General features: G+C 64.4%; 57 protein-coding genes and 1 tRNA gene (2 of these 58 only partly in view). 37 read left to right on the forward strand and 21 right to left on the reverse strand.

Going from position 1 to position 56132, the window contains the following annotated elements:
* Positions 1-817, forward strand: partial view of an FAD-dependent oxidoreductase gene (locus SynA1544_RS13780; protein WP_186514228.1) — the 3' portion only. The gene continues 296 nt to the left of window position 1, outside the view; only the last 817 of its 1113 coding nucleotides appear in the window; its start codon lies beyond the left edge, outside the window; the stop codon is at positions 815-817.
* Positions 818-821: 4 nt separating this feature from the next.
* Here the strand turns inward: SynA1544_RS13780 and ndk are convergent, their stop codons facing one another.
* Positions 822-1277: a nucleoside-diphosphate kinase gene (gene ndk / locus SynA1544_RS13785; protein WP_025362563.1), complete on the reverse strand. Its 456-nt coding sequence runs from the start codon at positions 1275-1277 to the stop codon at positions 822-824.
* A gap of 122 nt (positions 1278-1399) precedes the next feature.
* Here ndk and speA point away from each other — a divergent pair, with 122 nt between their 5' ends.
* Complete coding sequence (speA, locus tag SynA1544_RS13790) at positions 1400-3328, forward strand: biosynthetic arginine decarboxylase (protein WP_255477647.1); 1929 nt, start codon at positions 1400-1402, stop codon at positions 3326-3328.
* On the opposite strand, the gene alaS is transcribed toward speA, so the two are convergent.
* Complete coding sequence (alaS, locus tag SynA1544_RS13795) at positions 3319-5988, reverse strand: alanine--tRNA ligase (RefSeq protein WP_186515594.1); 2670 nt, start codon at positions 5986-5988, stop codon at positions 3319-3321. The two genes, speA and alaS, sit on opposite strands and share 10 nt — an antisense overlap.
* 25 nt (positions 5989-6013) lie before the next feature.
* Between alaS and SynA1544_RS13800 the strand changes: the two genes are divergently transcribed.
* The 5 genes from SynA1544_RS13800 (at position 6014) to SynA1544_RS13820 (ending at position 11567) form a co-directional block, all read left to right on the forward strand.
* Positions 6014-6430, forward strand: coding sequence for a hypothetical protein (locus SynA1544_RS13800; RefSeq protein ID WP_186514230.1), 417 nt, complete (start codon positions 6014-6016; stop codon positions 6428-6430).
* A complete protein-coding gene (locus tag SynA1544_RS13805) occupies positions 6427-9624 on the forward strand; it encodes a DEAD/DEAH box helicase (RefSeq protein ID WP_186514232.1) in 3198 nt (1065 codons plus the stop codon). Before SynA1544_RS13800 ends, SynA1544_RS13805 begins: the two co-directional genes overlap by 4 nt.
* A gap of 2 nt (positions 9625-9626) precedes the next feature.
* The gene (locus SynA1544_RS13810) at positions 9627-10514 is read left to right on the forward strand and encodes an SWIM zinc finger family protein (protein WP_186514233.1); all 888 of its coding nucleotides are present in this window, start codon (positions 9627-9629) and stop codon (positions 10512-10514) included.
* Between the two features lie 14 nt (positions 10515-10528).
* On the forward strand, positions 10529-11008 hold the full coding sequence (locus SynA1544_RS13815; protein WP_186514235.1) for an MEKHLA domain-containing protein: 480 nt from the start codon (positions 10529-10531) through the stop codon (positions 11006-11008).
* A 166-nt stretch (positions 11009-11174) separates the two neighbouring features.
* Complete coding sequence (locus tag SynA1544_RS13820; RefSeq protein WP_006849794.1) at positions 11175-11567, forward strand: Hsp20/alpha crystallin family protein; 393 nt, start codon at positions 11175-11177, stop codon at positions 11565-11567.
* A 127-nt stretch (positions 11568-11694) separates the two neighbouring features.
* Here SynA1544_RS13820 and SynA1544_RS13825 read toward each other — a convergent pair whose 3' ends face one another.
* Positions 11695-12990 carry an NRAMP family divalent metal transporter gene (locus tag SynA1544_RS13825; protein WP_186515596.1) on the reverse strand — a complete coding sequence of 432 codons (1296 nt, stop codon included), beginning with the start codon at positions 12988-12990 and terminating at the stop codon, positions 11695-11697.
* 82 nt (positions 12991-13072) lie between these two features.
* Between SynA1544_RS13825 and SynA1544_RS13830 the strand changes: the two genes are divergently transcribed.
* Positions 13073-14821, forward strand: coding sequence for a diflavin flavoprotein (locus SynA1544_RS13830; protein WP_186514237.1), 1749 nt, complete (start codon positions 13073-13075; stop codon positions 14819-14821).
* Here the strand turns inward: SynA1544_RS13830 and SynA1544_RS13835 are convergent.
* A complete protein-coding gene (locus SynA1544_RS13835; RefSeq protein WP_186514239.1) occupies positions 14815-15915 on the reverse strand; it encodes a hypothetical protein in 1101 nt (366 codons plus the stop codon). The genes SynA1544_RS13830 and SynA1544_RS13835 overlap by 7 nt on opposite strands.
* A 50-nt stretch (positions 15916-15965) precedes the next feature.
* Between SynA1544_RS13835 and SynA1544_RS13840 the strand changes: the two genes are divergently transcribed.
* From SynA1544_RS13840 to SynA1544_RS13860, 5 genes are all read left to right on the forward strand, one after another.
* A complete protein-coding gene (locus SynA1544_RS13840) occupies positions 15966-17768 on the forward strand; it encodes a diflavin flavoprotein (RefSeq protein WP_186514241.1) in 1803 nt (600 codons plus the stop codon).
* Between the two features lie 93 nt (positions 17769-17861).
* Entirely contained in the window at positions 17862-18575 is a 714-nt protein-coding gene (locus SynA1544_RS14990) for a rubrerythrin family protein (protein ID WP_186515597.1), read from the forward strand.
* A gap of 36 nt (positions 18576-18611) precedes the next feature.
* Complete coding sequence (locus SynA1544_RS13850; RefSeq protein ID WP_186514243.1) at positions 18612-19127, forward strand: NADPH-dependent FMN reductase; 516 nt, start codon at positions 18612-18614, stop codon at positions 19125-19127.
* 8 nt (positions 19128-19135) lie between these two features.
* Positions 19136-19891 carry a pirin-like bicupin family protein gene (locus SynA1544_RS13855; protein WP_186514247.1) on the forward strand — a complete coding sequence of 252 codons (756 nt, stop codon included), beginning with the start codon at positions 19136-19138 and terminating at the stop codon, positions 19889-19891.
* Positions 19892-19980: 89 nt separating this feature from the next.
* A complete protein-coding gene (locus SynA1544_RS13860) occupies positions 19981-20187 on the forward strand; it encodes a hypothetical protein (protein WP_011365459.1) in 207 nt (68 codons plus the stop codon).
* 2 nt (positions 20188-20189) lie between these two features.
* Here the strand turns inward: SynA1544_RS13860 and SynA1544_RS13865 are convergent, their stop codons facing one another.
* The 4 genes from SynA1544_RS13865 to SynA1544_RS13880 form a co-directional block, all read right to left on the reverse strand.
* Positions 20190-20444 (reverse strand): hypothetical protein, encoded by a 255-nt coding sequence (locus SynA1544_RS13865; protein WP_011365460.1) that lies wholly within the window; start codon positions 20442-20444, stop codon positions 20190-20192.
* 129 nt (positions 20445-20573) lie between these two features.
* Positions 20574-23444, reverse strand: a complete 2871-nt coding sequence (gene gcvP / locus SynA1544_RS13870) for an aminomethyl-transferring glycine dehydrogenase (protein WP_186514248.1) — start codon at positions 23442-23444, stop codon at positions 20574-20576.
* An 86-nt stretch (positions 23445-23530) separates the two neighbouring features.
* Positions 23531-23920: a glycine cleavage system protein GcvH gene (gene gcvH / locus SynA1544_RS13875; protein WP_115081278.1), complete on the reverse strand. Its 390-nt coding sequence runs from the start codon at positions 23918-23920 to the stop codon at positions 23531-23533.
* 10 nt (positions 23921-23930) lie between these two features.
* Positions 23931-25223, reverse strand: coding sequence for a methionine gamma-lyase family protein (locus SynA1544_RS13880; protein ID WP_186514249.1), 1293 nt, complete (start codon positions 25221-25223; stop codon positions 23931-23933).
* A gap of 201 nt (positions 25224-25424) precedes the next feature.
* Here SynA1544_RS13880 and SynA1544_RS13885 point away from each other — a divergent pair, with 201 nt between their 5' ends.
* From SynA1544_RS13885 to SynA1544_RS13915, 7 genes are all read left to right on the forward strand, one after another.
* A complete protein-coding gene (locus tag SynA1544_RS13885; protein ID WP_369792014.1) occupies positions 25425-26282 on the forward strand; it encodes an acyl-CoA desaturase in 858 nt (285 codons plus the stop codon).
* A 77-nt stretch (positions 26283-26359) separates the two neighbouring features.
* The gene (gene rplI, locus SynA1544_RS13890; RefSeq protein ID WP_186514252.1) at positions 26360-26818 is read left to right on the forward strand and encodes a 50S ribosomal protein L9; all 459 of its coding nucleotides are present in this window, start codon (positions 26360-26362) and stop codon (positions 26816-26818) included.
* 71 nt (positions 26819-26889) lie between these two features.
* Positions 26890-28296 (forward strand): replicative DNA helicase, encoded by a 1407-nt coding sequence (gene dnaB, locus SynA1544_RS13895; protein ID WP_186514254.1) that lies wholly within the window; start codon positions 26890-26892, stop codon positions 28294-28296.
* Positions 28297-28317: 21 nt separating this feature from the next.
* Positions 28318-30249, forward strand: a complete 1932-nt coding sequence (mnmG, locus tag SynA1544_RS13900; protein ID WP_186514256.1) for a tRNA uridine-5-carboxymethylaminomethyl(34) synthesis enzyme MnmG — start codon at positions 28318-28320, stop codon at positions 30247-30249.
* 81 nt (positions 30250-30330) lie between these two features.
* Positions 30331-30966, forward strand: a complete 636-nt coding sequence (locus SynA1544_RS13905; RefSeq protein WP_186514263.1) for a pilus assembly protein PilZ — start codon at positions 30331-30333, stop codon at positions 30964-30966.
* Complete coding sequence (locus SynA1544_RS13910; RefSeq protein WP_186515598.1) at positions 30963-31562, forward strand: chorismate lyase; 600 nt, start codon at positions 30963-30965, stop codon at positions 31560-31562. Before SynA1544_RS13905 ends, SynA1544_RS13910 begins: the two co-directional genes overlap by 4 nt.
* 90 nt (positions 31563-31652) lie before the next feature.
* Positions 31653-32090 (forward strand): hypothetical protein, encoded by a 438-nt coding sequence (locus SynA1544_RS13915; RefSeq protein ID WP_186514265.1) that lies wholly within the window; start codon positions 31653-31655, stop codon positions 32088-32090.
* Here the strand turns inward: SynA1544_RS13915 and SynA1544_RS13920 are convergent.
* Both SynA1544_RS13920 and SynA1544_RS13925 read right to left on the reverse strand, forming a co-directional pair.
* Positions 32087-32620, reverse strand: a complete 534-nt coding sequence (locus SynA1544_RS13920; RefSeq protein WP_186514267.1) for a hypothetical protein — start codon at positions 32618-32620, stop codon at positions 32087-32089. The genes SynA1544_RS13915 and SynA1544_RS13920 overlap by 4 nt on opposite strands.
* Positions 32621-32725: 105 nt before the next feature.
* Positions 32726-33268 (reverse strand): SprT family zinc-dependent metalloprotease, encoded by a 543-nt coding sequence (locus SynA1544_RS13925; RefSeq protein WP_115009846.1) that lies wholly within the window; start codon positions 33266-33268, stop codon positions 32726-32728.
* 78 nt (positions 33269-33346) lie between these two features.
* Between SynA1544_RS13925 and SynA1544_RS13930 the strand changes: the two genes are divergently transcribed.
* Genes SynA1544_RS13930 through SynA1544_RS13940 form a run of 3 tightly spaced genes read left to right on the forward strand, consistent with a single transcriptional unit; the run spans position 33347 to position 35983 of the window.
* A complete protein-coding gene (locus SynA1544_RS13930; RefSeq protein WP_114987734.1) occupies positions 33347-33766 on the forward strand; it encodes a hypothetical protein in 420 nt (139 codons plus the stop codon).
* Positions 33759-35801: an NAD-dependent DNA ligase LigA gene (gene ligA, locus SynA1544_RS13935; RefSeq protein ID WP_186514269.1), complete on the forward strand. Its 2043-nt coding sequence runs from the start codon at positions 33759-33761 to the stop codon at positions 35799-35801. Before SynA1544_RS13930 ends, ligA begins: the two co-directional genes overlap by 8 nt.
* Complete coding sequence (locus SynA1544_RS13940; RefSeq protein WP_186514271.1) at positions 35798-35983, forward strand: hypothetical protein; 186 nt, start codon at positions 35798-35800, stop codon at positions 35981-35983. The genes ligA and SynA1544_RS13940 overlap by 4 nt, the downstream gene beginning before the upstream one ends.
* Here the strand turns inward: SynA1544_RS13940 and SynA1544_RS13945 are convergent.
* Genes SynA1544_RS13945 through SynA1544_RS13965 form a run of 5 tightly spaced genes read right to left on the reverse strand, consistent with a single transcriptional unit; the run spans position 35959 to position 41925 of the window.
* The gene (locus SynA1544_RS13945) at positions 35959-36582 is read right to left on the reverse strand and encodes a TVP38/TMEM64 family protein (protein ID WP_186514273.1); all 624 of its coding nucleotides are present in this window, start codon (positions 36580-36582) and stop codon (positions 35959-35961) included. The two genes, SynA1544_RS13940 and SynA1544_RS13945, sit on opposite strands and share 25 nt — an antisense overlap.
* Positions 36583-36616: 34 nt before the next feature.
* Entirely contained in the window at positions 36617-37405 is a 789-nt protein-coding gene (locus tag SynA1544_RS13950; protein ID WP_186515599.1) for an ABC transporter permease, read from the reverse strand.
* Positions 37405-38202 (reverse strand): ABC-2 family transporter protein, encoded by a 798-nt coding sequence (locus tag SynA1544_RS13955; protein WP_186514275.1) that lies wholly within the window; start codon positions 38200-38202, stop codon positions 37405-37407. The genes SynA1544_RS13950 and SynA1544_RS13955 overlap by 1 nt, the downstream gene beginning before the upstream one ends.
* A complete protein-coding gene (locus SynA1544_RS13960) occupies positions 38202-39176 on the reverse strand; it encodes an ATP-binding cassette domain-containing protein (protein WP_186514276.1) in 975 nt (324 codons plus the stop codon). Before SynA1544_RS13960 ends, SynA1544_RS13955 begins: the two co-directional genes overlap by 1 nt.
* 4 nt (positions 39177-39180) lie before the next feature.
* Positions 39181-41925 (reverse strand): valine--tRNA ligase, encoded by a 2745-nt coding sequence (locus tag SynA1544_RS13965; RefSeq protein ID WP_186515600.1) that lies wholly within the window; start codon positions 41923-41925, stop codon positions 39181-39183.
* Positions 41926-42015: 90 nt separating this feature from the next.
* On the opposite strand from SynA1544_RS13965, the gene SynA1544_RS13970 reads away from it, so the two are divergent.
* On the forward strand, positions 42016-43263 hold the full coding sequence (locus SynA1544_RS13970) for an ABC transporter substrate-binding protein (RefSeq protein ID WP_186514277.1): 1248 nt from the start codon (positions 42016-42018) through the stop codon (positions 43261-43263).
* The gene (locus tag SynA1544_RS13975) at positions 43263-44591 is read left to right on the forward strand and encodes a mechanosensitive ion channel family protein (RefSeq protein ID WP_186514278.1); all 1329 of its coding nucleotides are present in this window, start codon (positions 43263-43265) and stop codon (positions 44589-44591) included. The genes SynA1544_RS13970 and SynA1544_RS13975 overlap by 1 nt, the downstream gene beginning before the upstream one ends.
* Here the strand turns inward: SynA1544_RS13975 and SynA1544_RS13980 are convergent.
* Together SynA1544_RS13980 and SynA1544_RS13985 are read right to left on the reverse strand one after the other, a co-directional pair.
* Positions 44571-45194, reverse strand: a complete 624-nt coding sequence (locus SynA1544_RS13980) for a 2OG-Fe(II) oxygenase (protein WP_186514279.1) — start codon at positions 45192-45194, stop codon at positions 44571-44573. The genes SynA1544_RS13975 and SynA1544_RS13980 overlap by 21 nt on opposite strands.
* Positions 45191-45640 carry a protein phosphatase gene (locus SynA1544_RS13985; RefSeq protein ID WP_186514280.1) on the reverse strand — a complete coding sequence of 150 codons (450 nt, stop codon included), beginning with the start codon at positions 45638-45640 and terminating at the stop codon, positions 45191-45193. The genes SynA1544_RS13980 and SynA1544_RS13985 overlap by 4 nt, the downstream gene beginning before the upstream one ends.
* Before the next feature lie 54 nt (positions 45641-45694).
* Here SynA1544_RS13985 and SynA1544_RS13990 point away from each other — a divergent pair, with 54 nt between their 5' ends.
* Genes SynA1544_RS13990 through SynA1544_RS14015 form a run of 6 tightly spaced genes read left to right on the forward strand, consistent with a single transcriptional unit; the run spans position 45695 to position 48714 of the window.
* Complete coding sequence (locus SynA1544_RS13990) at positions 45695-45952, forward strand: hypothetical protein (protein WP_011365486.1); 258 nt, start codon at positions 45695-45697, stop codon at positions 45950-45952.
* A gap of 20 nt (positions 45953-45972) precedes the next feature.
* On the forward strand, positions 45973-46881 hold the full coding sequence (locus tag SynA1544_RS13995) for an oxidoreductase (RefSeq protein WP_186514281.1): 909 nt from the start codon (positions 45973-45975) through the stop codon (positions 46879-46881).
* A gap of 50 nt (positions 46882-46931) precedes the next feature.
* On the forward strand, positions 46932-47342 hold the full coding sequence (locus tag SynA1544_RS14000) for a transcriptional repressor (RefSeq protein ID WP_114987764.1): 411 nt from the start codon (positions 46932-46934) through the stop codon (positions 47340-47342).
* The gene (locus tag SynA1544_RS14005) at positions 47339-48088 is read left to right on the forward strand and encodes an MBL fold metallo-hydrolase (RefSeq protein ID WP_186514282.1); all 750 of its coding nucleotides are present in this window, start codon (positions 47339-47341) and stop codon (positions 48086-48088) included. Before SynA1544_RS14000 ends, SynA1544_RS14005 begins: the two co-directional genes overlap by 4 nt.
* Before the next feature lie 25 nt (positions 48089-48113).
* Complete coding sequence (locus SynA1544_RS14010) at positions 48114-48350, forward strand: high light inducible protein (protein ID WP_115009835.1); 237 nt, start codon at positions 48114-48116, stop codon at positions 48348-48350.
* A gap of 58 nt (positions 48351-48408) precedes the next feature.
* Positions 48409-48714, forward strand: coding sequence for a TIGR03894 family protein (locus tag SynA1544_RS14015; RefSeq protein WP_186514283.1), 306 nt, complete (start codon positions 48409-48411; stop codon positions 48712-48714).
* Positions 48715-49722: 1008 nt separating this feature from the next.
* Here SynA1544_RS14015 and SynA1544_RS14020 read toward each other — a convergent pair.
* Positions 49723-49794 (reverse strand) — tRNA-Val (locus tag SynA1544_RS14020).
* 31 nt (positions 49795-49825) lie between these two features.
* Between SynA1544_RS14020 and SynA1544_RS14025 the strand changes: the two genes are divergently transcribed.
* Both SynA1544_RS14025 and mazG read left to right on the forward strand, forming a co-directional pair.
* A complete protein-coding gene (locus SynA1544_RS14025) occupies positions 49826-50335 on the forward strand; it encodes a metal-binding protein (RefSeq protein ID WP_370594076.1) in 510 nt (169 codons plus the stop codon).
* A gap of 33 nt (positions 50336-50368) precedes the next feature.
* Positions 50369-51202, forward strand: coding sequence for a nucleoside triphosphate pyrophosphohydrolase (mazG, locus tag SynA1544_RS14030; protein ID WP_186514284.1), 834 nt, complete (start codon positions 50369-50371; stop codon positions 51200-51202).
* On the opposite strand, the gene arfB is transcribed toward mazG, so the two are convergent.
* A complete protein-coding gene (gene arfB / locus SynA1544_RS14035; protein WP_186514285.1) occupies positions 51199-51630 on the reverse strand; it encodes an alternative ribosome rescue aminoacyl-tRNA hydrolase ArfB in 432 nt (143 codons plus the stop codon). The two genes, mazG and arfB, sit on opposite strands and share 4 nt — an antisense overlap.
* Positions 51631-51899: 269 nt before the next feature.
* On the opposite strand from arfB, the gene speE reads away from it, so the two are divergent.
* Positions 51900-52742, forward strand: coding sequence for a polyamine aminopropyltransferase (gene speE / locus SynA1544_RS14040; protein ID WP_186514286.1), 843 nt, complete (start codon positions 51900-51902; stop codon positions 52740-52742).
* Positions 52739-53629 carry an agmatinase gene (gene speB / locus SynA1544_RS14045; protein WP_186514287.1) on the forward strand — a complete coding sequence of 297 codons (891 nt, stop codon included), beginning with the start codon at positions 52739-52741 and terminating at the stop codon, positions 53627-53629. The genes speE and speB overlap by 4 nt, the downstream gene beginning before the upstream one ends.
* Here speB and SynA1544_RS14050 read toward each other — a convergent pair.
* Positions 53623-54018 carry a cyclic nucleotide-binding domain-containing protein gene (locus SynA1544_RS14050; protein WP_115160958.1) on the reverse strand — a complete coding sequence of 132 codons (396 nt, stop codon included), beginning with the start codon at positions 54016-54018 and terminating at the stop codon, positions 53623-53625. The genes speB and SynA1544_RS14050 overlap by 7 nt on opposite strands.
* 84 nt (positions 54019-54102) lie before the next feature.
* The gene (locus tag SynA1544_RS14055; protein ID WP_115009811.1) at positions 54103-54315 is read right to left on the reverse strand and encodes a hypothetical protein; all 213 of its coding nucleotides are present in this window, start codon (positions 54313-54315) and stop codon (positions 54103-54105) included.
* 130 nt (positions 54316-54445) lie between these two features.
* On the opposite strand from SynA1544_RS14055, the gene gcvT reads away from it, so the two are divergent.
* A complete protein-coding gene (gcvT, locus tag SynA1544_RS14060; RefSeq protein ID WP_186514288.1) occupies positions 54446-55549 on the forward strand; it encodes a glycine cleavage system aminomethyltransferase GcvT in 1104 nt (367 codons plus the stop codon).
* A 49-nt stretch (positions 55550-55598) separates the two neighbouring features.
* Positions 55599-56132, forward strand: the 5' portion of a protein-coding gene (gene aspS, locus SynA1544_RS14065; protein ID WP_186514289.1) for an aspartate--tRNA ligase. 1296 nt of this gene lie beyond the right edge of the window; only the first 534 of its 1830 coding nucleotides appear in the window; the start codon lies at positions 55599-55601; the stop codon falls past the right edge of the window.

Genomic DNA, 56132 nt, shown 5'->3' on the forward strand with positions numbered 1-56132 from the left:
CCGAACAGCAACCGAGCGGGACGCTTACCCCACCGCCAGCCTTGGGCAAACCCTTGACCGCACCGGCCTTGAGCGGGAAGTCCCAGGCCTGGGGCCGGAGTGGAGCACCGGGCTGCTGTTCGAGCAGGACGGCCAGATCGACAACCGCAGGCAGTTGATGCGGGCCCTGGAGCGGGCCTGCGTGTCCCTGGGCGTGCGGTTCATGGAAGGGGCCGAAGTGCTTGATCTGGAGCGGGAGTCCGCCGGACAGCTCTGCGGCATCCATCTGCGCAGCGCCGAAGGAGAACAGCAGCAACTGCGCTGCCAGCAAGCGGTGCTCTGCAGTGGCGCCTGGAGCCAACAACTGGTGCCGCAACTGCCCGTGTTCCCGGTGAAAGGGCAGATGCTGTCGCTGCAGGGTCCGCGGGAGGCACTCAAGCGGGTGATCTTCGGGCCCGGCACCTATCTGGTTCCACGCGAAGACGGATTGATCGTGGTGGGGGCCACCAGCGAACGGGACGCCGGATTTGCCGAAGGGCTCACGCCCGATGGCCAGAAACAACTGCAAGCGGGCATCGCCAGCCTGCTGCCAACAGCGTCCACATGGCCCCCGATGGAGCGTTGGTGGGGGTTCCGGCCCTGCACGCCCGATGAAGGACCCTTGCTCGGCCCTGGTCCGCTACCTGGTTTATGGCTGGCCTGTGGGCATCACCGCAATGGCGTTCTGCTTGCCGCCATCACGGCTGAGCTCACGGCCGGCGGCGTCATGAAAAAAGCCCCCAACACCGCCGAAGAGGCGTTGTTGGGGGCATTCCGCTGGAACCGGTTCGAAAACTGAGCGATCAGCCTTCGACGCGCCACTCCTGATCGGAAGGAGACCAGTCGTTCAGCTCAGAGGCTTCAAACCAGAGGCCGATCTCGAAAGCAGCGGTTTCCGCAGCATCGGAACCGTGGATGACGTTGCGGCCGATGTTGACGGCCAGATCACCACGAATGGTGCCGGGCTCAGCCTCGAGGGGCTTGGTGGCACCGATCAGCTTGCGGGCACTGGCGATCACACCATCGCCTTCCCAGACCATGGCCACCACAGGGCCGGAGGTGATGAAATCGACCAGACCGGCAAAGAAGGGACGCTCCTTGTGGACGCCGTAGTGCTGCTCAGCCAAGGCGCGGCTGGGGGTGATCTGCTTCAAGCCCACCAGCTTGAATCCCTTGCGCTCGAAGCGGCCGAGGATCTCGCCCACCAGGCCGCGCTGGACGCCGTCGGGCTTGATGGCGATGAACGTGCGTTCGGCCATGGATTGGTGTGAATGAAAAGCGCCGCCATCGTCAGTGCTGGCCACCCCGCTTGGCAAGCACAGGCCATGGGCAGCGCAGGGAATGTCTCTAGATTCCAGCCATCCACTTCATCCAGACGCAGGTGTCAGACAGCGAACACTGGTCGATTCAAGACAGTGCTGCGCTGTACGGCCTTGACCGCTGGGGGGATCCGTATTTCTCCATCAACGGCCGCGGGCACATCAGCGTTCAACCCCAGGGGGATCGAGGTGGAAGCCTGGACCTGGTGGATCTGGTGTCGGAGCTGAAAAGCCGCAACCTGGCGCTGCCGCTGCTGATTCGCTTCGATGACATCCTCGAAGACCGCCTGGAGCGGCTCCACGCCGCCTTTGAACGCGCCATCGCGCAGTACAGCTACCCCGGCCGGTACCAAGGCGTCTTCCCGGTGAAGTGCAACCAACAACGCCACGTGGTGGAGGAGTTGGTGAGCTGTGGCAAGCGCTGGAACTTCGGCCTGGAGGCGGGCAGCAAAGCGGAGCTGCTGATCGCCCTCTCGCTGCTGGACGACCCTGAAGCCCTGTTGATCTGCAACGGCTACAAGGACCGGCTCTACATCGAGACCGCAATCCTGGCGCGCCGCCTGGGGCGGCAACCGGTGGTGGTGATTGAACAGCCGGACGAAGTCGACCGCATCATCGAAGCCAACAAGAGTCTTGGGGCAGCGCCCTACATCGGCGTACGCGCCAAGCTCTCCAGCCGCAGCACCGGGCGGTGGGGCAGTTCCGTGGGCGACAAAGCCAAATTCGGCCTCTCGATTCCCGAGTTGCTGGCAACGGTGGAACGGCTGCGGGAGAACAACCTGCTCCCCGATCTGCGCCTGCTGCACTTCCACATCGGCAGCCAGATCAACGACATTGCCGTGCTCAAGGACGCCCTCCAGGAGGCGGGGCAGATCTATGTGGAGCTCACCCGACTGGGGGCTCCGATGGGGTTCCTGGATGTGGGTGGTGGACTGGGCATCGACTACGACGGCAGCCGCACCGCATCAGCGGCATCCACGAACTACTCGCTGCAGAACTACGCCAACGACGTGGTGGCCACGGTGCGGGAATGCTGCGAACCCAATGGTGTTGCCGTGCCCACCCTGGTGAGCGAAAGCGGCCGCGCCATTGCCAGCCATTTCTCCTTGTTGGTGTTCGACATCCTGGGCAGCAGCGCACTGCCTGCTTCGGTTCCCAACGCCAGCGGAGACGAACCACTCACCGTTCGCAACCTGCGGGACACCCTCGCCACCATTCAGGAGTTATCCACGACGGCGGATGCGCAGTTGATGCGACTGCAGGAAGCCTGGAACGATGCCTTGAAGTTCAAACAGGATGCGCTGGCCGCGTTCCGACTCGGGTACATGGGACTGCCCGACCGCGCCACCGCTGAACAACTGACGTGGGCTTGTGCTGATGCGATTGCGCAGCGACTGCCCAAGGATCAAGCCATCCCAGAAGAGCTCGCAGCTCTGAACAAGGCGTTGGCGGGAACGTATTACGCCAACCTGTCGATCTTCCGCTCAGCACCCGACACCTGGGCCATCGACCAGTTGTTTCCAGTGGTGCCCATCCAGCAACTGGATCAACGGCCGACGCGACTGGCCAACCTCGCCGATCTCACCTGTGATTCCGATGGTCGTCTGGATCGCTTCATCGGAGATGGACAACCCAAACAGCTGCTGGAGCTGCACGAACTCGACGGCTACAACCCCTATTTGATCGGCCTGTTCCTCAGCGGGGCCTACCAAGAGGTGATGGGCAATCTGCACAACCTGTTCGGCACCACCAACGCCGTGCACATTCGCCTCAGCCACGGCGGTAGCTATCGCATTGACCACGTCGTGCGGGGTGACACCAATGCCGATGTGCTGGAGGCCATGGAGCACGACCCCCGTGCCTTGCTGGAGCGGCTGCGGGTGGCTGCGGAAGCGGCCATCAACAACGGCCAGCTCCGCATCGATGAGTCACGCCGGCTGCTGGATCACCTCGAAAGCAGCCTGCGACAGACCACGTACCTTCAGGACTGAGCCAACGCTGCCGCCAGCTCGGAGCGAGCGGACTCAAGAGCAGCAGGGAGGGCAGCCCCATCCCGACCACCGGCCTGGGCCAGGTTGGGGCGACCACCGCCGCCGCCGCCGCATTGTTTAGCAATGCCGCCGATGAACTTACCGGCCTGGAGCTTGGCGGCGATCACCTGCTTGCCGAAGGCCGCCACCAGGATCACCTTGCCCATGTCGCCGGGATCCGGCAGACCGCCGATCACCACGGCCGAACTATCCCCCAGCTGATCCGCCAGGCTCTGGGCTGCCCCCTGCAAACCGGCACCATCCACACCATCGAGGCGTTCCACCAGCAGTTGGAAATCGCCCACAGCCTCGGCCTTTGCGGCCAAAGCACCGGCCTTGGCCACCGCCAGCTCCGCCTGAGCCGCGGCCAGTGCCTTGCCAGTGGCCTTGAGCTCCTCCTGAAGGGACGCCACACGGTCAACGATTTCGGCAGGCTGCGCCTTGAAGCGATCCCCCAGCTGCTTCACCACCGCATCGCGCTCATTCAGATAAGCCAGTACGGCAGGGCCAGCGACCGCTTCAATCCGGCGGATGCCGGCGGCGACGCCACTTTCCGCCACGATTTTGAACAGACCGATCTCCGCGGTGTTGGCCACGTGGGTGCCGCCGCAGAGCTCCATCGACACGCCAGGCACGTCGACCACCCGCACCACATCGGCATATTTCTCGCCGAACATCGCCACGGCACCAGCCGCCTTGGCCTGATCAATCGCCATCTCCTTCACCTGCAGCGCATGGGCCTCGTTGATCCAACCGTTGATCAGGGTTTCAACCTGCTGCAACTGATCCGCCGTCACCGCCGTAGGGCAGTGGAAGTCGAAGCGAAGGCGATCGAAATCCACCAGTGATCCGGCCTGGCCGATGCCTGGATCCACCACCTGCTTGAGCGCTGCCTGCAGCAGGTGGGTGGCCGTGTGATTGGCCTGGGCCCGACGCCGGCAGGCACGGTCCACCTGGGCCTTCAGGGTGTCGCCCAAGGCGAGCTCGCCGCGTTCCACCCGCCCGGCATGGACGAAGACATCGCGGCTGCGGCTCACCGACTCAATCCGAACAATCAGATCGCTGCCTGCAAGCACGCCGCGATCGCCCACCTGACCGCCGCCTTCTCCATAGAACGGCGTGGTGTCGAGCACCACCTGAACCACATCGCCCGCCTTGGCGGTGCTGGCTGGTTCACCGTTCACCACCAACGCCTGCACACAGGAGGCGTAGTCGAGGGCTTCATAGCCCTCGAAACAGGTGGCCGCCTGATCCGCCACCACCTGGTCGATCGCATCTTGCAGGGTGAGATCGATGCTCACCGCGGCCGCCTTGGCCCGCTGGCGCTGTTCCTCCATCGCCGCTGCGAACCCGTCGAGGTCAACGGCAAGGCCCTGCTCCTCGGCGATCTCCTGGGTGAGCTCCAGCGGGAAGCCATAGGTGTCATACAGCTCAAAGGCCTGGGCACCGCTGATCTGGGTGGGCTTGGAGGCCAGCACCTCCGCCAGCAACTTCTCGCCGCGCTCGAGGGTCTCGAGGAAGCGGGCTTCCTCCCGCTGGAGCTCGGCCAGGATCACCTCCTGGCGCTCGATCACGCTGGGGTGGGCCCCCTTCAGCAGTGCAATCGCCGCCTCGCCCATGGTGACGAGGAAGGGTTTGTCGATGCCCAGCAGGCGGCCATGGCGCACCACCCGGCGCAGCAGGCGCCGCAGGATGTAGCCGCGGCCCAGGTTGCTGGCGGTGACGCCATCGCAGATCAGCTGCGTCACCGCACGGCTGTGGTCGCCGATCACCTTCAACGACGTCTTGCCCTTGTCGTTGAGCTGGTGGTAGTCGACCCCCGCCAAATCAGCAGCCGCTTGGATCAGCGGAAAAATCAGGTCGGTTTCGTAGTTGTTGGGAACCTTCTGCAGAATCTGGGCCATCCGCTCAAGGCCCATACCGGTGTCGATGTTGCGGTGGGCCAGCGGCGTGAGGGTGCCCTCCGCGTCGCGGTTGTACTGCATGAACACCAAGTTGTAGAACTCGATGAAACGGTCGTCGTCCTCGAGATCGATGCCCTCATCCCCGAGCTCGGGTTTGAAGTCGTAATAGATCTCCGAGCAGGGGCCACAGGGACCGGTGGGGCCGGAGGCCCAGAAGTTGTCGGCCTCATCCATGCGGATGATCCGCTTGGGGTTCACCCCCACCACATCGCGCCAGATCTGCTCGGCTTCGTCGTCGTCCCGGAAGACGCTCACCACCAGGTTCTTGGGGTCGATGCCGTAAACGCCGGTGCTGAGCTCCCAGGCCCACTCAATCGCCTGCTGCTTGAAGTAATCCCCAAACGAGAAGTTGCCGAGCATCTCGAAAAAGGTGTGATGCCGGGCCGTGCGCCCCACGTTCTCGATGTCGTTGGTGCGGATGCACTTCTGCGAACTGGTGGCCCGGGGCGCGGGTCGCTCCTGCTGGCCCAGAAAAACCGGCTTGAACGGCAGCATTCCCGCAATGGTGAGCAGCACCGTTGGGTCTTCGGGAATCAATGAGGCGCTGGCCATCCGCTTGTGGCCGCGCTCGGCATAGAAGTTGAGAAAGGCCTCACGGATCTCCTCCCCACTGCGCGGTGCAGACGCTGCAGAAGACGACGATGCGGCGGCAACCATGGCAGGAAAGGGGGATCCTGCCGTCATGATCGCCTTTGAACCGCCGGCGCCCGTGGCCGTTCCACCCAGTGATCCCGAGATTCGCCAGCGACTGCGGCTGCAGTCGATCGGCTGGGCGCTGGCTGCCGGCATCAGCGCCGGGCTGCTTAGCTTGCCCTGGGGTCTGGAAGCTGCGGTGCGTTCCAGCGGTTGCGGGCTCTTTTACGGCCTGCTGGCCTTCCACCTGCAACGGGTGGACCCCGATGACGGGCATCTGCAGGCGGGTCTGGTGGGGGCGGTCTGCGGGTTGCGCAGCCTCGGCATGCCCCTACCCCTTGACAACTGGCAGGCCGATGGCCTGGCATCATTACTACTGGAGCTACTTCAGGCCTGGCTGCCGTTGATCGGCAGTGCTCTCCTGCTCCACGGCACCCTCCGCTTCCTGCCCGCGTCGCGGCCATGAGCCTGCTGCACGCCACCTGGCTTCCCGCCATCCGCACCTCCAGCAGTTCCGGTCAACCGGCACTGCTCGTTTGGGCTGACACCTGGCGGGTGGCCACACCGGAAGGCCCAGGCCTCACCCCCGCGCTGCACCCCTTCACCCTGAGCCATGACGACCTCAGGGCCTGGCTGAGCGAACGCGACCTTTTGCCGGGCGGCTGCATCGATGCCACAGCCTGCCTCACCCTGCCGAGCCGCACGGTGAAGCCGCGCAAAAGCCGCAGCAAAAAAGAGGAGCCAACGCCGGAACCACCGGGCTGGACCGGGCTGCCGATGCAGGCCGGCGAGCCAATCCCCAAGCAAACCGAATGGTGGCCCTGGCAGGTGCAAGGGCTCGCGGTGGAACCATCGGCGGCCACGGAGTGGCTGTCCCGATTGCCCCTCTCCGGCACCAATCCAGACCTGGCTGACGAGCTGCGCTGGTGGAGCCATCTGCAGCGCTGGGCCCTGAGCCTGGTGGCCCGGGGCCGCTGGATTCCCCAGATGGAGCTCAGCAAAGGAGAGGGCTATCCCCATCGGGCCCGTTGGGTGCCGCTGCTCAACCGGGAAGAAGACCGACGCCGACTGGAGGATCTAGCGGCCAGCCTGCCCCTGGTGGCCACCTGCGCCTTGCCCTGGCGTGAACCCCTGGGGCGCCGCAGCAACCGCACCACCCGGTTGCGACCGGAGGCCATGCGTGCCGCCAACCCTGTGGCCAGCTGCCGGCCCCGCAGCGGACGCCTGCGGGTGGCAACGCTGCTGGAAGACCTGGTGGACGCGCAGCTGCGCAAGGACTTTGAACCCTCCACCGATGGACTCGATCCCCTGCTGACCCTCTGGCAGGAGGCCCTGGGGTCGGAGACCGGGGTGATCGAGATCGGTGATGAAGAGGCTGAACGCCTGGCCACCGCCAGCCATCACTGGAGGGAAGGCATCGCCGGCGGTTTTGCTGCGGCCCGCACCTGCCTTGCACTGCACACCCCACCGGATGGGGAGGATCTCTGGGAGCTGCGCTTCGGGCTGCAGGCGGAAGCCGACCCCAGCCTGAAGCTCCCGGCCGCCGCAGCCTGGGCCTCAGGCGCCGAGATGCTGCAACTGGGGGAGATCCAGGTGGATCAACCGGGCGAAGTGCTGCTGGAGGGCCTGGGACGAGCCCTGACGGTGTTCCCACCGATCGAACGGGGGCTGGAGAGCGCGACGCCGGACACGATGCAGCTGACCCCGGCCGAAGCCTTCGTGCTGGTGCGCACGGCTGCCCGCCAGCTGCGGGATGCCGGCGTGGGGGTGGAGCTGCCGCCGAGCCTCTCCGGCGGCCTGGCCAGCCGGCTGGGCCTGTCGATCAAGGCCGAACTTCCAGAGCGGTCCCGCGGCTTCACCCTGGGCGAATGTCTGGACTGGGAGTGGGATCTGATGATCGGCGGGGTGACGCTCACCCTGCGGGAACTGGAGCGCCTGAGCGGCAAGCGCAGCCCCCTGGTGCGCCACAAGGGGGCCTGGATCGAACTGCGGCCCAACGACCTCAAGAACGCCGAACGCTTCTGTGGCGCGAAACCGGAACTGAGCCTCGACGACGCGCTGCGGCTGACGGGAACGGAAGGGGAACTGCTGATGCGGATGCCGGTGCACCGCTTCGACGCCGGCCCAAGGCTCCAGTCGGTGCTGGAGCAATACCACCAGCAGAAGGCCCCCGACCCCCTGCCGGCTCCCGAGGGATTCAGCGGCCAGCTGCGGCCCTATCAGGAGCGGGGCCTCGGCTGGCTCGCCTTCCTGCACCGCTTCGACCAGGGGGCCTGCCTGGCTGACGACATGGGCCTGGGCAAAACCATTCAGCTGCTGGCGTTTCTGCAGCACCTCAAAGCGGAGCAGGAACTGAAGCGCCCGGTGCTGCTGGTGGCCCCGACATCGGTGCTCACCAACTGGCGACGGGAGGCGGAATCGTTCACCCCGGAATTGAAGGTCACCGAGCATTACGGCCCCCGCCGCCCGTCCACACCCGCCGAACTCAAAAAAACGTTGAAGGAGGTGGATCTGGTGCTCACCAGCTACGGCCTGCTGCAGCGGGACAGCGAACTGCTGGAAACCCAGGACTGGCAGGGGGTGGTGATTGACGAAGCCCAGGCGATCAAGAACCCCGGCGCCAAACAGAGCCAGGCCGCCCGGGATCTGGCCCGCCCCGGCCGCAGCAAGAGCAACCGCTTCCGCATCGCCCTCACCGGCACCCCCGTGGAGAACCGGGTGAGCGAACTGTGGGCCTTGATGGACTTCCTCAACCCCAAGGTGCTGGGGGAAGAGGACTTCTTCCGCCAGCGCTACCGGATGCCGATCGAGCGGTATGGCGACATGTCGTCCCTGCGGGACCTCAAGGGGCGCGTTGGTCCATTCATCCTGCGCCGACTGAAAACCGACAAAACGATCATTTCCGATCTGCCGGAGAAGGTGGAGCTGAGCGAATGGGTGGGGTTGAGCAAGGAGCAGAAATCCCTGTACAGCAAGACCGTGGAAGACACCCTCGATGCCATTGCGCGGGCGCCGCGCGGGCAGCGCCACGGGCAGGTGCTGGCCCTGCTCACCCGGCTGAAACAGATCTGCAACCACCCTGCCCTGGCCCTGAGCGAAGGAGCCGTGGACGATGGCTTCCTGGGCCGTTCGGCCAAGCTGCAGCGGCTGGAGGAGATCCTCGATGAGGTAATCGAGGCAGGCGATCGGGCCCTGCTGTTCACCCAGTTCGCTGAATGGGGGCATCTGCTGCAGGCCTGGATGCAGCAGCGCTGGACATCGGAAGTTCCCTTCCTGCACGGCGGCACCCGCAAGAGCGAGCGCCAGGCGATGGTGGATCGCTTCCAGGAGGATCCCCGCGGTCCGCAGCTGTTCCTGCTCTCGTTGAAAGCAGGCGGTGTGGGCCTCAACCTCACCCGGGCCAGCCACGTGTTCCACATCGACCGCTGGTGGAACCCAGCTGTGGAGAACCAGGCCACCGACCGGGCCTGTCGGATCGGCCAGACCAACCGGGTGATGGTGCACAAATTCATCACCAGCGGCTCGGTGGAGGAAAAAATCGATCGCATGATCCGCGAGAAATCACGCCTGGCTGAGGATGTGATCGGCTCCGGCGAGGATTGGCTGGGAAGCCTCGGTGGCGATCAATTGCGCGATCTCGTCGCCTTGGAGGACACCTGACCATGCCCCTCAGCAACGGCAGCAACAACGGCATCACCGCCATCGGCGACGACGGCCTGGGCCAACAGCCCTGGTGGGTCGAGCAGTGGATGGAGCTGATCAACGGCTACCGCTTCAAGAAACGGTTGGAACGGGCCTGGGGCTACGCCCGTGAAGGCCATGTGACCTCGATCCGCTTCGAAGGCCGCCGCGTGCATGCCCGCGTCCAGGGCACCGATGAAGCGCCCTACAAGGTGAAGCTCTGGCTGGATGTGCTCAACGATGAGGACTGGGGCTATGTGCTGGAAGCACTGACCCAGAAAGCCCGCTGGTCGGCCCAGCTGCTGGCGGGGATCATGCCCTCCGACATCGAACGGGCGTTTGCCGCCAGCGGCAAACGCCTGTTCCCGTTCAAGTTGCAGGAGGTGCGCAGCGAGTGCAGCTGCCCCGACAAAGCCAACCCCTGCAAACACATCAGCGCGGTGTATTTCCTTATGGGGGATCGCTTCAGTGAAGACCCCTTCGTGCTGTTCCAACTGCGGGGCCGCAACCGGGCTCGGCTGCTGGAAGACCTGGCGGAACACCGGCGCAAGGCCCTGGCGGAGCGGGCGGCGGCAGCCAAGGAGGAGAACAAAGCCAGCACATCTGAAGAGGCAACACCGCTGCCGCCCCATGCGGCGGTGCAGGACCCGGCCCTGTGGTGGCGCTACAACCGCAGCCTCGATGGCGACCTGGTGGTGATCACCCCAGCCATGGAGGGCGACACGGGCCTCGATGCCGCCGGAGAGCTGCCGCTCGCGGAAGACCCACGCTTCGCCGATGCGCGCAGCACCTTCCTGAACAACCTCAAGGCCCATGGTCAGGCCAGTGCCCAGAAGGCGATGCTGCAGGCCATGGCAGCCGGCAGCTGACGCGGAGCAGAGCCATGGCCCGTGAAGCCGCCTGGCTCACCGCCGACAAACAAGCGCTCGCCGCAGTGCTGCTGCAATCACATCAACGGGCCTTCAGCAAGCCGCTGATCGCTTCCGCCCAACCGGGCCAGTTAAGGCGGCTGCTTTGCCAGAACCTGTTTGCCTGCGGCTTTCCGGTGCTGGCACACGGCACGGAACAGGATCCCGCGCTCAATTACGCCAACGCTGCGGCCCTGCAGCTGTGGGACAGCCACTGGGATGGGCTGATTGGCATGCCCTCACGGCTCACCGCCCCGGACAGCGAACGGGCGGAACGCAGCAGCGCCCTGTGCCAAGCCAAACGCCTCGATGCCGTGCAGAACTATCACGGCATTCGCATCAGCCGAAAAGGGCGGCGATTCATGATCAACAAGGCCCGGATCTGGACCCTCTGGGATGCGGAAGAACGGGTCTGCGGCCAAGCGGCCTGCTTCAGCGACTGGTGGTGGCTTTAAGGAGATTCGGTTTCAACACCATCCCTGTGGTGCCAGCCGAACCTGGTGGTAGAGACCGAATCAAAACGGACGGTTCTCACGCTTCTGGTTCTCATCCAAGCGGCGCAGATTGTGATGGCGGGCGATCAACCCAGTCCGCAGATGTTCATTCTTCGGAGCCACCATCATGCTGACCCTTCGCCAATCCCCCTTTGATCTGTTCGAGCGTCTCGAGCAGCAACTGGCCACCGCTGAGCGCGTTCCCAACGCCGAAATCCGCGAAACCGAGACCAGCTACACCGTGCAACTGGAACTGCCCGGGGTGGACCGCGACTCCATTGACGTCAAGGCCACCGATCGCAACCTGGTGATCAGCGCTGAACGCCCAGCCACAGGCAGCGATGACAGCAACGCACCGCTGCTGAGCGAATTCCGCAGCGGCACCTGGAGCCGCAGCTTCCGTTTCCCCCAGAGCCTCGATCGCGACCAGCTCAAGGCCAGCTATCGGGACGGCATTCTTGAAATCAACGCCGGCAAAGCGGTGGAACACACCAGCGTTTCGGTGAAGGTGGAGAGCTGATCAGGTCCTGAATCAGAACCTGAGCACTGAAAGCCTTGGGCTGGACAAGCCCAACACACCAAGACAAGAAGAACGGAAGCCCAACCCCTGCCCACGGCAGGGGTTTTTTGTTGAAGCAAGGGCGAAATCAGCCGCCGAGGCCGAGGAAGAAACGGCCAACGAACAGCAGGCTGAAGCCACTGAAAAACACCAGGCCAAACCAGCAGAAGGCTTGGGTGAGCCGCCCATAACGATGTTCCAACGGAACCAAGGGGCTGTTGATCGTGTCCATCGCCATCCAGGCGAACAGAAGAGCGGTGTGGAAACTGCCGGTCATCGCCCCGAAGACGAAATCCTTCACGCCGATCCCGCCGCTCTTGGCCACCACAAGCGCCAGCACAGCGGCCAGGAAATGCACGATCACCCAGATGTCGAAACGACGCTGCATGGGCCCCGGCGCTGAATCCCCACTGTCGTGATGACGCAGCAAGCCCTGGATCGCCGCAATGCTGCGGGGATAGGCATCGAGGCAGGTGAGGGTGGTGCTGAACATGGCGGAAAAGGCCGCCGGGATGATCACCCAGGCCGCCCACCCGCCCATGGCAGCGGTGTAAAGCTTGATCAGCTTCTGGGCGAAGGAGACTCCACTGCCGGCCAGCATTCCGTCACCGCTGCCGTACATCGTGTAGGCACCCAGGATCACAAAGAACATGGCTGTCACGACGGTGACGCCATAGCCGAGGTTGAAATCAAATTCGGCCTCCTTTGGCGTTGCGGTGTGCTCGGTATCGCGCGCACGGGAAAACATCCACAACGACGGCCACACGCACATCTCCACCGGTCCGGGCATCCAGCCCATCAGGGGAATCAGGAAAGCCAGGTTGGCCAGGGTCCAGGGGCTGGGATCCGTGCTGACCCAACTGGCCGCCACATCGCCGACGGGGCCGCGGATCAGCAGTGATGCAGCCGCAACCCCCGTGAGCAGGGTGAGCAGCACCACCAACAACTTGGAGAGACGATCAAGCGCCCGGTAGTGCCCCAGCAGCAGCACCAGGCCACTCACCGCCAGCACGGCGATGGACAGTCCATAGGGGTCGAGCCGCGCCAGCAGAGGAATGTTGGTGAGCAGCAGCCCCGCCACAAAACTCACCGCCGCGATGGTGAAGGTGCCGGTGACCAGGCTCACCACCAGATAAAGCGGCAGGTAAAGGGAATTGCGTTTCTGGAAACCCTCCAGCAGCGACAGTCCGGTGGCCGCTGTGAAGCGGGTGCCCACCCGCAGGAACGGGTACTTGATCAGGTTGGTGAGCAGGATCAGGCCCACCAGCGCAAAGCCGAAACGAGCTCCCGCCGTCGTGGACGACATCAAATGGGATCCACCGATGCAGGCACCGGCCAAGAGGATCCCGGGTCCAATGCTGCGTCGCAGCGTCGATGACGCCATCACAAGGTTGCAGTTGATACGAGTCTCCGCCGCTTTGCCCCGCTGAATCTCCGTAGAGTCGACATCCGTCACGGTCGGTTTCATGGTCGTTGCTCCCGCTGCTCCGAAGCTGTCGCTGCAGTGCGAGGCCATCGCCGCCGACACCACCACGATCCGCTCCCTCGACTGGGACCGCAGCCGCTTCGACATTGAATTCGGCCTGCGTAACGGCACCACCTACAACGCCTTCCTGGTGCGGGGGGAACGCACCGCCCTGATCGACACCAGCCACGCCAAGTTCCGCGACACCTGGATCCCCCTGCTCAAGCAGCAGATCGATCCAACTGCGATCGATGTGTTGATCGTGAGCCACACCGAACCCGACCACTCCGGATTGATCGGTGACCTGATCGATCTCAATCCTGAGATTGAAATCGTGGGATCGAAGGTGGCCCTGCAGTTCCTCAAGGACCAGGTGCACAGGCCGTTCAAATCCCGTGCGGTGAAGTCCGGCGAGGAATTGGATCTCGGCACCAACCCCGAGAGCGGCATCCAGCACCGCTTCGAATTCCTGAGTGCTCCGAACCTGCACTGGCCGGACACGATCTTTTCCTTCGATCACGGCACCGGCATCCTTTACACCTGCGATGCCTTCGGCCTCCACTACTGCTCTGACGACGTCTTCGACGCCGACCCCGGTGCCATCGCCCCTGATTTCCGCTTCTACTACGACTGCCTGATGGGCCCGAATGCCCGCAGCGTGCTGCAGGCCCTCAAGCGCATGGATGGGCTGCCGGAGATCAACACCATCGCGGTGGGCCACGGGCCGCTGTTGCGGCATCACCTCAGCCACTGGATCAGCGACTACCGCGAGTGGAGCGGCCAGCGCAGCAAAGGCGAGAGCTATGCCGCCGTTTGTTATCTGAGCCAGTACGGCTTCTCCGATCGGATCAGCCAGGCCATTGCCCACGGCATCGGCAAGGCGGATGCCCAGGTGCAGCTGGTGGACCTGCGGGCCACCGACCCCCAGGAACTCACTGCCCTGATCGGCGATGCCAAGGCTGTTGTGGTGCCGACCTGGCCCGCGGAACCGGAACCGGATCTCCAAGCCTCGATCGGAACCCTGCTGGCGGCCCTGCATCCCAAACAACTGGTGGGGGTGTACGACGCCTTCGGCGGCAACGATGAACCGATCGACGCCGTCGCCGATCAACTGCGCAGCCAGGGGCAGAAGCAAGCCTTCAGCCCATTGCGGATCAAACAGCTGCCCCAGGGCAGCGACTACCAACGCTGTGAGGAGTCGGGCACCGACCTCGGCCAGCTGCTGACCAAAGAGAAGACGATCGCGGCGATGAAAAGCCTCGATGGCGACCTCGACAAGGCCCTGGGTCGCATCAGCGGTGGCCTTTATGTGGTGACCGCCAGCCAGGGGGAGGGCGAGTCGCAACGCCGCAGCGCCATGGTGGCCAGCTGGGTGAGCCAGGCCAGCTTCACCCCACCGGGCCTCACCATCGCCGTCGCCAAAGACCGCGCGATCGAAGCCCTGATGCAGGTGGGCGACCGCTTCGTGCTGAACGTTCTACGGCAGGACAACCACCAACAACTGATGCGGCATTTCCTCAAGCGCTTCCCCCCCGGTGCCGATCGTTTCGCCGGGGTGAATGTGCTGGAAGGAACCGCCGATGGCGGCCCGGTGCTCGCCGATGCCCTGGCATTTCTGGGCTGCCGGGTCGAGCAACGGATGGAAGGTCCTGATCACTGGATCATCTATGCCGTGGTGGAACAGGGCAACGTTGCCGATGCCGAGGCCAGCACCGCGGTGCATCACCGCAAGGTGGGCAACCACTACTGAGCCTGCAACTGATCCAAAGCATCCAGCAGGTTGCTCAGCAGGGCGCCCACGTGCTGGCTCCTCCGCCATTCACGCCGGTTGACCCGAGGATCTGAGCAGCGCCACCACCAACCCTTCTCCGCCGGCTGACAGAGGGTGACGCCGCGGTGGTGGGGCGCCAGGAACACCGCAGCAGCCAAGAGATTGGTGCCGAAACCCAGCACGGGCCTACGACCACTGCCCTCGCGACACCATCCGTGCAACAGCCGCACCTCCAGAGGGTCATCGGCAGGGAGCAGCTCCCAGGACCTGACTGGCCGCAGCGGAGCCAACAGCCGTTCAATCAAGCCATGGTGTGTTTCGTTCTTGGGATGGGCTTGCACCCACAACGGCACATCGGCGGGCAAAGGTCGTAGTCCGGCACGGATGGCGCGCCTGAAATAGGCCCGGTTCTCGATCCCCAGCGTCCAGCGCCAACCAAACGATCGCCCCAAAAGCCGCCAGCGAACCCGCCATTTGGGCACTCTCAAGTAAGGCAGGCAGATCAGCGCGCTCGGGGCCGGCGGTCGAGGCATCGCTTCGGCATCGACCCATGCCCTCCGGAAACTTGCACAGATGTTGAGCATGTCCTGGAGCCGCGACGGCTCCACAGGACGATCAAATGGCACCAGCGGATCCTGACGGACCGAGGCCATGGCGTGAGATTGATGCAACAACTCAAGCGCTCTGATCCGGTTGCGCTGGGCTTGCTCTGAATACAAACGCGTCTCGACCCCAATCGATTCCCCCAGCTCCACCACTTCTGAGGCCCGGTAATCGCGCAGCATCTGCTGTCCTTCGCGATCGTCCAACCGCGGCAGCAGCAGCAGGCTGCAGGCCCTGGGCTCCGGCCCAACCAATGCGCTGTCGCCAGTGATGAACCGGCAGTGATGCCCATCCTGGGCCGCAAGACCCTGCAGCAACGGCTGGAAGGCCTTGGCCGAATGGCTGAGGTCATCGCGATAGAGCGAAACGACAGCCAGCCGAGACCCCCGGAGGCCCCTCCAGCGCAGATAGGCCAGAGCCGAGAGGGTGGTGATCAGCTGGGAGGAGAGAACAACAACGCTCTGGGCCACCGGCCTGCTGCTCCCATCAACAACACGCCTACATTCAACTGGCTTCGAAGATGAGCGTGACCAGCACCGCAACCACGCGTCGCACGATCCAACTGCCGATCGATGATGGGGTCGTTGGTCTGCGCGGTCTGAGCCCTCAACGGCATCGCTTTGAACTGGAGTACGCCCTGGAACGGGGCAGCACGGCCAACAGTGTGTTGTTCGAGGCCGGTGATGGTGCGCCGGCGGTGCTGGTCCACCCTCCAGGTGTGGCCTACAGCGAAGTCTTTCTGCCAGTGCTTGCCGAAGCCCTGCCCAGCAGCGATGCATCGCTGCTGCTGGTGGTTGGCCACGTCAATCCCAACCGCGTTGCCCTGCTGCGGGATCTGGCGGAGGCGTACGCCGGCTTGGAACTGATCGTCTCCAACCCCGGTGCCAAGTTGATCGAGGAGCTGTGGAGCCAACGCAAACCGGCCCCTCCCGGCGAGACGAGCGAGCAACCACCACTTCCAGACCTGCCACCCCTACGGGTCATCCGCCAGGAGCAAACGCTTTCCCTCAGCCATCACCGCAGCCTCATGCTGCTTCCGGCTCCAACCCCCCGCTGGCCAGGCGGGTTGCTGGCGTTCGAGGACAGCCTGGGTCTGCTGATGAGCGACAAGTTCTTCAGCGCCCACCTGTGCACGGACAGCTGGGCCGAAAGCAACCGCAGCAGCACCGAAGAAGAGCGTCGTCACTTCTATGACTGCCTGATGGCCCCCATGGCCCGTCAGGTGGATGCCCTGGTGGAACGGCTCGAAGAGCTCGACATCCGCACCATCGCACCGGGCCACGGACCGGCGATCGAAGCCAGTTGGCGCAGCCTGCTGAATGACTACCGCCGCTGGGGGGAAGGCCAGCAAAACGCCAGCCTGACAGTGGCCCTTCTGTTCGCCAGCGCCTACGGCAACACCGCGGCCATTGCCGATGCCCTGGCCCGCGGCGTCAGCCGTACGGGCATCCGGGTGAGCAGCTTGAACTGCGAATTCACCCCCGCCGATGAACTGGTGAGCACGATTCAGCAGGCGGACGCCGTGTTGATCGGCTCACCCACCCTGGGGGGCCATGCCCCCACACCGATCGTCTCGGCCCTGGGAACCCTGTTGGCGGAGGGGGATCGCAGCAAGCCCGTGGGGGTGTTCGGCAGCTTCGGCTGGAGCGGCGAGGCGGTGGATCTGCTGGAAACGAAGCTGCGGGATGGCGGCTTCAGCTTTGGCTTCGAGCCGATCCGGGTGAAGTTCAGTCCGGATGCCGCCCGGGTGAAGGAGCTGGAGGAAACCGGCACCCGTTTCGCCCGCCAGCTGCTGCAAAGCCAGAAACGGGCGCAACGGCGCAGTGCGGGGGGCTTGAGCGAAAGCCGCAGCGATCCGGCGGTGCTGGCCCTAGGCCGTGTGATCGGCTCCCTCTGCGTGCTCACCACCCGCAAAGCGGATCTGAGCGGCGCCATGGTGGCCAGCTGGGTGAGCCAGGCCAGCTTCAATCCCCCCGGCATCACCGTGGCCGTGGCCAAGGACCGTGCCGTGGAAGCGCTGCTGCACAAAGGCGATCGCTTCGCCTTGAACGTGCTGGCCGAAGGCCGCGAAACCGCCCTGATGAAGCAATTCCTGCAACCCTTCGAACCCGGTGCCGATCGCTTTGCAGGCCTCGAGCTGGACACCAGCCCCGCCGAACAGCCCTTGCTGCCGGATGCTCTGGCCTGGCTGGACGGCAAGGTGAGCCAGCGGATGGAATGCGGCGACCACTGGCTGATCTATGCCGAAGTGGATCACGGCGGGGTGCTGGATGCGGAGGGCAGCACCGCGGTGCACCAACGCCGCAGCGGCGCCAACTACTGAGCGAACAGCCTGAGCCGGCAAACCGAACTTCCTGCTAACTCATACTCACTATGAGTTAGGGCTAAGCTGATGGAACGATCCCCGGCGCCATCGATGGACCTTTCCAAGCCTTCCACCCACGCCAATCTCGAGGCCGCTTTCGGTGGCGAGAGCATGGCCAACCGCAAATACCTGTTCTTTTCAGAGGTGGCCAAACAGCTGGGCCACAAGGACCTGGCCAAGTTGTTTCGCGACACCGCAGCGCAGGAAACGGAACACGCCTTCGCCCACTTCCGCCTGCTGCACCCTGAGTTGGTGGTAAGCGATCCAGAGCAGCTCAGCGACGAGGAGAAGCAGGCCATCCTGAGCCGCTGCCTGGAGCTGGCGATTGAAGGCGAAACCTACGAGTACACAACGATGTATCCGGAGTTCGCCGCACAGGCCCGGCAGGAGCGGGACAGCGGAGCCGCAGCGGAATTCGCCGAGCAAAGCAGCGAATCCAAGGAGCATGCGGGCCTGTTCCGCACCGCCGCCAAGACCTTCGGCCTGCTGACCCCGATCGAGCAGCATCACGCCGAAACCTATGGCGTTGCCCTCGAGGCCCTGCAAGGCAAGGGCAGCGCAGGCCAGGCCGATCAACCGATCCCGGGCAAGTGGATCTGCAAGGTGTGCTCGATGATCTACGACCCCGCCGAAGGGGATCCTGATTCCGGCATCGCCCCAGGCACCCCGTTTGAGGCGATTCCCGACGATTGGCATTGCCCGATCTGCGGCGCCCGCAAAGCCAGCTTTGTTCCTTACCGCGAAGCCGAGTTGAAAGCGGCCTGACGCCCTTGCACGATTCGATCAAGAGCCTCCGTCTCCATGCCCTCTGACCTCATCGTTCTGACGGCGAGCAATGGCGAGAACCGCAAGCTGGCGGAACGCTTCGTGCAGGCCGCCGCAGCTCAGAACGCCAGCGCCGAACTGATCGATCTCACCCAGCTAGACCTACCCCTGTTCACGCCACGGGTCCAGGCAGCAGGGGCGGGCCCTGACCTTGTCGCCCTGCACGACCAGCTGCACGCAACCCCACGCTGGGTGATCTGCGCCCCGGAATACAACGGCTCGATTCCGCCGTCGCTCACCAATGCCATTGCCTGGCTCTCGGTGACCGACGACGACTTCCGATCCCTGTTCAACGGGCGGCCGATCGCCATGGCCACCTTCTCCGGCGGTGGCGGCATGGAACTGCTGGTGTCGCTGCGCATCCAGCTCACCCACCTCGGGGCCCAGGTGGTGGGGCGTCAGCTGCTGAGCAACCACGCCAAACCAGCCCAGGACGACAGCATCAAAGACCTGGTGCAGCGGCTTCTGCAGATGCAACCCCTCCAACTCTGAACACCTCGATGTCCCGGATGGCCCCGCCAACAGGTCAACACGCCACCACGTCCACCGTGATCCTGCGACCCGCAGACCAGCGCTTCCACAGCCAGCTGGACTGGCTCGATTCCTGGCACAGCTTCAGCTTCGGCAGCCATCAGGATCCGAACTGGATGGGCTTCGGCCCCTTGCGGGTGATCAACGACGACACCGTTGCTGCAGGCCAGGGGTTCGGCATGCACCCCCACCGCGACATGGAAATCATCACGGTGATGGTGGAGGGGGCCCTGAGCCATGCCGACTCGATGGGCAACAGCGCAGTGCTGCACGCCGGCGAGGTGCAACGGATGAGTGCCGGCCGGGGCATCGTTCACAGCGAAATCAACCAGACCGGCGCGCCCTGCAGGCTGCTGCAGATCTGGATTGAGCCAGCACAGCTGGGCATCCAGCCCGCCTACGAGCAGAAACCCTTCGCCATCGGCGAGGGCTGGACGCCCCTGATTGAGCCCGACGCCACCGGCGATGCGATGGCCATCGAACGTCCCGTGCGCCTCTGGCGTGCCCAACCGCAACGCCAACAGCAGTTGCCATTGCCCGCCACCAAGGAGCGATGGCTCTGGCTTCAGGTGATTGATGGGGAGCTGACGCTCAACCGTGAAGCCTCCCCCAAGCAGGCGCTGCGGCGGGGCGATGGGGTGGGCCTGATCCAGGACGCAGCAACACAAAGCGAGCTGATCGGCCTCGGTGAGCGCGCCGACGTGCTGCTGTTTGCCATGGCGTGAAGCAATCCGGAAAAGATCTGGTGCAAGTGCACGACACCAGATCTTGTGCCCTGAAATGACGGGGTCACTTCCAAACAATCCCTAGAGCGATGGGATTCATGAACGGTCAGGAGGCCTCGGTTCGGTACCGCGGCTTTCTTTTGATGCCTCAAACCAACCGGAGCTGGCTGGTGAGGCCGGAACGCAGCCCGATGCGTTTGCTGCCCTTCCGCACACCAACCTGCTCATTGGCCGACGTCAAAGCCCTGCTGGACTGGCGTCTGGCCCAGGAAGAATCAGAGATCGGCGTGGCCTGAACTCAGGCCGCTGCCGGCGGTGGAGTGGGATCGCCCACCGGTTGAAAAGGAATCACCAGGGTGGCCCAGTGATCGGGCCGCTCGGGGCGGCTGCGACGGGAACGGCGCGTGCCAAAGGGAACCCGAATCACATTGGTTCCTTCAATTGACAAGGTATGGCCACGATTGAAGGCCGATTCCAGACCCTCAGGAAGTTGAGGAAGGGCAGGCCCTTCAACGCTGCTGAGCGCAGATTTCTTGTTGTTGTCCCGATCCATGGTGTCCCCCGACAGACGAATCAGTTGTCGAACAGTTTGACCGAACTCGCAAGGGCGATGAACGGAATCAAACCAATTTTTCCACTTTCAGTGAAAATTTACACGCTCTGAACCCCTTGCACCCGGGCTTCAAGCCGCCACAGCCACCGCTTCCACCGAAGGACAGGTGCACACCAGGTTGCGATCACCAAAGGCGTTGTCAATCCGTGCCACCGCAGGCCAAACCTTGCTCTCCTGCTGCCCCTCCATCGGGAAGGCGGCCTGCTGACGGCTGTAGGGACGATCCCAGGCATCCGCTGTGACGGCCGCCAGGGTGTGGGGAGCACGCTTGAGCGGGTTGTTCTGAGGGTCGCTGGTGCCGGTTTCAATGGCGCGAATCTCCTCGCGGATCGCCACCAGGGCATCGGCAAAACGATCCAACTCCGCCAGGCTTTCGCTTTCGGTGGGCTCCACCATCACCGTGCCAGCCACCGGCCAGCTGACGGTGGGCGCATGGAAGCCGTAGTCCATCAAACGCTTGGCAATGTCATCAACATCGATCCCCGCATCCCGCTTGAGCGGGCGCAGGTCAAGGATGCATTCATGGGCCACCCGGCCGGTGCTGCCGCGAAACAGCACGGGGTACGAGGCATCAAGCCGATGGGCGAGGTAATTGGCCGACAACAGCGCCACGGCACTGGCCTGCCGCAGGGCCTCCGCCCCCATCATCCGCAGGTACATCCAGCTGATCGGCAGGATGCTGGCGCTACCGAGCGCAGCTGCGGACACCGGACCGATGGCCGATGCAGCGCCAGCCTGCAAAGGGTGCCCCGGCAGGAAGGGCGCCAGATGCGCCGCAACACCAATGGGCCCCACGCCTGGGCCACCGCCCCCATGGGGGATGCAGAAGGTCTTGTGCAAGTTGAGGTGACAGACATCGGCACCGAAAGCACCAGGACGGCACAGCCCCACCTGGGCATTGAGGTTGGCCCCATCGAGGTACACCTGCCCGCCGTTCCGATGCACCACCGAGCAGATCTCACGGATACCGGTTTCAAACACGCCGTGGGTGGAGGGGTAGGTGACCATCAGCGCCGCCAGCCGGTCGGCGTGCTCGGCCGCCTTCGCCGCCAGATCCTGCTGATCGATGTTGCCCTCGTCATCACAGGCGACGGCCACCACCTTGAGGCCGGCCATCACGGCACTGGCGGGGTTGGTGCCGTGGGCGCTGGTGGGAATCAGACAGATGTCGCGATGGGCTTCACCGCGGGAGCGGTGCCAGGCGCGAATCACCAGCAGCCCGGCGTATTCCCCCTGGGAACCGGCATTGGGCTGCAACGACACGGCGGCAAAGCCCGTCAGGGCAGCCAGCCATTGCTCGAGATCGTCGGCCAAATGGCGATAGCCCTGGGCCTGATCGGCTGGGGCAAAGGGATGCAAGGCCGCAAACGCAGGCCAGCTCACCGGCTGCAGCTCAGCGGCGGCGTTGAGCTTCATGGTGCAACTGCCCAACGGAATCATCCCGTGCACCAGCGAGAGATCGCGGCTCACCAACCGCTGGATGTAGCGCAACAGCTCCGATTCGCTGCGGTACTGATGGAAAACCGGCTGGCTCAGCCAGGGCTGGCTGCGCTGCGGCAGGGAAAGGGACTGGGGCTGCTCAGCCTCGAGCTGCGGGGTGGCCTGACCGCAGGCCTCCGCCAGCAGTGAGACCAGGGCTTGCAGCTCCTGTTGATCCGAGAGCTCATCGAGGCTGATGCCGAATCCGGTGGCGTCCGCCGGTGCTGCACCATCGGGCAGCACCCGCAGATTGAAACCAGCAACGGCGGCAGCGCGGTGCACAGCCGGTGCCGACGCACAGTGCACGGTGACGGTGTCGAAGCGGTCGGCCAGCTCCAGCGGATAACCAAGGGCCCGCAGACCCTGCTCCAACTGGCTGCGCAGGCCAGCGATGCGCTGGGCGATGGCCTGCAGACCATCAGGGCCATGGTGCACCGCATAAAACGAGGCCATCACGGCCAGCAGCACCTGGGCCGTGCAGATGTTGCTGGTGGCCTTGTCGCGACGGATGTGCTGCTCACGGGTTTGCAGCGCCAAGCGCAGGGCCGAACGGCCTTCCGCATCCTTGGACTGCCCCACAAGACGGCCCGGGATCTGGCGCTTGTAGGCCTCAACGGTGGCGAAGAAGGCGGCGTGAGGACCACCAAATCCCATCGGCACCCCCAGGCGTTGGGCGCTGCCCACGGCAATATCGGCCCCGAGGGATCCCACGGGCGCCATCAGGGTCTGCGCCAGGGGATCGATCGCCACGGTGACCAAGGCACCGGCGGCATGGGCCGCTTCGATCACGGCGGTTGGATCCCAGAGGCATCCATCGGCACCAGGCAACTGCAGCAGGACACCAAACACCGACGCATCGATCGGCGCCGTGGCCGGGTCGACCCGCTCGAGGGTGATGCCGAGGGGTTCAGCGCGGGTCTGCAGCACCGCCCAGGTCTGGGGCAAAACATTGGCGTCCACCAGGAACCGTGTCGCTTCAGGGCGACGGCACACCCCGAAGCTGAGACTCATCGCCTCCGCGGCGGCGGTGGCTTCATCGAGCAGCGACGCGTTGGCGATCGGCAAGCCCGTGAGCTCACTGATCAGGGTTTGAAAGTTGAGCAGGGCCTCCAGACGACCCTGGGCGATTTCCGCCTGGTAGGGGGTGTAGGCGGTGTACCAGGCCGGATTCTCAAAAACGTGGCGCTGGATCAGGGCCGGGGTTGCCGTGCCGTAGTAACCCAGCCCGATCAGGGAGCGACGCAGCGTGTTGGTTTCACTCAACTGCTTCAACTGTTGGAGGGCCTCCGCCTCCCCGCAACCCTCGGGCAAGGCCTCAACCGGCGGCTTGGGATCAAGGATGTCGGCGGGCACGACATCAGCGATGAACTCCTGAAGATCGCTGTAGCCCAGGGCATTGAGCATGCGGAGTTGTTCCGCCTCACTCGGGCCGATATGCCGCTGCGCAAAAGGAGAAGTCAACGTCGAATGCACAGCCCGCCGGACGATCGTAAGAGCGAAGCCCCGGCGCTGATGAGAGCCAACGTTGATGACAGCCAGCGCTGATGTCAGCCGGCGTTGACCTTGGCGCCGTAGGCCTCGGCGGTCATCAAGCTGTCGAGCTCGGAGGGGTCCGACGGACGCAGCACCAGCAGCCAGCCCTCACCGTGGGGGTCGTTCTGCAGTTCCTCCGGACTGGCCAGCACCGCTTCATTGCGTTGCACCACCTCACCGGCAATCGGTGCATACATGTCTTCCACGGCCTTCACCGACTCCACCGAGCCAAAGCTGGTGCCCTTCGCCAGGCTGGCGCCCACATCCGGTAGATCCACGAACACGATGTCGCCCAGCTGATCAACGGCGAAGGCACTGATGCCCACCCGCACCAGCTCGCCATCGGCATTGGCGTACTCATGGCTGTCGGCGAAGCGAAAAGAGTCGGGGAACGCGAACGCCATCGAGGCAGTTTCAGGTGGTCCCAGTCTGCGGGAGATTGATCAGTCCTGCCGCATTGAGGTCACACAACGCACGGGAGAGGGCCAGGCGGATGTGGGCGCGATGGGTGCCGCCCTGCACATAGAGGTTGAACGGTTCCCGCAGCGGCGCATCGGCCGAAAATTCACTGGTGGAACCGTCGATGAAGGTCCCCCCGGCCATCACCAGATCCGAGGCATAGCCCGGCATCGAGGCCGGCACTGGATCGAGGTAGGCCCCGATCGGCGACATCGCCTGGAAGGCACGGCACACCACCTTGAGGGCATCGGGACTGCCCAGCCGCACCGCCTGAATCAAATCGCTGCGCACCGCCCCGGGCGCTGGATTCACAGGAAATCCCAGCCGCTCAAACACCCCCGCCACCAGATCGGCACCAATCAAGGCCTCCGACACCATCTGCGGTGCCAGGAACAGCCCCTGCAGCACCAGCCGCTGCAGGTCAAATCCCGTGCCGCCCTCACTGCCGATGCCCGGCGCCGTGAGCCGGCAGCAGGCCTGCTCCACCAGATCGGCCCGTCCAGCGATGTAGCCGCCGGTGGGGGCGATGGTGCCGCCGAGGTTCTTGATCAACGATCCAGCGATCAGATCCGCCCCAACCGCCGTCGGTTCCTGCTCTTGCACCAGCTCGCCGTAACAGTTGTCGACAAACACAACGCAGTCGGGCTGGCGGGCATGGATGCGCTCACACAGCCCGGCGATCTGTTCAACCGTGACCGACGGACGCCAGCTGTAGCCACAGCTGCGCTGGATCAGCACCATTCGGCAGGGCTGCTCCAGGGCCTGGTTCAAGGCCGCCTGATCCACCGCCCCATCCGGCTGCAGATCGATTTCGTCGTAGGCAACCCCGAATTCCGCCAGGGAACCCTGGCCCTTGCCGCGCAGACCGATCACCTCCTCAAGGGTGTCGTAGGGACGACCTGTGATCGAAAGCAGACGATCCCCGGGCCGCAGCACCCCGAACAGCGCGGCGGCGATGGCGTGGGTGCCACTGACGAATTGCAGGCGCACCGCAGCGGCTTCAGCCCCCAGCACCCGGGCAAAAACCCGATCCACCACCTCGCGCCCCTGATCCCCGTGGCCGTAACCGGTGAGCGACGCAAAGTGCTGGGTGCCAACGCGCTCCGCCGCCAAGGCCTCCAACACGCGCTGCAGGCGTTGCTCCACCGCCGCCGTCCTCGCTGCAGCCAGGTCGGCCTGCTCCCGCGCCACCGCGTTGATCAGGTCCTCTGCAAACGCACTGATCACCACTTGCCTGACGGATGTCATGCCTTCCTAAACCCTGGCCAACGCCAGAATTCACAACTCGGGAAGCCGCTGCGATGCGGCAACTCCTTTAGATTTCTGTCATTAACGGCACCATCCGCTCCCTGGTTTTCCTGTCTGAGCGGCTTTGTCAATCCAAGGAGAATCCGCTTGGTTTCCTCGCAAACAGCTGACAACCGCGAGCTTCGGCAGCGGGCCGCGGTGATGGCACCGCGCGACCGACTGCCCGCGCGTCAGCGCAAATTCAAGATGGGAACCACCAGCTTCATGCTGGTGATGCACGTGCTCGCCACCGTGGCGCTGCTGCCGCGCTTCTGGAGCTGGCAGGGCGTTGTGGCCTTCGGAGTTCTCTATTGGATGACGGTGCTGGGCGTCACCCTGGGCCTGCACCGTCTGGTGGCGCACCGCAGCCTGGTGGTGCCTGTGTGGGTTGAGCGCATCCTGGTGCTGATGGGCACCCTGGCCTGCCAGAGCGGCCCGATCGAATGGGTGGGTCTGCACCGCCATCACCACCGTTTTTCGGATCAGCCCACTGATCACCACGACGCTGGCCGTGGCCTGTGGTGGGCCCACAGCGAGTGGATGCTGCACGACATCCCGGCCCTGAAGGAACTCGACCGCTACGCCGGCGACCTGCAGTGCGACCCCTTCTACCGCTGGCTCGACCGCTGGTTCCTGCTGCTGCAGATCCCCCTGGGCCTCGGGCTCTACTGGTTCGGTGAAGCCGCCCAGGTGCATGGCGGTGGCCTTGGCCTGGTGCTGTGGGCCATTCCTCTGCGCCTCGTGGTCGTGTATCACGTGACTTGGCTGGTGAACTCCGCCACCCACGCCTTCGGCTACCGCAATTTCGATTGCCCCGACCTCTCCCGCAACTGCTGGTGGGTGGCACTGCTCTCCTTCGGTGAGGGTTGGCACAACAACCACCACGCCCATCCGGCCAGTGCACGCCACGGTTTGCGCTGGTTTGAGTTCGATCTCACCTGGCAGCATGTGCGCCTGCTCAAGCGCCTCGGACTGGCCAGCCGGATTCGCACGGCCCGCTACGTCCCCGGAGCCTCCTGAGGCTCAAAACACCTTCAACAACCGGCCACGTCGTAACGTGGTCGATCGCACCCGTCTCCATCCTTCATACCGGTCCCATGCCTAAGCGTGTACAAGTCGTTCTGAATGAGGACGTCCTCAGCCTCGGCAAGGACGGAGACCTGGTGGAAGTGGCTCCTGGTTACGCCCGTAACTTCCTGCTGCCCTTCGGCAAAGCAGTGCCCCTCACCCCTGCTGTGATGAAGCAGGTGGAGCACCGCCGTGCCAAGGAAGCTGAGCGTCAGGCCGCCCTGAAGCAAGAAGCCATCGACTTCAAGACCGCCCTCTCCACCATTGGTCGCTTCACCGTGAAGAAGCAGACCGGTGAAGACAACGTGCTGTTCGGCACCGTCACCAACGGTGACGTGGCAGAAGCCATCGAAACCGCCACCAAGAAAGAGATCGACCGCCGCGACATCCTGGTGCCTGAGATCCACCGCACCGGTAAGTACACCGTGACGGTGAAGCTGCACACCGAAGTCACCGCTGAGATCAACCTGGAAGTGGTCGGCTACTGATCGCTGTCAATTGACACTCAAACGGCTCATTCGAGCCAAAGTGTGATCCCTTCGCTTCAGGCCCTGCCGCCATGGTGAGCGCCCCCCTACCAGAGAACAACGATGGGGGGCGCCGTGGTTTTGGCCAGGGCCGCCGCGACGACGAGCCCAATTTCGAGGCTCTGCCCGATTCGCTTCCGCCCCAGAACCTTGAGGCGGAGGAAGCAGTGCTGGGCGGCATCCTGCTGGATCCCGATGCGATCGGGCGTGTGGCCGATGTGCTGCAGCCGGAAGCGTTTTATCTGAACGCCCACCGTGAGATCTTCCGCACCGCCCTGATGCTGCACGGCCAGGGCAAGCCGACGGATCTCACCGCCATGAGTGCCTGGCTGGCCGACACCGGCGCCCTCGAGAAGGTGGGCGGCAACAACCGACTGGTGGAGCTGGTGGAGCGGGTGCCGTCCACCGCCTCGATCGAGCAGGTGGCCCGGCTGGTGATGGACAAGTTCCTTCGCCGGCAGCTGATCCGCTCCGGCAACGAAGTGATCAAGCTGGGCTTTGATCAGAGCCTGCCAATGGAGCAGGTGCTGGATCAGGCGGAACAGAAGATCTTTGCCATCAGCCAGGAGAAACCTTCCAAGGGACTCACCCCCACAGCCGAGATCCTCACTCAGACCTTTGAGGAGATCGAGAGCCGCTCACTGGGAACCTCGGTGGCCGGCATCCCGGTGAACTTCTACGACCTGGATGCGATGACCCAGGGCCTGCAGCGCAGCGATTTAATCATCGTGGCGGGCCGGCCAGCCATGGGCAAAACCTCGATCGCGCTGAACCTGGCCAAAAACGTGGCCCAGCTGCACGACATGCCGGTGTGCCTGTTCTCCCTGGAGATGAGCAAGGAACAGCTCACCTACCGCTTGCTCTCGATGGAAGTGGGCATCGAAGCGGGCCGGCTGCGCACCGGCCGGCTGCAGCAGGAGGAATGGCCGCTGCTGGGCCAGGGCATCAACAGTCTGGGGCAACTTCCGATCTTCATCGACGACAAACCCAACTCCGGCGTGCTGGAGATGCGCTCGCTCTGCCGGCGGCTGATGGCCGAACAAGGCAAGGAACTGGGGTTGGTGATGATCGACTACCTGCAGCTGATGGAAGGCTCGGGCTCCGACAACCGGGTGCAGGAGCTGTCGCGCATCACCCGGGGGCTGAAGCAGATGGCCCGGGAATTGAACGTGCCGGTGATTGCCCTCTCCCAGCTGAGCCGGGGTGTGGAGGCACGCACCAACAAGCGACCGATGCTGAGCGACCTGCGGGAATCGGGCTCGATCGAGCAGGACGCCGACCTGGTGCTGATGATCTACCGCGACGAGTACTACAACCCGGAAACTCCCGACCGCGGCATCACCGAAGTGATCGTGACCAAGCACCGCAACGGTCCGGTGGGCACGGTGAAGCTGCTGTTCGAGCCGCAGTTCACCCGCTTCCGCAACCTGGCGGCCTGAACCAGATCAGATAATGAAGCCATGAGCTTCAGCGCCGCCCCAACCGAATCCTTCGACGTGATCGTGGTCGGCGGCGGCCATGCCGGTTGTGAAGCGGCGATCACCGCCGCCCGCCTGGGCCTGAACACCGCCCTGTTCAGCCTCAATCTCGATCGCATCGCTTGGCAGCCCTGCAATCCGGCCGTCGGCGGCCCCGCCAAAAGCCAGCTCGTCCATGAAGTGGATGCCCTCGGCGGCGTAATCGGACGCCTGGCCGATGCCACCGCGATCCAGAAGCGCATCCTCAACGCCAGCCGCGGCCCGGCGGTGTGGGCCCTGCGCGCCCAGACCGACAAGCGCCTTTATTCCCGCCAGATGCTGCAGCTGCTGCAGCACACCCCCAACCTCGCCCTGCGCGAAGCGATGGTGACCGGCCTGGAAACCAGCGGCGAAGGGGACCAGCAACGCATCAGTGGCATCCGCACCTATTTCGGCAGCGTCTACGGCGCTGACGCAGTGATCCTCACCGCCGGCACCTTCCTCGGCGGCCGCATCTGGGTGGGGCATCAATCGATGGCCGCCGGCCGCGCCGGAGAGCAGGCCGCCGAAGGCCTCACCGAAGCGCTGCAGCAGCTCGGCTTCCAGACCGACCGGCTCAAAACCGGTACCCCAGCCCGGGTGGACCGGCGCAGCATCGCGCTCGATCAACTGGAGGAGCAGCCCAGTGATGCGGCCGATCGCTTCTTCTCCTTTGACCCGGCCGCCTGGGTGAGCGGTGAGCAGATGAGCTGCCACATCACCCGCACCACCGCCGAAACCCATCAGCTGATCCGCGACAACCTGCACCTCACCGCCATCTACGGCGGTGTGATCGACAGCAAAGGTCCGCGCTACTGCCCCTCAATCGAAGACAAGATCGTTCGCTTCGCGGACAAGGACAGCCACCAGATCTTCCTCGAGCCGGAGGGGCGCGACACCCCAGAGATCTATGTGCAGGGCTTCTCCACCGGCCTGCCGGAACCGATCCAGCTGCAGCTGCTGCGCAGCCTGCCGGGCCTGGAGCACGCCGTGATGCTGCGGCCGGCCTACTCGGTGGATTACGACTACCTGCCCGCCACCCAGCTCAAGCCTTCCCTGGAAACCAAGCGGGTGAGCGGCCTGTTCAGCGCCGGCCAGCTCAATGGCACCACGGGCTATGAAGAAGCCGCCGCCCAGGGCCTGGTGGCCGGCGTCAACGTCGCCCGCCTGATCGGCGGCCAGGAGCCGGTGCACTTCCCCCGAGAGGGCAGCTACATCGGCACGATGATCGACGATCTGGTGAGCAAAGACCTGCGCGAGCCCTACCGGGTGCTCACCAGCCGCAGCGAATACCGCCTGATCCTGCGGGGTGACAACGCCGACCGCCGCCTGACGCCATTGGGCCGTGAGCTGGGCCTGATCGACGACCGGCGCTGGCAGCTGTTCGAAGACAAACTCCAGGCGATGGAGGGCGAAAAGCAGCGCCTCGAAACCGTGCGGCTCAAGGTGAGCGATCCGGTGGCCCCGGCGGTGGAAGAGGAAACCGGTGCAGCGATCAAAGGCTCGATCACCCTGGCCGACCTGCTGCGCCGGCCTGGCATGCACGCCGCGGATCTGGTGCGCCATGGCCTGGCCGATGCCGATCTACCCCTGCCCGTGCGCGAAGGCGCCGAGATCGACATCAAATACAGCGGCTACCTGCAACGGCAGCAGCAGCAGATCGACCAGGTGAAACGCCAGAGCCAGCGCAAGCTACCGGCCGATCTCAACTACGCAGGCATCGGCACCCTCTCCAATGAAGCCCGCGAAAAGCTCACGGCGATTCAACCCAGCACCCTGGGGCAGGCCAGCCGCATCCCCGGCGTCAGCAAAGCCGACATCACCGCCCTGCTGATGTGGCTGGAACTGCAGCAAAGGGAACGCCAACCCCTCGCCCCAACTGCAGAAGCTCGATAGCGTTGGACTCCTGAAACCTTTGCAGTGCCAACCCGGGTTCCCACCTCACGAGCCTATTGGAACCTGCGGGCTGAGCAGGTGATGGACAACGTGTTCGACCGCGAGACGGTCACCGCCCCAAGCCAGCCGCACCTGGTGCCGGTGGATGTGGATGTGCACGAACCAACAACCAAACCAAGCGAACCCAGCGAACGCCGCTCCCCCTCCACCTGGCTGCTGCCGCTGATCAGTGGCATCGCCGTTGCCGGCGTGATCTGCAGCGCCTGGCTGGTGAGCAGCCTGCAACGCTCCCGCCTGGAGCTGGAACGGAAGCAAAACGCCGCCCTGATCGAGCAGCTGCGCGAGCAAGTGGCGGCCCAAGAAAGCCGAGCAGGAGAGATGGCAACGCCCTCGGAGGCCTCCCTTGCCATCCAAAGCCTCGAACCGCTGACCGTGCCGATCCAACAACCACCGATCCAACAGCCATTGACGGTTGAGCCCCTGGGCAGCGATCAGGCATTGGCACCGATGGGACCGATCCCGCAACTCACCGGTGTGGTGAAGGGCCCCGGTGGCAGCAGTTCCGCCATTTTTCAACTGGGGCAGGGATCGGTGTCCGCCGGCATCGGTGAAGCGATCGGTAGCAGCGGCTGGGTGCTCAGCGAGGTCACCGACAGCGGTGCCGTGATCAGCCGCAACGGCCAACGCCAAACCCTCTCGGTGGGAGGACTGTTCTGAACCCCACCCCCCGTCTTCACCCATCCCCGCACCAGCTCTGGCAAGCCCCCACCGATGCGGTGCTCTCAGCGGAGGGGCCGCGTCAACTGCCCGGCCCCTGGCGGCTGATGCTGCTGGGCGATGGCAGCCCAACCCGCCACCTGCGCCTGCTCACCGGTTTGCCCGTTGCCGTGGATCTGATCGCCATGGAGGCCGACCAAACCGACCACCCCGGGGCACCTGAGGAGGTGAAGGAATTGATGGCACCACTGCTGCGCCGCCAGGTGTGGCTCACCTGCGGCGGCACCCCGCTGGCCTGGGCCGAGAGCTGGTGGAACCAGGCCGAAGCGGATTGGCACCTGCGGGACCGCAACCAGCCGATCTGGAAAAGCCTCACCGAAGGGCGTTCCGAGCTGTTCCGTGAGGTGGATGGCTTGGCGCTGGTGGAAGGGGACTGGCTCGACCAGACCTTTGGCCATCGCGGCCCCTACTGGAGCCGCCATTACCGCTTCTTCCGCCAGGGCAAGGCCCTCACCGTGATTCGCGAAGTGTTCAGCCCGCAACTCGAAACCTGGCTCGGGCCCACCCTGCGCCAGGAGTTTCAACAAAATTCATGAACAAACCTGCGGGTTTGTTGGGATTTGCTCTTGACAACTTGCCATTAGTTGTGCTCACAGGAAGATGTGACCAATTCGGTGCACCGTGTCATGGCTGCCACCACCTCCTGGCTCAGCCTCACCGACCTCGGTCGGATCTACGGCATTTCGGCGATTCACTGCGGCAAGACCCTCGAACATCAAGGCTGGCGTGACAGGCGGGGCCGCCCCACCCAAAGCGCCCTCGACGCCAACGCCGCCATGCAGACTGGCCCCCATGGCCAGGGACGCACGGTGCTCTGGAACCGCACGGTCTGCAGCCAGCTGCTGGAACAGAAGGGCTATGAACCGATGAGCCGCACCCTGCAAGTGGAGCAGTGGACCCAACTGCTGGAAGCGCTGCAGGTGGGATCCCCATCGATCACCGCCACAGCGGACCAGATGGCCGAAGAGATGCCCGGAGAGCTGCTCGAGGATGTGAACCACCAGCTCGCTGCACGGGGCTGCCGCTACCGGGTCAGCCCGCGTTCATTGCACGCGAGGCATTAGTCGATCCGGCGGCGGCTGGAGCGCGGCAAGCCCCGGCGGGAGCCCGCTGGATTGGGGCTGGCTTCGGGCTCCGGACGTGCTGCCGGCTGGGCAGAGCGCGACCAGCGCTGCACCCGGAAGCTGTCGTCCTCCGGCCACTCACCAGGATCAGCGTTGAACTCCTGAGCCACAGGTGGTCTTGATGGGGGCGCTGGAGCTTGCCCTGCTGCTCCGCGGCGACTCCGGCGTGAGATCGCCTCAAGGGGGCGCCGAGCAGAACGCATCGAACGCGCGGGCTCTGGACGGCCACGGCCAGCGTCTTGCCAGGGCTCCTGCCAGTCGTCGTCCTCTTCCAGCAGCCACTCGACTTTTTCGCCAACCCAGCGGCCCACCGAATCGAGATCCAAACCAGAGCGCCGCCCTCCGGGCCGTTGTCCGGGTCGCCGGCCAGAGACCCCATCCACGAGCTGACGGCCGGTTTCCAAGAACTGGTCGAGACGGCGATCCCGCTGATCACGGAACCGGTCCAACCGATCGAAGCGCTCCTCCATCCCCTGACGTTACCGACGGCGGCGGCGCAACCACTGCTCCCGCCGCAATCCCAGCAACACAATCACCACACCGCCGCACTCCAGGGTGAGCCAGAACACCTCCATCTAGCCCTCCGCCTCCACATAACTGAGCACGCAGCTGGCATCCCAGCGGCCATGGAAATGCTCGACGCAACAGGCCCGGCAAGCGGCATTGCGTGTGCGCCTTCGGCAGGGGGTGCGGCGGCCGCAACGGGGACAGACCGCCAGCCAGCGGGGCGGTCGGGGCGGCACCGGATAGCTGTGGCGGATGCTCACCTGAAACCGGCTCTGGGCCGCATTGATGGCGGCCATCCGAGCCCGGAACAGCGGCCCGTGGCTTTCGCGGCGACGCTGCACCAGATCCACCCAGGCGTGGATCATCTCGTGGCAGAGGGTGCTTTCCGTGGCGATCTGAGGCAATGGCTCGAGCACCGGACGCGACAGCACGATCTCGCTGCCGCGGCCCTCACCCACACCGGGGCCACGGCGGTAGAACCCCGCCGTGCGGCTCATCCGCCCATCGCTCCAGCGCACCGCCGTCAGCGGCTGACCCCCATCCACCAGAGCACCGCCGAAATGCTCCCGGTTGAGGCGATGAAACAACGGCAGCAGCGGCTGCAAAGGCACAGAAAGGGGGGGAGGAGATCCGAATCAGCGCCATCCTGCCGTGGTCAGTCAGACTCGGCCCTGCTTTGACAGCTGGTGATGGAACTGGGACTGGTGCGGGAGATCGGCAGCAAAGCTCTGCTGGCCGGGGGTCTCACCCTGCTGGGGTACTGGATCTACAACGCCGTGAAGCTGGTGCTCGACGCCCGCGGCATCAATCCCCTGATCAAGCAGTTCTTCACCCAGGTGGCTGCCGGCCGGATCGATGCCGCCTACCTGCTCACCACCAAGGCCTACCGCCAGCACGTGAGCCGTCAGCAGTTCATCCGCTTCCTGGCGGGCCTAAAGCTGAACAAGTTCCGCAATCTCAAGTCCGGCCGCCCCCGCGTGCAGGAAGGCAACTTGATCCTCACCGTGAAGCTGAAGTCCGAAGGCGACGAAGAGCTCCCCCTCGACTTCACCTTCACCAAGGTGGACGACAACTGGCGCATTGCCCGCATCAACCAGGTCAATGGCTGATCCGCACGAGCGGGCCGCGGAACTGCGGCAGCTGCTCAACCGTGCCGGCCACGCCTATTACGTTCTCGATGCTCCGGTGATGGAGGACGCGGTCTACGACCACCTCTATCGCGAGCTGCTCGAGCTGGAACAGAACCATCCAGACCTGCAACGGTCCGACAGCCCCACCCAGCGGGTGGGCGGAGCTCCGGCGGAGGGGTTCAGCAGCGTTGAGCACCGCGTGGGAATGCTCAGCCTCGACAACGCCTTCAACCGCGACGACCTGCAGGCCTGGCACGAGCGGCTGCTCAAGGTGCTGGACCGTCCCAGCGACACCCGCCTACCCCTGGTAGGAGAACTGAAAATTGACGGCAACGCCCTGGCCCTGAGCTACCGCAATGGGGTGCTGGAGCGGGCCGCCACCCGGGGCGATGGCAGCCGCGGTGAAGAGATCACCGCCAACGTGCGCACGATCAGCTCCATTCCGCTGCGGCTGCAGATCGAGAACCCACCGGAATGGGTGGAAGTGCGAGGAGAAGCCTTCATCCCTGATGCCACCTTCGCGGCGATCAATGCCGAACGGGAGCAACGGGGTGAAGCGCTGTTCGCCAACCCCCGCAACGCCTGCGCTGGCACCCTGCGCCAACTGGATCCGAAGGTGGTGGCCGCCCGCCGGCTCGACTTCTTCGCCTACACCCTGCACCTGCCGGGTGACGCCCAACCCCCCGGCCAATGGGCGGCTCTGGAGTGGCTGAACAGGGCCGGTTTCCGCGTCAACCCAAACCGGGAGCTCTGCGGAGACCTGGCCGCCATCCAGCGCTTCTGCGACCACTGGGAGCAGGGACGTCATGACCTCCCCTATGCCACCGACGGCGTGGTGGTGAAACTGGACGACCTCCAGCTGCAGGACGAAGCCGGCTTCACCCAGAAGGCCCCGCGCTGGGCCATCGCCCTCAAATACCCCGCCGAAGAAGCCCCCACCCGTCTGCTCCGCGTTGGTGCTCAGGTGGGCCGCACCGGTGCCATCACCCCCGTGGCCGAATTCGAAGCGGTGGGCCTGGCCGGCACCAGCGTCAGCCGCGCCACCCTCCACAACGCCGATCGGATCGCTGAACTGGATGTGCACCTGGGCGACACCATCGTGGTGCGCAAAGCCGGGGAGATCATTCCCGAAGTGGTGCGGGTGCTGCCGGAGCTCAGACCCAGCGACGCCACCCCGGTGCAATTGCCGCAGCACTGCCCTGAATGTGGCTCCAACTTGGTGCGGGAAGGCGATGAAGCCGCCACCCGCTGCGTGAACAGCAGCTGCCCGGCGATCCTGCGGGGTGGCCTGCGGCACTGGGTGAGCAAGGGCGCCCTGGATGTGGATGGGCTCGGCAGCAAGTTGATCGAACAGCTGGTGGACCGCGGCCTGGTGGGCTCACTGGCCGATCTCTACCGGCTGGATGCGGCCCTGCTCGCCAGCCTGGATCGGATGGGCGACAAGTCGGCCACCAACCTGGTGGAGGCCCTGGAGGGCTCCAAACAGCAGCCGTGGCACCGCCAGCTCTACGGCCTTGGCATCCGCCACATCGGCGAGGTCAACGCCAAAGCGCTCGCGGCCGCTTTCTTCAGCATCAACAGCCTGGCGGCAGCAGCGCTTGAGGCCCCGGACCAGATCGCCGAACTGCATGGCATCGGCCCAGAAATCAGCGCCAGCCTTGGCCAGTGGCTGCGCACCCCCGCCAACCAACAGCTGCTGCAGGACCTACGCAGCATTGGGCTCTCCCTGGAGGCGAATGCCTCCGAGCAGGAGGCCGCCAGCCAAGCCGGAGCTGACGCCGACGGCGTGCTGCAGGGCAAAACCCTGGTGCTCACGGGCACACTTCCCAACCTCAGCCGCAGCGAAGCCAAAGCGCTGATCGAAGCGGCGGGCGGCAAGGTAAGCGGCAGCGTCAGCAAGAAGACCGATTACCTGGTGGCCGGCGAAGCCGCCGGCAGCAAACTGATCAAAGCCGAGAGCCTCGGGGTGACGGTGCTCAGCGAAGCCGACCTCACCGCCCTGCTGCAGCCATGAGCCCATCCACCCCTGCCCTGCACCGCTGGATCAAGACCGACTGCGGACGGGCCAAGTTGGCTGAGCTGCAGCAGCGCACTGGCCCAGCCAACCGCGTGCGCCTGGTTTGGTTCATCCTGATCGCTGCTCTGCGGGACTGGCGTCTGCCCGATCCCGATCAGAGCGACGTCTCCACATCCTGAAGCGCCCGCCGAGCCGCCCGGCTCACCAGCCAGACCACCGCCAGCGTGGCGAGCACCCCCACGACCCGCAGCGTCCAGGTGCCGGCATCGGCCTCACCCCCCAAGACCTCACCGAAACGGGCCACATCGCCGGCCAGCGCCCCCAAGCCGCAAAACAGCACTGTTCCGGGGAGGATGCCGATCAAGCCAATGCTGTAGTCCCGCAGGCTCACCTCACTGAGGCCGTAGGCCAAGTTGAGCAAGGAAAAGGGAAAGGCAGGCGAGAGGCGCGTCAGCAACACCAGCTTCAGCCCCTCCTTGCTGACGGCCCGCTCCACCGCCTGCAGCTTGGGGAGCTGCTCCAACCGGCGCCGGGCCCAGTCACGCAGCACCGAACGCCCCAGCAGGAACACCACCACCGCCCCGAGACAGGCCCCAACGAACACCAGGCCACTGCCAAGCCAGGTGCCATAGAGCACCCCGGCCAGCATCGACGCCCAAACCCCGGGCAGCAGCAGCGTCACCCAGAGGGCATAGAGCGGCATAAACAGCAGTGCCCCAATGGGGGAGCGCAGCAGCTCCAACACATCAGGCAGCCAGTGCTGAACCAAGGAGATCAAGCGGAATCACCCACGCATGGCGTGGAGCATTGCACTAACTCGATGCCGAGGTGTAGAAGCGCAGGGCAAAGAGCCAGAAGGCCCGCGCCGCCGCAAAGAACAACACCGCCAGAGCCAAGCCCGCCAGCAGCATCGGTGCGGCGGCCTCACCCAGCAGCACCTGAGCCGGAACCGTGGTGAGAAAAGCCACCGGCAGCACCAGGGTGAATAACAGGCGCAAGGCAGGCGGATAGGCGTTGAGGGGATAACGGCCGGAGGCCAGAAGGGCCCGCAACACCTCAGTGGCATTCCAGGTTTTGACGAACCAGATGCTGGTGGCAGCGATCAGAAACCAGAGCGAATAGAGGATCAAGCCACCGGCCAGCAGCATCACCAGCACGGTGAAGAGAGACGACAGGCTGAACACCACACCGGCCTGATGGCTGCCCCAGGCCAGGAGCCCAAGCCCCAGGCCGATCTCCGGCAGCCCCGCTGGCGAAAGCGTGCGCAGCGACAACCAGAACTGGCTGTCGATCGGTTTGAGCAGCACGAAATCCAGGGTGCCCTCGCGCACATGGGTGACGATCGCCCCGAGGTTGGGGCGCAACCAGGTGGTGGCCATGCCATCGAACACCGTGTAAAGCCCCTGCACCATCAGGGCCTGGGCCCAGCTCCAGCCCCCCAACGTCTGATCGGGGCCATAGAACAGCGAGAGCAGGAACAGGCTGCCGCTGAGGCTCATCGCCACCGCCAGCAGCTCGATCAGCACGTTGGCCTGATACTCCAGCTGCACGGCCACGGCCGTGCCCCAGAAGCGACGCAGGGTTCGCCAGTAGCGCCCCATCAGGCCCCCATGGCGCTGTAGCGCCGCACGCCGGCCCGCCATAGCAGCAGCACCAGCGGCAACAACAGAGCGATCCAGACCAGTTGCGCCCCAAAGCCCGCCAACAGATCCACCGGCTGGCCCGCCAGCACCCGGGCCGGGAAGTCGATCAGGTAAGGGAAGGGCGTCCACTGGGCCAGGGCCCGCACCGCCGGTGGAAAGGCCGTGAGCGGTGCCAGCAGACCAGACAGGAAAAGAAAGGGAATGAACTGGAGACGCTCCAGGGCACTGGCCTTTTCACTCCAGAAGCAGAGGGCCGCAATCAGGCTCTGAAACAGGAAAGCAATGGCGAAGGCCATCCAGGTGGCCAGCCAGGCCAGCAGGAAGCCCCACAACGACGGCAACCAGAAGGCCTGGGGCCGCACCACAAAAAACACCGCCGCAATCAGGGCCGCAAAGGGCAGACGGGTGAGCTGCTCGCCGAGGTGGGCCGCCACATAACGCCAGAGCGGATGCAGCGGCTGCAGCAGATAGGGCGAGAGCCGGCCCAGCAGAGCGTCTTCCTCGAAGGCGTAGACCACCCACACCACTGAGAACTGGCGCACCAGAAAGGCGCTGAGGAAATAGTGATCCAGAGCCACACCTTCCAGCCCCAGTCCCGAGCGTGCGTCGCTGCCGCTCCAGACGCTGAGCATGATGAACGGCAACACGCCAGATAAAGCCCAGAGGGCGATCTCGGCGCGGTACTCGAGCATGTGGGCGTACTGGGAGCCCAACAGCACCCGAATGATCCTCCGGTTCAGCCCGAAGATCCGCATCAGACCCGCCCCTGCCGGAACAAGCCACCGATCAACTCCTCGATCGGTGGATCGGTCACATCCAGATCACGCACGGGGAAACGGTCCAGCAGCTGCGCCACCACAGCAGTGAGCTGGTCGCGGGGCACCAGCAGCCGCACGTCACAGCCCTCCAGCTGCTCCAAACGCCCCAACCCCGCCAAGTCATCGGCTGAAACCGGCGACTCCAACTCGAGCCGCACCTCCCGCTCCGGTGCCAGTTGATCAGCCAGAGCTTCGAGGGGGCCATCGTGGAACAACCGCCCCTGGTGGATCAACAGCACCCGGGGGCAGAGGGCCGTGATGTCAGCCATGTAGTGGCTGGTGAGCAGCACCGTTGCCCCCGTGCGGCGGTTGTACTCCGCCAGGAACTGCCGCACCCGGGCCTGGGCATTCACATCCAGCCCCAGGGTCGGTTCATCGAGGAACAACACCTCCGGCTCGTGCAACAGCGCCGCCAACAGTTCGGCCTTCATCCGCTGGCCCAGGGAAAGCTTGCGCACCGGCCGGGTGAGTTCCTCCCCCAGCTCCAGCAGATCGGCCAGCTCCTTGATCCGCCGCCGGGCCACAGCATCGGGAATGCCGTAGACCGCCGCATTCACCCGCAGTGAATCCATCGGCGGCAGGTCCCAGAGCAGCTGCTGCTTCTGCCCCATCACCAGGGTGATCCGGCGCAGAAACTCCGCCTGGCGCCGCTGCGGCCGATGCCCTGCCACCTGCACCTCACCGGCGCTGGGGTGGATCAAGCCGCAGAGCATCTTCAAGGTGGTGGTTTTGCCGGCACCGTTGGCACCGAGAAAGCCCACCATCTCCCCAGGTTCAATCCGGAAGGAAACGTCCTGCACCGCGGTGACGTCCCGGGTGCGGCGGCGGATGAAATGGCGCAGGGTGCCGGCCAAGCCGGGCTGCTTCTCGGCAACCCGGTAGATCTTGCTTAGCTCCTCAACCTGAATCACCGACTCAGCTCAGATCCGCCAGGCGCTTGCGCGCCAGATCGGCCTGGGCCTGCTTCTCATCGAGGTTGGCCTGGCATTCCGCCACCACTTCCGGCGGGGCCTTGTCGGCGAAGTTGGGGTTGCCCAGCCGGCCCGCCAGGCCCTTGATCTCCTTCTCCGCCTTGGCGATGTCTTTCTCCAGGCGCCCTTTGAGCGCATCGAGATCCACAAGGCCTTCGATCGGCAGCAGCACCTGCAGCTCACCGCTCACCCCCGCGAGGGCCTTGGCCACTGGAGCGGCATCAGCCTCCGCCGGCGCCATCACCGCCACCGACTCGGCTCGCGTCAGCGCCGTGATGTCGGCCGTGCCCTGAGTGAGCACCGCCGCCAGCTCGCCGCGGCCGGTGACGAAGCGAACCGGCACCGATTGCGAGGGCTTGAGGCCCGCCACCGCGCGCAGGTTGCGCACGACACGGATGGCACCGATCAGCTCTGCGAAAGAGGCTTCGAGGTCGTCGTTGAGGGCCGCTTCGTCCACAGCCGGCCAGGGCTGCAGGGCCAGGAAGGTGGTCTCCGGCTCGCCGGTGACGCTGTGCCAGAGCTCCTCGGTGAGGTGGGGCATCAGCGGATGCAGCATCAGATGCATCTGGCTGATCACCTTGGCCAGCACCTGCTTGGCCACCCGCTGATCGGCGAGAGCCTCAGCTGAGAGGTTCTCACCGGGGTTAAGCCGGCGCTTGCTCAGCTCCAGATACCAATCGCAAACGTCGTTCCAGGCGAACTCGTAAAGCCCCTTGGCGGCTTCACCCAGGCCATAACTGCTGTAGCGCTCGGCCGTCTCCCTGTTCACCCGGGCCAGGCGGGAGAGGATCCAGCGATCGGCCAGCTGCAGGGCCGCGGGGTCGGGTTCACCGAGTTGGGCCGGTGTTTCGCCGCCCAGGTTCATCAGGGCGAAGCGGGTGGCGTTCCAGAGCTTGTTGGCGAAGTTGCGCGAGGCCTCCACCGTGGCGGAGGTGTCCTTCTTGCGGTCGTAGTCCAGGCGGATGTCCTGACCTGCACCGGCCACCTCCCGCACCAGTGCGAAACGCAGGGCATCGGTGCCGTAACGGTCGATCAGCAGCAGCGGATCGATGCCGTTGCCGGCGCTCTTGCTCATCTTGCGGTTCTGCTCATCCCGCACCAGGCCATGGATGTAGACGTCCTGGAAGGGCATCTCACCGGTGAAGGCGCCGGCCATCATCGTCATCCGGGCCACCCAGAAAAAGATGATGTCGAAGCCCGTCACCAGGGTGCTGGTGGGGTACCAGCGCTGCAGGTCGGCGCTGTCTGCATCGGGCCAACCCAGGGTGGAGAAGGGCCAGAGGCCACTGGAGAACCAGGTGTCGAGCACGTCTTCGTCCTGCTCGATCTCCGCCGCCGCGCCGAACTCCGCCTTGGCCTTCTCCAGGGCTTCGGCTTCGTTGCGGGCCACCACGTAGGGCGTGGTGTCGGTGTACTTGCCGCCGGTCTCGCTGATCACGAACCAGGCGGGGATGCGATGGCCCCACCAGAGCTGGCGGCTGATGCACCAGTCGCGGATGTCGGTGAGCCAGTCGCGATACACCTTCTCCCAGCGCTCGGGGATGAAGCGGGGATCCTGCTTCTCGAGGGCCTCACGACAGCGAGCCGCCAGGGGCTCGGTTTTGACAAACCACTGGGTGGAGAGCAGCGGCTCCACCGGCACCTTGCCGCGATCGGAATAGGGAACGCTGTGGCGGTAGTCCTCCACCTTCACCAGCAGACCCAGCTCTTCCAAGCCGGCCACCACAGCCTTGCGGGCCTCGAAGCGATCCAGCCCCTCGAACTGACCGGCCTCCTTGTTCATGGTGCCGTTCTTGCGCATCACCGTGATCTGGGGCAGACCGTGGCGCTGGCCGATGGCGAAATCGTTGGGGTCGTGGGCCGGCGTCACCTTGACGCAGCCGGTGCCGAACTCCTTCTCCACGTGGTCGTCGGCCACGATCGGAATCTCCCGCCCCACGAACGGCAGGGTGAGGGTCTGGCCCACCAGATGGGCGTAGCGCTCATCGGTGGGGTTCACCGCCACCGCCGTGTCGCCCAACATCGTTTCGGGCCGGGTGGTGGCCACCTCAAGGTGGCCGTCGCCGCTGCTGAGGGGATAGCGGAAATGCCAGAGGTGGCCGTCCACCTCCTTCATCTCCACCTCCAGATCACTCACCGCCGAACCGGAGGCGGGGCACCAGTTCACCAGGTATTCACCGCGGTAAATCAGCCCCTGCTCGTGCAGCCGCACGAAGGCCTCCTTCACCGCCTCACTCAGGCCCTCATCAAGGGTGAAGCGCTGGCGCTTCCAATCCACGGAATACCCCAACCGCCGCAGCTGGTCCACGATGCGGCCACCGCTTTCGGCCTTCCACTGCCAGGCCCGCTCCAGAAACGCCTCACGGCCGAGGTCGTGGCGAGTCTTGCCCTCCTCTTTGAGCTGCTTCTCGAGGATCGTTTGCACCGCGATCGAGGCGTGGTCGGTGCCGGGCAGGCAGAGCACGTTTTTCCCCGCCAGGCGCTGGTAGCGCACGATCGTGTCGATCAGGGCCGTGTTGAAGGCATGGCCCATGTGCAGGCTGCCGGTCACGTTCGGCGGCGGGATCACCACAGAGAACGGTTCACCGGGGGCCTTCGGGTCGGGATGGAACGCCCCCTGGTCCTCCCAGGCCTGCTGCCAGCGAGCCTCCGTGCCAGCCGGGTCGTAGGTCTTGGCCAGTTCGGGCACAGGAGGCGTGGAATTCAATCAAGCCATGGTCGCAAAAGGTGCTGACGAGCTCGGCGACTCCCACTAACCTCATTCCACGCTTTTGACGCCATGGCTGCTGGGTTAAGTCGAGCGTGGCTCATGGGCCTGATGGCGGGGTTGTTGAGCGGCTGTTCGGCCATCGATGCACTGCAACCGCCAGCGGTGGTGGACATCGTCCGCACCATCGACAACAAAGCCAACATCACAACGCAGGACTACCAACAGCTGGAGGACATTTCGAATCTTGTGTTCCAACAGATCCGTGATGTTGATCCACAGATCCATCCCAAATTGCAGCTGCAATCCAGCACAAACTTCATCGACGAGATCCGCCAGCAAACGGAGAGCGGCTTCGGGCCTGATTTGATCATTACCGACAGCGAAACAGCACTAACGCTGTACCGATCGCAGCTGATCGATCCAATCCAACTTTCGGAGCAGGACCGTCAGGACACCCCCCAAAGCCTGCTCGATCTGGTCACCGCCAAGGACGGCGCCCTGGTGGCACGCCCCGTCAATCAATTCGTGCAGCTGGCTTGCTTCAACAAAGAGCGCCTGCCCACGGCTCCAAGGTCGTTGGAGGACCTGAAACAGAGCAGCAACGACGCCACCTTCGGCATGGCCGTGCAGCTCAAGGACCTGTTCTGGAGCGCTGAGGCCTTCGATGCCAGCCCGGCCCTCAAGGCCGCGATGGATTCCGCCAGTGCAGATCAAGCCCATCGGGAGACGCTGACCGCCTGGCTGCGCTGGCTGGTGGACTCCAGCTACCAGCAGAACATCCGCTTTCTCAACAACCAGGGCAACCTCCGAGATGGACTGATACGGGGCGAACTCGACTGGATCACCTGCTGGAGCAACAACCTCAGAAGTCTCAAGCAAAAGCTGGGCGACAGGCTCGGGGTGACGGCCCTTCCCAAAGGGCCGAATCAGAACCGAACAGCCACCACGCGTTTGGAGGTCTGGGCCCTGGGCCGGAACTCCAGCCCGCTGCAGCGGCGCAAGGCCCTGGTGATGCTCGATTTCGTGACCAAGCCTTGGGCCCAGAAGACCTACTCCCTTGCCACCAACAACGCCATGCCAGTGAGCCAGAAGGCGGCCACCGTGGTGGCCTCGAAAATCCCCGGCGGCAATGAAGCCCTGCGCAACTACATCAGCGCCGAGCGGCCGCTGAGCAAGATGCGCGTGAAGGCACGGATCTTCCGCGACCCCATTCGCTACGACACCATCTCCAATGCCCTACTGGACACCATCTACGACATCCAGACACCGGAGCAGGGAGCTGAACAAATCCTCCAGGGCCTGAGGGAGAAGCGTTGATGCTCCAGGATCTGAACCGTGAAGTGGTCACCTGGCTGGGCTATCTCCAGCGAGGTTCCGTGCTGCTGCAGCTGGCGATCGTGGTGGGCACGGTGCTGGTTGAAAAGCGCAGCCGATGGACCCGTCGCCTGAACTCCGAGGTGTTCAGCAGCTTTGCCGAGCTGGCCTCCCCCTTGCTGTTGATCCTGTTGGGAGCTGCCATCAAAGCGTTGGGGTTCCCCGGTGGCTTGGTGCAGTACCTGGCCACACTCTGGCTGCTCTGGCGGCTGTTCAAACCCATCAACTTGCTGATTGAGCAGCGCTTTCCGAACTTGCCGGTGGATGAACTGGATCGAATGCTGTTCCGGCCCTTGTTGCTGGTGTTCACGGTGCTCAGTTTCTTCCAGATCCTGGGCAGCCGCGAATCCCTGGCCATCATTGAAATCGGGGACGTCTTCGGGGTGACCCTCACCGTGGGCAAGCTGTTCACAGCCCTCACAATCACCTACCTGATCGTCGCCTATGCCAAGCGACCCGCTGCGCTGGTGGCCTGGCTGGGGGGCTACTACATCGGCCTGAAACCCCAGGGTCAACGGGCTTTGGAGGTGATCCTCCAGTACTCGGTGATCGGCGTCGGCGTGATGGGGGTGGCGTACTACGTCGGCATCAACGGCACCGCCCTGGTGGCCGTGGCCGGGGGCCTCTCAGTAGGCATCGGCTTTGGCATCAAGGAGATCGTCTCCAACTTCATCAGCAGCCTCTGGCTGTTGTTCGAAGGATCGGTGCGCCCCGGCGAAATCCTGATGATCAACGGCGACCCCTGCACCGTGCGCAAGCTGGGACTGCGGGCCACCCAGTTGCGCCGCGGTCGCGATGGAGCGGAACTGCTGATTCCGAACCAGAACTTCTTCACCCAGGAGGCGGAGTCGTACACCGCCGAGGAAACCTCCCGCCGCGACGCGGTGGTGGTGGGAGCCGCTTATCACCATGAACCCAGTCAGGTGATCGCAGTCCTTGAGGAGGTGGCCCGTCAGCACGAAAAGGTGCTGCAGTACCCACCACCACAAGCGTTCACGGTGGATTTCGCCGATTCATCGATCAACTACAAGCTGCTCTTCTGGGTGCGCAATCCCCTGGAGGCCTTCGCTGTGGGCAGCGATCTGCGGCAAGCCATCTGGACGGCGTTCGACAAGAACGGCATCGGCATTCCCTTCCCGCAGCGGCAGGTGTATCCAATGGAATGGCCCCCCTCCGGGGAACAAACCCACCGGCTCGGCAGCCCCACCAATCAGCTCCAGGCCGAAGCAGACAGCGATCCTTCCAACGACTCAGCTGGCGAGACGCCGTAGGTAGTCCTCCTGGCGTCCGGCGTTGATCCAACCGGTGGCGATCAACTTGCTGGCGCTCTCATTCACCCGTCCGCGGTGAATGTGGGATGGACCAGCCGGAAAGATCACCAACTTGCCCCGCTCCGCCGGTTCGTGGTGGTCCTGCCAATGGAACTCGGTGCCAGCCTCATCCACGTCGTTGCAATAGAGAATCCAGGCCAGCACCCGGTGCTCCGGTTCGGTGGCCTCATCGCTGATGGTCCAATCGCAGTGCCATCGCTTGAACCCTTCCCCCGGGGCGTAGTGCTGAAGGTTGAAGATCGGATTCACAAACAGGCTCTGCTGCGGGCAGCACTGCCGGAACAACGGCCGCTCCTGCAGATAGCGCTCCAAGCCGGCCGTCACCCCCCGCAGGATCAGTTGCGAGAGAGCAAAGGATTCGGGTTCCGAGCGATCAATCGCCACCAGGCTGATGTCGGTGCTCTGTTTCGCCGGTTCCCCCTCACCCTCGGGACCGAAGGCCACGCCAGGCCGCTGTAAGTCCACCCGGCGCTCGAAGAACTCACGCACCGCATCGGCCACCGAGGCGTAACCGGGATTGCTGTAGCGCCCGATCAGGTTCATGCCGCGGCCTCCACGCGAGGAATCGCCACCACAGCATCGAGCTGCTGCCAGCGCGACCGGTCAGCCACATGGCCCTGCAACTGCACCTGTTCGATCACCGTGGCAGCGCGCTCAAGATCCAGGGGAACACCCGGGCCCATCGGCAGCACCAGCACCTGCTGCTCAGCCGGATCGGCCATCACCTGAAGATCGAGGGCCTCCAGCTCCCGCTCAAAGAACACCCGCCGCATCCGGGTGGTGAGGCTTGGCCCAAGCGCCTCGACGAACCGGGCCATGCCGGCTTCATCCCCGGAGCTGCCGCAATTCAGCGACAACCAGATCAGCAGCTTCACCCAACTTTCCGCCGTCCACAGGGGTTGGAAGCTTTCCCGGTGCTGCCGCACCAGCTCAGCGATTGAAAAATCAAACAGCGTGGCCTGCAGGCCAGTGGCATCAGCGGAATCCATGCTGTTCATCCTCTCCTGCGAAAGGTCAGACTGGGGTGACTGGCTATTCGCACCATGGCCCTGGACCTGAACGATCCCGAACTCGAGTTCTCCGATCTGGTCTACGCCTACCAGAGCTGGGTGATGGCGGTGATCAATGACGAAAAGCTGGACAGCGACGACAAGCTGCTCACCGACGACATCGCCGAGGACGCCCTCAACTCAATGCGCTTCCTGCCGGGCGAGGTAACCAGTGCGATCGAGACCAGCCTGGCCCGCGTCTACGACGTGGACGCCGACGAACTGGCCGAGCTGCTCTTCCCCGAGGACTGAGCCCAGGCTCAGAGGACGCGATGGGTTGGTCCGCGGCTGACATCCCGAACCAGCAGGGCCGCATAGCCCTGATCACTGGAGCCAACAGCGGCCTGGGCCTGGAAACCGCGCGCGCCTTGAAACGCTGCGGGGCCACCGTGGTGTTGGCGTGCCGCAGCCCCCGCAAAGCCGAGAGGGCCAAGCAGGAGTTGCTGCAGGAGCGCGATGGGGGAGCGGTGGATCTGGTGGACCTGGATCTGGCGGACCTGACCAGCGTGCAACAGGCGGCGGCCACCGTCGGGGAGCGCTACGGCTGCCTTGATCTGCTGATCAACAACGCTGGCGTGATGGCACCGCCGCGCCGCACCACCGCCCAGGGGCATGAACTGCAGTTCGGGGTGAATCATCTGGGGCACATGGCCCTGACCCAGGCCCTGCTGCCGCTGCTGCAGAACCGGCCCGACCCCCGGGTGGTGACGGTGACCTCCGGAGCGCAGTACTTCGGCAAGATCCGCTGGGACGACCCCAGCTGGAGCAAGGGCTACGACCGCTATGGCGCCTATGGCCAAAGCAAACTCGCCAACGTGATGTTTGCCCTTGAGCTGGATGCACGCCTGCGCGAGCAGGGCAGCCCCATCCGCTCCCTGGCCGCCCATCCCGGCATCGCGCGCACGGAACTGCAGCCCACCGCAATCGCCAGCGTCGGCAACCGCTTCGAGGCCCTTGCCTACCGGCTGATGGATCCCCTGTTCCAAAGCGCCGGCATGGGTGCCCTGCCGCAACTGCATGCCGCCACCGCGGCGACTGCTCAGGGTGGCGAGCACTACGGCCCTGAGCAGTTCGGCGGCTTGCGGGGTGCACCGGCGCTCTGCCGTGTGGCGCCAGCAGCGAGCCAACCTGCCGAACGGCAGCGGCTCTGGAGCTTGAGCGAGCAGCTGATCGGTGGCTGAATCCCACGCTGTGATGTTGAGTGGCCGCTGGTTGGTCGCCCTTTGAAACCATGGCCACTCGCCGCCCTGCCACCCAGATCAATGCCCGCCAGAAGGTCTTGCTGGCGAACCTGCAGGCCTGTGGTGATGAGATGAGCGGTCAGCAGCTGCACCGCAGCCTGGAGCCCGAACAGGCCATGGGCCTGGCCACGGTCTACCGGAATCTGCGCCAGCTGCAGCAACGGGGCCTGGTGCGCTGCCGCCACCTGCCCAATGGCGAGGCGCTCTATGCGCCGCTGGAGCGGGATCGCCACCACCTCACCTGCGTCGATTGCGGCAAGACCCAGGCGCTCGACCACTGCCCGATTCACGACCTGGAGGTGCCCGAAGACGGTCGCAAAGGCTTCGATCTCCTGTTTCACACGCTTGAATTCTTTGGTCTCTGCAGCGACTGCCGCGAGCGGCAGCAAAGCCCGTCATGACCCTGGCCGCCACGTACTACGGAGCCAATGGCTGGTTGCTCGAATTCGATGATCTCCGCGTTCTGGTGGATCCCTGGTTGCGCGGCAGCCTGAGCTTCCCCCCCGGGGAGTGGCTGCTCAAAGGGGAACTGCCCTGCGAGCGCAAGGTGCCCGAGAAGCTGAACCTGCTGTTGCTCACCCAGGGGCTTGCAGACCACGCCCATCCGGACACCTTGGCGCTTCTCCCCAAGGACCTGCCCGTCATTGGATCGGCGGCGGCTGCACGGGTAGTGGAACGCCTGGGCTTCACCAGCGTGAAAGCCCTCTCCCCCGGAGAGAGCACCAACCACCAGGGCCTGCGGGTGCGCGCCAGCGCCGGTGCACCGGTGCCGATGGTGGAAAACGGTTATCTGCTCGAACATCCGGCCGGATCCCTTTATCTCGAACCCCACGGTTTTCTCGATCCAACCCTGGAGCCACAGCCCCTGGATGCCGTGATCACGCCGATGGTGGATCTGGGGCTGCCGGCGCTTGGAGCGTTCGTCAAAGGCTGCTCCGTGGTGCCGCAACTGGTGGAACGCTTCCAACCCACCACGGTGCTCGCCAGCACCTCCGGCGGCGACGTGCGCTTTGGCGGCGCCTTGAGTCGGGCCCTGCAAATGAAAGGATCCGTAGCCAGCACTGGAGCCCAGCTGCCGGCCAGCAGCTCCTGGACCGATCCAAGACCGGGGGAACGACTGCTGCTGAAAACTGATTTTTCGGATTAAGCTTTGTTACAACAGCTTGAGTTCGATGAAATCCACGCAAGCCAGCGATTCCTGGTTCCAAGGCGTCGCTGCCCGCGACATCCACATGGAGCAGCTCAAAAAAGCCGAACGCTTCAACGGCCGTGCCGCCATGGTCGGCATCGTGATCGGAATCATCACCGAGGGGCTCACCGGTGCCGGCATCGTTCACCAGATCGGGCTGGGTCCCCTGGTGGATGGCTATGCCGCCTGCCGCACCCAATTCCTGCCCTTCTGCTTCTGATTCGGAAGGGGGACCACCCCCCCGATGACGAGAATGGTGCGATTCACGTTCGAATCGAATGGCTGCTGACAAGGAACTGCTGAAGGAAGTGGCCCTGGAGCTGTGGAACACCACCAAAAAGCTTCGTCCCGGCCTGCCCAAAGCGCCTCGCGCCCAGCTGGTCTTAAAAGCCCTGCTCACCATCGGTGACATGAGCGATCAGCTGGAAGCCGCCATGGTGCTTGGAGTGATTGAGGCGCAGGAACCCGACGATGAGCCCGGGCAGGGAGAAGCGGCCGGCGAAGACAAGACGGTGTCTGAAACCGATGCCAAGACCGAGCGGGAGACTCCCAGGGTTGTGCGCAAGCGCTCCAGCAGCCACTGATCAAGACTTCCAAATAACAAGCCACCCATCCCGCTCCCTCCCTGGGGATGGGTCAAGCTTTTGAAAGCGCTTCGCCGAGACGGCTTAACGCTGCAGAGCAACCACAGCCGCAGCCGCAGCAAGGGCAACGATTCCAGCCATCCAGATGCTGCCTTGGCGTTCCAACAACCACGCAGCGTTGCGAGAGATCGACAACCTGCCAGTTGCCAACAGCGCAGTGAACCCCACTAGCAGAACCACGGGCACCACAAGCGCCAAGAACAACTGCATCACCAAATGCCTTTGAGGCCTGTCTTCCAATGATGATCTGGTGGCAAGTCGTTCAACGTCGCAACATCCACACCACAGCCTGAACCTTGACTCTGTTGATTGTCACCGCCGGTTTCATCGGTCTGCTCTGGCTAAGGCAAAGCTTGATCAGACGTGGCATGGATGACGGCAGCAACGGCTGAGTGAGGCTTGACCCCCCTGCTGGCAAGGTCGTTGTCAGTGATGCCTGGGCTCCCCTGGGGCCTGCTCGGCTTCCGCCTTCAGGAAACGGCGATGCTGAGATGAGGCATAGCCGCTGAGGTCAATTCTGCTGGCATTGCTGCCAGCCTTTCGCCACTCCCTTGGGGGAGTGCTGGATCTTCTGTTCATGGAATCGAGTTATCGGTTCTCGCGCAGTGGGCCTTCAATCAGGCTCTTTGGCGTCGCCCCACCTTTGCACACTTGCCTGTCCCGACGCCAAGCGGATGAGTAATTGCAGCTACGGCAAGCCAATGGGATTGGATCGATACTCCGCCCAGCGGCAAACGGCTTGTGACCCCAGAGGAGCAGTACGTGAAATGCATGGACGCTGCCTACGCCGCTGCTGACAGGGAGACCTGCCTCAAAATGATGCGAAAGGCAGAAGGCGTCCTGCGCGGTGAATTCAGCGCCCAGCCAACAAGCAATGGCCCTGGAGAAGAAGCGTTAGCGAGCTGAAGCAAAACTCAACAAAACCCAGTGCTGCACTGAGTTTTGAGATGGGCGATACTGGGATCGAACCAGTGACAATCTCCTTGTAAGGGAGGTGCTCTACCGCTGAGCTAATCGCCCGATACAGCAAATTCTGCCCTAACGCGTCAGCTTGGGGGCGCACGAGAGCACCGAAAGCTTGGCAGCGGGTCGCCGCCACGACCAAAGCATCTGGATCCTGAGCCTCCCGCTCGGGATTGCCGTTGGATTGGTGCTGGGATGGGTTGCAGCGTTGATCGCCGCAGCCAGCTGTCTTGCAGGAGGACTGTGGCTGTCCCCCGATCTTGATACCCGCTCCAATGCGCTGCGGCGCTGGGGCCCCCTCGGCTTCCTCTGGTGGCCCTACCGCCTGCTGATTCCCCATCGCTCGCTCTGGTCCCATGGTCCGCTGCTGGGAACAACCGCGCGCCTGGCGGTGCTGCTCACCTGGTGCCTGATCGTGACCATGGCGGTTCCAGCACTCTCACCAGCGATGCTGCTGACGACGCTCCAGCAACTGATGCATCAGCACCCACGGGAGTTCATCGCTCTGCTTGTGGGTTTGGAGGGCAGTGCCTGGATCCACCTGATCCTCGATGGCGACCCCTGGCCCCAGGAATGGTCGAAGAAACGACAGCGATGAGAAGGTGGGCGTTGCCCCAGTTGTTGCCCCGGCATGGCCAACGCTCCTTCTGACGCCATCCAGCGACTGATCGATGTTGTGGCCCAACTCAGGGATCCAACAACGGGCTGTCCCTGGGATCTGGAGCAGACCCATGCCTCGCTGGTGCCCTACGTGCTGGAAGAGGCCCATGAAGTGGCCGATGCGATCCGCCAGGGCAGCGATGCCGAGATGAAGGAAGAGCTGGGGGATCTGCTACTGCAGGTGGTGCTGCATGCCCAGATCGCTTGGGAGCAGCAGCGCTTTGATTTGGATGCGATTGCCGACGGCATCAGCGACAAACTGATCCGCCGTCACCCCCATGTGTTCGGCGATGCCGTCGCCAGCACCAGTGACGAGGTGCGACGCAGCTGGGAGGCCATCAAGCTCCAGGAGCAGGCCGAGGCCCTGGCGGGCTCCTCCAGCCCCCTCAGCGACCGGCTCAGAACCAAGGTGCGGGGCCTGCCGGCCCTGGCTGGAGCCATGACCATCTCCAAGAAAGCGGCCAAAGCCGGCTTCGAGTGGGATGACATGGCCGGCGTCTGGGAGAAGGTCCATGAGGAGCTGGACGAACTCAAGGAGGCGGTGGCCAACGGCGACAAAGGTCATGCCCAGGAGGAACTGGGCGATCTGCTGTTCACCCTGGTGAATGTGGCCCGTTGGTGCAGCATCGAACCCGAGGAGGGTCTCGCCGGCACGAATCAACGCTTCCTCGACCGCTTCTCCCGCGTTGAAGCTGCCCTGGAAGGGGATCTGCAGGGCCGCAGCATCAACGAATTGGAAGCCCTCTGGAAACAGGCCAAAGCGGCGATCCGAGCAGAACACTCGCCCACCTCTGGATCCGATTAGTCGTCCAGGGAGGGACGACTGCGCCGTTGACGCTTGAGGTCACCACGCTTTTTCTTCGTATCCAAGCGCCGCTTCACGGCACCACGACCCGGCCGGGTGGCCTTTCGGGCACGCGGCGCTGGCTGCAAGCCCTCCCGCAGCAGCTCCCCCATGCGATGCAGAGCCTTCTGTCGGTTCTGCCATTGGGAGCGTTCTTCTGCGACCACAACCCGTAGGCAGCCCTCCACCAAACGGGCCTGGAAGTGCTCCAGCAATCGGGCGCGGCGAAATGGGCCCAGACAGGAGCAGTTCGCCAGATCCAGAAGCAATTCCACACGGGAATCGGTGGTGTTAACCCCCTGCCCGCCGGGGCCGGATGAGCGGCTGAACCGCCAGCGCAGCTCCCTGGACGGAATGGTCAACCGCTCGTTCACCACCAGGTCTTGCACCAGCCATCTCCTGGCTCAAGAACAACAGGATGGTCCCACCGGGTTGATGCCTCGGAGAGGAAACACGTGCATCAACCAGGAGTCCTATCGGTAAAACAAAAGCCTTGATCTGACGAAAAAGGCTTTGGAGCTGCCCTCTTCCACAGCAGCTCCCCAACCAAACACACTCAACCTCCACATGTTGTGTTCGTCAATCCCAAAAGCACCACATCTGGTGTTTGGTAACAGCCCTCCTGGGTCCTTAGCTGGAGAGATGCCCACCGCAGCCCATGAGCAGCTGGATTGACGAAGAACACCGCGGCGTCCGCTATGGATTGAAAGGACAGGTGCTGGTCGAGGAGACCAGTCCGTTCCAGCGGATCAGCGTGATTCGCAGTGAGCGCTACGGGCGGGGGCTGCTGCTGGATGGCTGTTGGATGACAGCGGAACAGCAGGAACGCCACTACCACGAGGCTTTGGTGCACCCAGCCCTGTGCAGCGCCAGCTCGATCGAGCGGATTCTGGTGATCGGAGGCGGGGACGGCGGCACCGCGCGGGAATGCCTGCGCCACCCAGGCGTCCAGCGGCTGGACATGGTGGAGATTGACGGGCGTGTTGTGGAACTCAGCCGGGAACACCTTCCCGACATCGGCGGATCCGCCTGGTCTGATCCGCGGTTCCAGCTCACGGTGGGCGATGGCATCGCCTGGGCCGCTGAGGCTGAGGACCAGAGCTATGACGTTGTCTTGGTGGATGGCTCTGATCCCGCCGGACCTGCCGAAGGCCTGTTCAACCGCGCCTTCTTTGAAAATTGCCGACGGCTGCTGAAGCACGGGGGCGTGTTCGGCACGCAGAGCGAATCTCCGGAAGCCTTCCGCGATGTCCACATCGCCATGGTGCGCCTGTTACGCGAGGTGTTTGACCATGCCGACCCGCTCTATGGCTGGGTGCCGATGTACCCCAGCGGCTGGTGGAGCTGGACCTTCGCTGCGATGGCAACACCCCGCTACCGCAATCCAGACCCAGAGCGCAGCGAGGCCATCGCCGCAGGCTGCGAGATCTGGTCCCCGCGCTGGCAGCGGGGGGCCATGGACGCAATCCCCGCCTTCATCGAACGGGAGCTGCAGCCATGACCGCACAACCGCCGAGTGGGCGTTTCGACAGTTTGTTTGACAGCGACGGAACCATTTTCATGGGATCCCGTCGCAACCCTGCCGACTGCCGCGTTGGTCTGTTTGGTGTGCCGTATGACGGCACCACCTCCTTTCGCCCTGGCACCCGCTTCGGCCCCGCCGCCATCCGAGAGGTGAGCGCTGGCCTGGAGACCTATTGCCCGCAACTCAACCTGGATCTAGAGGATCTCGACTTTGCGGATCTTGGTGCCGTTGAGATTCCCTTCGGCAACCCTGAGCCCGTTCTCACCAAGGTGAAGCAGGCGACCGAAGCCGTGCTCGGCCTGGGGCTCAGGCCCCTGATGCTGGGCGGGGAGCATTCGATCAGCTCCGGTGCCGTGGAGGCTGTGGCACAACGCCACCCCGACCTAGTGCTGGTGCAGCTGGATGCCCATGCCGACCTCAGAGACAGCTGGCTGGGGGCGCGCCACAGCCATGCCTGCGCCATGCGCCGGTGTTTGGAGGTTCTTCCCAGCCAGACGCTGTATCAACTCGCGATCCGCAGTGGCACGCGGGAGGAATTCAGCGAACTGCACGAGAGCGGCCGGCTGATGCCCAGCGTCGACGCCCTTCAACAGGCCCTCGCTCCCTTGCAGGGGAAACCCATCTATCTCACCGTCGATCTGGACTGGTTTGACCCCGCCGTTCTGCCTGGAACCGGCACACCGGAACCCGGTGGTTACCACTGGTCTGACTTCGCCAACCTGATCGGGGTGCTTCGAGAGCATCACCTGGTGGCGGCCGATGTGGTGGAACTGGCCCCACAACTCGACACCAGTGGCATCAGCTCCGTGCTGGCCGCCAAGGTGACCCGCAGCCTGCTGCTGCTCCTGGGTGGCGATCAATAGAAGTGACGGGCATCAGCCCGCTGCTGCCGCAAACGGCTGTGCTGCTTGCTGAGCAATTGCAGCACCAGCGTTGGGTGCCGATGGATGAGCGCCAGAAAATTGGAGCGGCTCAGGCGGAACAACGAAACAGGCGTCACCGCTGTGGCATCACGGCTGTGACACTCGGCGCCATCCACCAGATCCTCATAGAAAAACAATTCACCGGAACCAAAGCGAATGCGGTTCAACGGACCACTGCTCAGTTCCATCCATCCCCGTTCAATCACATGGATGAACTGCACAGGCTCACCGGCACTGAAAACAGTTGCGCCGGTGGGAAGGGTCAGGCGATCCACCTCAGGCTGTTCCTGGATCAGTTCCAGAGGAGTCAGCGGAGCTGAGGCGGACAAGGCAACAACGGTGGTTGGTTGCAGTATCCCGCGCTCATCCGGTGGAGGCCATCAGCAATGGCGGAGACGTGGATGGATCCAGGCTCACGTCAAGCTGCGATCCAGCTCCAGCTGACGCTCTCCAACACCGCTGCTCTGCAGAGCCGGAAGCTTGGGGGAACGAGGGGTCCAGTGGTGACAGACCATCAGATCTGCAATCTCGGCATGCACCTCCAACCGGCGCAGACGGCACCACCCCTTCGCACCTGCCGGCAGGGTGCAGTACTGACAACTGCGACAGCAGGAGCTGGCGGCCAAACAAGCGCTCCGGAAACGCGCTCAAGCTAGTGACGGTCTGCGAAACGGACCATGGACAGGGGCAAATTTCCGGGTTCCCTTCCGGATCGTGAAGCCCTCCATAAGAATGCGCTTCTCATCGGCCGCCCCCATGTCCCTGCAGCGCACTCCCCTGTTCGAGTCCTGCCGCAGCGCCGGGGGCCGCATGGTGCCGTTTGCAGGCTGGGAGATGCCGGTTCAGTTCAGCGGCCTGATCCAGGAGCACAAGGCCGTTCGCGAACGGGTCGGCATGTTCGATATTTCCCACATGGGAGTGCTGCGCCTCGAAGGTGCCAATCCCAAGGATGCGCTGCAAAAGCTGATCCCCAGCGACCTGCACCGCATCGGTCCCGGCGAAGCCTGCTACTCGGTTCTGCTGAACGAGCGCGGCGGCATTCGCGACGACCTCATCGTTTACGACTGCGGTGCCATTGATGCCGAACGGGGTGCGCTGGTGCTGGTGATCAATGCCGCCTGCGCCGACAGCGACACCGCCTGGATCCGTGAACAGATGGAGCCCGCTGGCCTGACGGTGACCGACATCAAAAAGGACGGCGTGCTGCTCGCTCTGCAGGGCCCTGAGGCCATGGGTTTGCTGCAGGAGCTGAGCGGCGAAGACCTCAGCGGCTTGCCCCGCTTCGGCCACCGGATGCTCAACCTCAAGGGCCTGAGCCAACCGGTGTTCAGTGCTCGCACGGGCTACACCGGCGAAGACGGTGTCGAGCTGCTGCTCAACGCCGACGACGGCAAGAAGCTCTGGCAGCTTTTGCTCGATCGCGGTGTCACCCCCTGCGGCCTGGGGGCACGGGACACGTTGCGGCTGGAGGCCGCCATGCACCTTTACGGCCAGGACATGAACGACACAACCAACCCCTTTGAGGCCGGGTTGGGTTGGCTCGTGCACCTGGAAATGCCCGTGGATTTTGTGGGCCGACAGGCGCTGGAGCAGGCGGCGGAATCAGGCCCGGCCAAACGCCTGGTGGGGCTCAAGCTGCAGGGTCGTGCCATCGCCCGCCACGACTACCCCGTTGTGCACAACGGAGAGACGGTGGGCATTGTCACCAGCGGCACCTGGTCACCCACCTTGGAAGAAGCGATCGCCCTGGCCTACGTGCCGCCGTCCCTCGCCAAGCTCGGCACCGAACTGAGCGTTGAGATCCGCGGCAAGGCCCAGCCGGCAACGGTCGTTCGCAAGCCCTTCTACAAACGCGCCTGAAGCTCACCGCTGCTGTGGGAAACTCGCTCTTCTCCAGTTGAGACATCCCATGCGCAGCAACGGTTGCGGCGACCTGCGCGAACAGAACATTGATCAGCAGGTGCAACTGTGCGGCTGGGTGGATCGACGCCGTGATCACGGCGGGGTGATTTTCATCGACCTGCGGGACCGCAGCGGCACGGTGCAGATCACGGTTGACCCCGATCTGGGTGCCGACGCCTTCGCCGTCGCCGAGCATCTGCGCAGCGAAACCGTGCTGCAGGTTGAGGGGAAAGTGCGGGCCCGGCCCGGCGACTCCCTGAACGACAAGCTGGCGACGGGAGCCGTGGAAGTGCTCGCCAGCGGCATCACCGTGCTGAACAGCGTGAAAGGCAACCTGCCCTTCCCCGTGTCGGTGCACGACGAGGAGAACACACGCGAAGAACTGCGGCTGCGCCACCGCTATCTGGATCTGCGCCGCAAGCGCATGAACGACAACCTGCGGCTGCGGGCCCAGACCATCCAGGCCGCCCGTCGCTTCCTGGAAGACGCAGGCTTCATCGAGGTGGAGACCCCGGTGCTGACCCGCTCCACGCCGGAAGGC

This window comes from Synechococcus sp. A15-44 (assembly GCF_014280115.1).
Classification (GTDB): domain Bacteria; phylum Cyanobacteriota; class Cyanobacteriia; order PCC-6307; family Cyanobiaceae; genus Parasynechococcus.

Bases quoted from the DNA above. Each gene is read 5' to 3' on its own strand.
- ndk (WP_025362563.1), bottom strand. From the start codon at position 1,277: ATGGCCGAACGCACGTTCATCGCCATCAAGCCCGACGGCGTCCAGCGC.
- alaS (WP_186515594.1), bottom strand. From the start codon at position 5,988: ATGGTTGCCGCCGCATCGTCGTCTTCTGCAGCGTCTGCACCGCGCAGT.
- SynA1544_RS13800 (WP_186514230.1), top strand. From the start codon at position 6,014: ATGATCGCCTTTGAACCGCCGGCGCCCGTGGCCGTTCCACCCAGTGAT.
- SynA1544_RS13805 (WP_186514232.1), top strand. From the start codon at position 6,427: ATGAGCCTGCTGCACGCCACCTGGCTTCCCGCCATCCGCACCTCCAGC.
- SynA1544_RS13810 (WP_186514233.1), top strand. From the start codon at position 9,627: ATGCCCCTCAGCAACGGCAGCAACAACGGCATCACCGCCATCGGCGAC.
- SynA1544_RS13815 (WP_186514235.1), top strand. From the start codon at position 10,529: ATGGCCCGTGAAGCCGCCTGGCTCACCGCCGACAAACAAGCGCTCGCC.
- SynA1544_RS13820 (WP_006849794.1), top strand. From the start codon at position 11,175: ATGCTGACCCTTCGCCAATCCCCCTTTGATCTGTTCGAGCGTCTCGAG.
- SynA1544_RS13825 (WP_186515596.1), bottom strand. From the start codon at position 12,990: ATGGCGTCATCGACGCTGCGACGCAGCATTGGACCCGGGATCCTCTTG.
- SynA1544_RS13830 (WP_186514237.1), top strand. From the start codon at position 13,073: ATGGTCGTTGCTCCCGCTGCTCCGAAGCTGTCGCTGCAGTGCGAGGCC.
- SynA1544_RS13840 (WP_186514241.1), top strand. From the start codon at position 15,966: ATGAGCGTGACCAGCACCGCAACCACGCGTCGCACGATCCAACTGCCG.
- SynA1544_RS14990 (WP_186515597.1), top strand. From the start codon at position 17,862: ATGGACCTTTCCAAGCCTTCCACCCACGCCAATCTCGAGGCCGCTTTC.
- SynA1544_RS13850 (WP_186514243.1), top strand. From the start codon at position 18,612: ATGCCCTCTGACCTCATCGTTCTGACGGCGAGCAATGGCGAGAACCGC.
- SynA1544_RS13855 (WP_186514247.1), top strand. From the start codon at position 19,136: ATGTCCCGGATGGCCCCGCCAACAGGTCAACACGCCACCACGTCCACC.
- SynA1544_RS13860 (WP_011365459.1), top strand. From the start codon at position 19,981: ATGGGATTCATGAACGGTCAGGAGGCCTCGGTTCGGTACCGCGGCTTT.
- SynA1544_RS13865 (WP_011365460.1), bottom strand. From the start codon at position 20,444: ATGGATCGGGACAACAACAAGAAATCTGCGCTCAGCAGCGTTGAAGGG.
- gcvH (WP_115081278.1), bottom strand. From the start codon at position 23,920: ATGGCGTTCGCGTTCCCCGACTCTTTTCGCTTCGCCGACAGCCATGAG.
- SynA1544_RS13880 (WP_186514249.1), bottom strand. From the start codon at position 25,223: ATGACATCCGTCAGGCAAGTGGTGATCAGTGCGTTTGCAGAGGACCTG.
- SynA1544_RS13885 (WP_369792014.1), top strand. From the start codon at position 25,425: ATGGCACCGCGCGACCGACTGCCCGCGCGTCAGCGCAAATTCAAGATG.
- rplI (WP_186514252.1), top strand. From the start codon at position 26,360: ATGCCTAAGCGTGTACAAGTCGTTCTGAATGAGGACGTCCTCAGCCTC.
- dnaB (WP_186514254.1), top strand. From the start codon at position 26,890: ATGGTGAGCGCCCCCCTACCAGAGAACAACGATGGGGGGCGCCGTGGT.
- mnmG (WP_186514256.1), top strand. From the start codon at position 28,318: ATGAGCTTCAGCGCCGCCCCAACCGAATCCTTCGACGTGATCGTGGTC.
- SynA1544_RS13905 (WP_186514263.1), top strand. From the start codon at position 30,331: ATGGACAACGTGTTCGACCGCGAGACGGTCACCGCCCCAAGCCAGCCG.
- SynA1544_RS13915 (WP_186514265.1), top strand. From the start codon at position 31,653: ATGGCTGCCACCACCTCCTGGCTCAGCCTCACCGACCTCGGTCGGATC.
- SynA1544_RS13920 (WP_186514267.1), bottom strand. From the start codon at position 32,620: ATGGAGGAGCGCTTCGATCGGTTGGACCGGTTCCGTGATCAGCGGGAT.
- SynA1544_RS13930 (WP_114987734.1), top strand. From the start codon at position 33,347: ATGGAACTGGGACTGGTGCGGGAGATCGGCAGCAAAGCTCTGCTGGCC.
- ligA (WP_186514269.1), top strand. From the start codon at position 33,759: ATGGCTGATCCGCACGAGCGGGCCGCGGAACTGCGGCAGCTGCTCAAC.
- SynA1544_RS13940 (WP_186514271.1), top strand. From the start codon at position 35,798: ATGAGCCCATCCACCCCTGCCCTGCACCGCTGGATCAAGACCGACTGC.
- SynA1544_RS13950 (WP_186515599.1), bottom strand. From the start codon at position 37,405: ATGGGGCGCTACTGGCGAACCCTGCGTCGCTTCTGGGGCACGGCCGTG.
- SynA1544_RS13955 (WP_186514275.1), bottom strand. From the start codon at position 38,202: ATGCGGATCTTCGGGCTGAACCGGAGGATCATTCGGGTGCTGTTGGGC.
- SynA1544_RS13970 (WP_186514277.1), top strand. From the start codon at position 42,016: ATGGCTGCTGGGTTAAGTCGAGCGTGGCTCATGGGCCTGATGGCGGGG.
- SynA1544_RS13975 (WP_186514278.1), top strand. From the start codon at position 43,263: ATGCTCCAGGATCTGAACCGTGAAGTGGTCACCTGGCTGGGCTATCTC.
- SynA1544_RS13980 (WP_186514279.1), bottom strand. From the start codon at position 45,194: ATGAACCTGATCGGGCGCTACAGCAATCCCGGTTACGCCTCGGTGGCC.
- SynA1544_RS13985 (WP_186514280.1), bottom strand. From the start codon at position 45,640: ATGGATTCCGCTGATGCCACTGGCCTGCAGGCCACGCTGTTTGATTTT.
- SynA1544_RS13990 (WP_011365486.1), top strand. From the start codon at position 45,695: ATGGCCCTGGACCTGAACGATCCCGAACTCGAGTTCTCCGATCTGGTC.
- SynA1544_RS13995 (WP_186514281.1), top strand. From the start codon at position 45,973: ATGGGTTGGTCCGCGGCTGACATCCCGAACCAGCAGGGCCGCATAGCC.
- SynA1544_RS14000 (WP_114987764.1), top strand. From the start codon at position 46,932: ATGGCCACTCGCCGCCCTGCCACCCAGATCAATGCCCGCCAGAAGGTC.
- SynA1544_RS14005 (WP_186514282.1), top strand. From the start codon at position 47,339: ATGACCCTGGCCGCCACGTACTACGGAGCCAATGGCTGGTTGCTCGAA.
- SynA1544_RS14010 (WP_115009835.1), top strand. From the start codon at position 48,114: ATGAAATCCACGCAAGCCAGCGATTCCTGGTTCCAAGGCGTCGCTGCC.
- SynA1544_RS14015 (WP_186514283.1), top strand. From the start codon at position 48,409: ATGGCTGCTGACAAGGAACTGCTGAAGGAAGTGGCCCTGGAGCTGTGG.
- mazG (WP_186514284.1), top strand. From the start codon at position 50,369: ATGGCCAACGCTCCTTCTGACGCCATCCAGCGACTGATCGATGTTGTG.
- speE (WP_186514286.1), top strand. From the start codon at position 51,900: ATGAGCAGCTGGATTGACGAAGAACACCGCGGCGTCCGCTATGGATTG.
- speB (WP_186514287.1), top strand. From the start codon at position 52,739: ATGACCGCACAACCGCCGAGTGGGCGTTTCGACAGTTTGTTTGACAGC.
- gcvT (WP_186514288.1), top strand. From the start codon at position 54,446: ATGTCCCTGCAGCGCACTCCCCTGTTCGAGTCCTGCCGCAGCGCCGGG.